The sequence below is a fragment of the Aeromonas sp. S18(2024) genome (genome assembly GCF_041402525.1).
In the GTDB taxonomy this organism is placed as follows: domain Bacteria; phylum Pseudomonadota; class Gammaproteobacteria; order Enterobacterales; family Aeromonadaceae; genus Aeromonas; species Aeromonas enteropelogenes.
The window spans coordinates 459,833-517,503 of record NZ_JBGLQV010000001.1; the positions used below are offsets into that span (position 1 = coordinate 459,833).

The window sequence follows — 57,671 nt, forward strand, 5'->3', positions numbered from 1 at the left end:
ACCGACATCGCCAAGGCCGTTCAGGCCCCCGTACTGCACGTCAACGGGGACGATCCGGAAGCCGTGGTGCTGGTGACCCAGATTGCCCTGGATTATCGCAACACCTTCAAGCGCGACGTGGTGATCGAGCTGGTCTGCTACCGTCGTCACGGCCACAACGAGGCCGACGAGCCGAGCGCGACCCAGCCCTTGATGTACCAGAAGATCAAGCAGCATCCGACCCCGCGCAAGATCTACGCCGATCAGCTGGTGGCGGAAGGGAGCATCACCCAGGAGCTGGCCACTACCCTGGTCAACGACTACCGCGACACCCTGGATCGGGGCGAGCGGGTGAGCAAGGAGTGGCGCCCGATGGAGCTGCACTCCGTCGACTGGACGCCCTACCTCGGTCACGACTGGAATATGCCCTATGACAGCACAGTGCCGATGGATCACTTGAAGGCCCTCGGCGAGCGGGTGAGCCAGTATCCGGCGACCCATGTGCTGCAGCGCCAGGTCGAGAAAATTTACGAAGACCGTCGCCTGATGGCCGCCGGCGAGAAGCTGCTTGACTGGGGCTTTGCCGAGACCCTGGCCTACGCCACCCTGGTGGACAAGGGCTCCCGCATCCGCTTCACCGGGGAAGACTCCGGCCGTGGCACCTTCTTCCACCGCCACGCCGTGCTGCACAACCAGACCGATGCCAGCACCTACACTCCGCTGTGCAATCTGCACGACGAGCAGGGGCCGTTCGAGATTTACGACTCCGTACTGACCGAAAACGCGGTACTGGCGTTTGAATATGGCTACGCCAGCGCCGAGCCGGCCGGTCTCACCATCTGGGAAGCCCAGTTCGGCGACTTCGCCAACTGCGCCCAGGTCGTGGTCGACCAGTTCCTCTCCTCCGGCGAGCAGAAGTGGGGCCGGATGTGCGGTCTGACCATGCTGCTGCCCCACGGTTACGAGGGCCAGGGCCCGGAGCACTCCTCCGCCCGTCTCGAGCGCTATCTGCAGATGTGTGCCCAGCACAACATGCAGGTGTGCGTGCCGTCTACCCCGGCTCAGGTGTTCCACATGCTGCGCCGCCAGGTGGTGCGCCCGATGCGCCGTCCGCTCATCGTGATGACGCCCAAATCCCTGCTGCGCCACCCGCTGGCGGTGAGCAAGCTCGAAGAGCTGGCCGAAGGCACCTTCCAGAACGCCATCGGCGAGATCGATGCGCTGGATCCGAAAGGGGTCAAGCGCGTGGTGTTCTGCTCCGGCAAGGTTTACTACGACCTGCTCGATGCCCGTCGCAAGGCGGAGCAGCAGGACGTGGCCCTGGTGCGCATTGAGCAGCTCTACCCCTTCCCGGAAGAGGAAGTGCGCGCCATCCTGGCCGACTACAGCCATGTCACCGATTTTGTCTGGTGTCAGGAAGAGCCGCAGAACCAGGGCGCCTGGTACTGCACCCGTCATCACTACGACAGCGTGCTGCCAAGCCATGCCCGTCTGCGTTATGCCGGTCGTCCGGCCTCGGCCTCACCCGCCGTCGGTTACATGTCCGTCCACGCCAAGCAGCAGAAAGCCTTGGTGGAAGATGCCCTTACCCTGTAATAAGCCTCTGGCATAGAAGTAAAAAGGAACTGATTAGATGACTATCGAGATCAAGGTACCGGACCTGCCGGAATCAGTGGCAGATGCCACCATCGCCACCTGGCACAAGAAGCCCGGTGATCTGGTTGCCCGTGATGAAGTGCTGGTTGACATCGAAACCGACAAGGTGGTGCTGGAAGTGCCGGCACCGCAAGCCGGTGTGCTGGGGGATATTCTGGAAGCGGAAGGGGCGACCGTACTCTCCCGCCAGCTGATCGCCATGCTCAAGCCGGCTCCCGTGGCCGGTGAAGAGACTGCCGAGAAGCCGGTGGAAGTAGTGGCCGATGACGCCGTAGAGGGCTTGAGCCCCTCCGTGCGCCGCCTGATCGGCGAGCACGACATTGATGTCGCCAAGCTGTCCGGCACCGGCAAGGGTGGTCGCATCACCAAGGAAGACGTGGAAGCCTACATCAAGGGGCTGAGCAAGGCGGCTGCCGCTGCCCCGGTCGCCGCTGCGGCGCCGGCTGCACCTGTGGCCCCGCTGGCCGGTCGCAGCGAGAAGCGCGTGCCCATGACCCGTCTGCGCAAGCGCATCGCCGAGCGTCTGCTGGAGGCCAAGAACACCACCGCCATGCTGACTACCTTCAACGAGATCAACATGGCGCCCATCATGAAGCTGCGCAAGCAGTACGGCGAGATCTTCGAGAAGAAGCACGGCATCAAGCTCGGCTTCATGTCCTTCTACGTCAAGGCGGTCGTGGAGTCCCTCAAGCGTTATCCGGAAGTGAACGCCGGGCTGGATGGTGACGACATCGTCTACCACAACTATTTCGATGTGAGCATCGCCGTCTCCACCCCCCGTGGTCTGGTGACCCCGGTGCTGCGCGACTGCGACAGCATGAGCCTTGCCGACATCGAGAAGGCCATCAAGGATCTGGCTGGCAAGGGCCGCGACGGCAAGCTGACCGTCGACGAGCTGACTGGTGGCAACTTCACCATCACCAACGGTGGTGTGTTTGGCTCCCTGATGTCCACCCCGATCATCAACCCGCCCCAGAGCGCCATTCTGGGCATGCACAAGATCCAGGACCGCCCCATGGCCGTCGACGGCAAGGTCGAGATCCTGCCGATGATGTACCTGGCGCTCTCCTACGATCACCGTCTCATCGACGGCCGCGAGTCAGTCGGCTTCCTGGTCTCCGTCAAGGAGCTGCTGGAAGACCCGACCCGTCTGCTGCTGGACGTCTGAGTCAACCCGAGCGTAAGAAAGATAACAAGGGGCCCTTGAGGCCCCCCATACAGGGGATTGAGAAACCTCTGCCCCGGACGGAAATACCTACAACACGGATAGAGCATCTATGAATCTGCATGAATATCAGGCAAAACAGCTGTTTGCCGAGTATGGCCTGCCGGTCTCCGAAGGTTATGCCTGTGCTACCCCGCAGGAAGCGGCCGAAGCGGCCGACAAGATTGGCGGCAACACCTGGGTCGTCAAGTGCCAGGTCCACGCCGGTGGCCGTGGCAAAGCGGGCGGCGTCAAGCTCGCCAAGAGCAAGGACGAGATCCGTGCCTTCGCCCAGCAGTGGCTTGGCAAGAACCTGGTGACCTACCAGACCGATGCCAACGGCCAGCCGGTCACCAAGATCCTGGTGGAGTCCTGCACCGACATCGCCAAGGAGCTGTATCTCGGCGCCGTGGTCGATCGTGGCAGCCGCCGCGTGGTCTTCATGGCCTCTACCGAAGGTGGCGTGGAGATTGAAAAAGTCGCCCACGAAACCCCGGAGCTCATTCACAAGGCCACCCTGGATCCCCTGGTGGGTCCACAGCCCTACCAGGCTCGCGAACTGGCCTTCAAACTGGGTCTGGTCGGCGATCAGATCAAGCAGTTCACCAAGATCTTCATGGGCTTGGGCCAGATGTTCCTGGATTGCGACTTCGCATTGCTGGAAATCAACCCCCTGGTCATCACCGACAAGGGCAACCTGCATTGCCTGGACGGCAAGATCAACATCGACGCCAACGCCCTCTATCGCCAGCCCAAGCTGCGCGAGATGCACGATCCGTCCCAGGATGACCCCCGCGAAGCGCACGCCGCCCAGTGGGAGCTGAACTATGTGGCCCTCGATGGCAACATCGGCTGCATGGTCAACGGCGCGGGTCTGGCCATGGGTACCATGGACATCGTCAACCTGCACGGCGGCTCTCCCGCCAACTTCCTGGACGTGGGCGGTGGCGCCACCAAGGAGCGGGTGACCGAAGCGTTCAAGATCATCCTCTCCGACAGCAACGTCAAAGCCGTACTGGTCAACATCTTCGGTGGCATCGTGCGCTGTGACATGATCGCCGAAGGCATCATCGGCGCCGTGAAGGAAGTGGGAGTCAAGGTTCCCGTGGTAGTGCGCCTGGAGGGTAACAACGCCGAGCTGGGTGGTATCAAGCTGGCCGAGAGCGGCCTCAACATCATTGCGGCCAAGAGTCTGACCGATGCCGCGCAGCAAGTCGTCAAAGCAGCGGAGGCCAACTGATGAGCGTTCTGATCAACAAAGATACCAAGGTGATCTGCCAGGGCTTTACCGGCGGTCAGGGTACCTTCCACTCCGAACAGGCCATCGCTTACGGTACCCAGATGGTTGGCGGCGTCTCCCCGGGCAAGGGTGGCACCACCCACCTGGGCCTGCCGGTGTTCAACACCGTCCGTGACGCCGTGGAAGCCACTGGCGCCACCGCTTCCGTCATCTATGTGCCGGCTCCGTTCTGCAAGGACGCCATCCTGGAAGCCATCGATGCCGGCATCAAGCTGATCGTCACCATCACCGAAGGCATCCCGACCCTGGACATGCTGGACGTCAAGGTGAAACTGCAGGAGACCGGCGTGCGCATGATCGGCCCGAACTGCCCGGGCGTCATCACCCCGGGTGAGTGCAAGATCGGCATCATGCCAGGCCACATCCACAAGCCGGGCAAGGTGGGCATCGTCTCCCGCTCCGGCACCCTGACCTATGAAGCGGTCAAGCAGACCACGGACGAGGGCTTCGGCCAGTCCACCTGCGTCGGTATCGGTGGCGACCCCATCCCGGGTTCCAACTTTATCGACATTCTGGAGATGTTCCAGAACGACCCGCAGACCGAAGCCATCGTGATGATCGGCGAGATCGGCGGTAACGCCGAGGAAGACGCGGCCGCCTATATCAAGGCCCACGTCACCAAGCCGGTGGTCTCCTATATCGCGGGTGTCACCGCGCCTCCCGGCAAGCGCATGGGCCACGCCGGCGCCATTATCTCAGGTGGCAAGGGTACCGCCGCCGAGAAGTTTGCCGCTCTGGAAGATGCCGGTGTCAAAACCGTCCGCTCCCTGGCCGATATCGGCAAAGCCCTGCGTGAAGTAACCGGCTGGTAATTGTTCCTAGCCTGTTATCTCTAATAAAAATGCCGCCTTGGGGCGGCTTTTTTTATGGTGATAGTTTGAAAAAGTTTCCCATTTCTTAGTTTTTTAACGTACATGTCGCAAAATTGTTTTTGGGTGAAATAGATCCAGTGTTGATTTTAAGATGTAATATAATGAGAGGTTTTTATGAACCCTGAATTGAAAAACATATCAGAACATATATTGTCTATGGGAATTGGAGTCTTATCACAAGCACAAAGGAATGTTTTTTATACAAGTTATGGTTATGACTCTCGATTGGATGAGGGAGTGTATGGGGTGCTTCAAGCTGCGCATGCAGCTGAATTGATAATTAAAGCAGCTATTGCAGAGCAGCATCCTTTGCTTATTTTTTCTAACTTGCCTAAATCAACTAAAGAAGAAGATGGGTTTCTTTCATTAAATGATCTATTTGAAAGTGGGAAGACAATACAATATGTTGACTTGCCAGAAAGATTATGGGCTGCAACAGGTTACAAAATTGAGGCCATAGATTTATTTAATAGATTTGGTAAATTAAGAAACTGTATTCAGCATTTTGCAACGCCGGATAGAAATCTCCGAACAGAAACAACGTATTTTATCTATAATGTTATAGACCCAATACTAGGGCATTTTTGGAGTAAGTATGCCATTGAGTATGTAGATCTTGATGGTTATGAAGATGATATATTTGAAATGATTAATGAGCGAGGCCTAAAAGTTAGATGCCCCGAGCACATGCAAAAATATGATATTCTATAGGTGTAATTATCTCGTATGTTGGGCTAAAAATGGTAGGTTGGTGCTTCACGAAGTGAAGCCCAACGTTTACCGTGAAATATACCTGTAAATCTGTTTTACGGCTTAGCCACATCCTTGTTTATCCCACTCTGGTTGGCGCAATAATGCTCGTCTGTTGGGCTTCGCTACGCTCTGCGCCAACCTACAAGTTACGCTATCGCCCTGAGTGACAACTCGTGGGTCGAATAGGCGCGTCGGTTCGAATAGCGAAGCGTATTCGGACGTTCGAGGTGAGTAATATCATGCTCCGCCTGATAGTCAGTGTGCCCCTTGCTTTACGCTAATGGTCTTGGGGCTTTCACGTTTGGGTTTGATCAACTGGTAGATGCCGCCAGCCAGCGGCAGGATAAAAAGCAGGGAATAGGGGGAGAGGCTGCGCCCGGTGATCACCGCCTCCAGCGCCACGGCAATCACCGGAAAGATAAGAAAGCAGAGCGAGGCCTTGAACGGGGAGACCAGGGCATTGAGCCTGAAATATGCGACTATCCCCCCGACCCCTGCGATACTGCCAAGATAAAGGACGGCGAGCAGGGAGGAGAGCTGCATATCGGCGAATACCAAGGGTTCTGTCACCAAACCGGCCATCAGCAACAAGAGGGAGGCAATCCCGCTGGGGATGGCGCTAAAGGTGAGCACATGAATATGGCCAAGTCGGTGTTGCTTCAAAATATAGATGATTGCATGCAGCAGCACGGCGCCGGTGAGCAGCACAATGCCAACGAGATAGTTGCTACCCGAGATATCCGACTCTATCGAGATAATACTGGCGAGGCTCAACAAGGTTACCAGCAGGGCCAGGATCTGGCGCAGGCTGAAATGCTGCTTTGTGATGAAGTACGAGAGCAGCATGATGGCGATCGGCATATAGCTGAAAATAATGGCGGCAAGACCCGATGAAATATATTTTTCACCCTCCAGCATAAACCAGAACGGAATGGCAAAATAGAAGAGGGCTACGATCGGCATATAATTCCGTTTCCCCCTTGGAAACAGCAGTGGCACATTATCCTTGCGCGCGATAAGTATCAACAAGGGAGACATCACCATAAAACGCAGTGCGGTAGCCGTTAACGAGGGGATAGATTGTCCCGCAATGGCCATCGCAAGCCAGGTGGTGCCCCAGATCAAACAGACAGAAATAAATAACGTTTTCTTCATATAATGCCTGCCCTCTATAGGAATTTTTAAAATGCAGAGAGAAGGCTAAACCTTTGGCTATACTCCAAGGTCAATCTCAATATTGTGACAAGTTGTGATAGTCTGTGGTTAGCTGTGACAATGATCGGAAACCGGCATCGCTATTTTCCGGGCACGAAGAGACGGCAGATAATTAAATAGTCGATGGCGACCAATAGTGACGTGGTGCGAAACGAGTTCATTGACGTATTATTATCCCTGATAATGAGACCAGAGCGACAAATGCCGACCATCAGGTCGGCACGCTTTATGGTTGTTATAAACGCCTGTTTATCGGCATAGCGGGGCAGGGGTTCTTGGATCCGCCTGTATCGTCAGCATGCATCGAATACCGTGATGTCCCCACCTTTTGACGGTGAATGACCTGCGGCACCTGGCTTGAGGTAGCACTGTGTCCGCAAGTCACTCTCAAGGTGTGATAACCAAATCACTCCCCAAACAGCGCAATCTCTTTTTTGCCGTCGTTGCCAATCGCACCACGATACATGCCGACCGTATTAAAGAGCATGGTGTAGTTGCCTTTGGCATCCAGCACAATGACTCCGCCACTGCCATCAATGGCTTTCACTTCATTGAGCGCATTGGCTGCCGCTGTTGCCAGAGGGGCTTTGTTGTATTTCACCTGTGAGGCGATATTGTACGCCGTTGCGGTGCGGATAAACTTCTCGCCACTCCCTGTGGCTGATACGGCCACCGTATTGTTGTCCGCGTAGGTGCCTGCTCCAATTAGCGGAGAATCGCCAACCCGGCCATAACGTTTGTTGGTCATGCCGCCGGTCGATGTACCCGCCGCCAGATTGCCCTCTTTATCCAGAGCGACGGCCCCCACGGTTCCAAATTTGTAGTCATACATCAATGGATCGTAGGTGTAAGCCGATTTGCCATCGTGATCCAGCACCACCTGCTCTTTTTTAATGGCCTCTTGCAATTGCTGCCAGCGATAGTCAGTGCGGAAATAGGCGGGATCAACCGTCTCCAACCCTTCTTGCTTCAGGAATACCTCTGCGCCTTTGGACACCATCAACACATGGGGGCTGCGCGTCATGACGGTATAAGCGGCATTGATCGGATTTTTAATGGTGGTCACGCCAGCCACCGCGCCTGCCGCCAAGGTTTTACCATCCATGATGGATGCATCCAGCTCGTTGCGACCATCATGGGTAAAGACAGCGCCTTTACCTGCATTAAACAGCGGCGAGTCTTCCATCACGTTGATGGCCCGCTGCACCGCCTCCAGACTGGCACCGCCGCTTTCCAGCACTTTGTAACCCGCCTGCAATGCTTCATCCAATTTGGCTTTGTATTCAGCCTCCTGTTGCGGCGTAATGGTCGCTTTGGCAATCGTGCCGGCGCCGCCGTGGATCACCAGGCGAATGGGTGGCTCGGAAGCCAGTGTTGCTGCAGAAAATAAGGAGGTTGCCAGCAAGGCAGACGTGAGTAACGAAAGTTTCATTGCGCATCCTTGTATGTTTTATTGGTTGGAAAGAAAACATGGAATTAAAGCAGTGCACCAGAGATATATGATGTAACTCGTATGCCTTATTTCCCCATAGATGTGGCTCGTATACCTCTATTCACCCATAAAAACTAAAAACGGCCACTCTGGCCAGCCACTATCGATATACAACGACCAAGAGAATGATCAGGCAGCCCCATATTTTTGAGGGGCCAACCCCCTTATGAACCCATATCCTGGTTTAATCAACCATGTCTCCAATCCATCCTGCATCGCCACTTAAGATCGCTAAGAGAAAGAACATGACCCTGTATGGCTGGGAGGCCAAAATAAAAGCAAACAGGCGGGCAAAATACGGTACAGAACGAATGGGGCCCGCCCGGAAATTGACGACGGTCATGCAACGCTCTGTGCGACAATGTCTGGTGGCATTGATGGTACTTACGAATTTCACCCACGACTTAACCCATCCGGCCAATATTGAAGCTTCTGACTATAGAGGATGCTGAAAAGCAGTCGGTGATATTTTCGGATACAGAAGTAATGAAATACGGAAATATTCCACCTTTGACTTTGGCCACATCGAAGCTGAGATAGCGTCTGACCATCAAACATCAGTGCGGATATTAGTCAGGCTTGGTCTCTATCGGGAGGGTCGTGGCATATTGGCAGCCGCAACCCTTTATGTCGCAGGTTGGACTTGATGCCGGTGTTGCCACAGTCGCCTACTGGCATGAGCAACCTGAGCCGTTCGCAGCGGCAGAACCAGCATCAAGTCCAAGGTGTGATTGCAAGCCGGCTATTTTCCTTCAGGGGAGCCGAAGCTGCATTGATAGACCCAGGCTGGCGGCATATTGAGCCAGACACGGCGGCGTTGCCAGTCAAAGTGATGGGACAGTTCGCGCTCTATCTGCGAGGTGTATTGGAACTGGATAAAGTACCCCCCTGGATGCAGGGATGCCTTGACCCGGGCCAGCACAGCCTGCCGCTGGGCGGGCGTAAATGCCAGCAGGGGCAAGCCGGAGAAGATCACCTCATAGAATTTGTTCAGCTGTTGGGCGGGTTGCATGCAGACCTCCAGCCTGGGATCCGGGATGGTTTCCAGCACAGAGATAAAGCTTGGGTGGATCTCGTAGGCATCGAGCCTGGCATTGTCAGGCAGTGCCTGTAACAGCGTACGGGTGAGCACCCCGGTCCCCGCACCCAGCTCCGCCACATACCTGGCCCGCTGCAGATCAATGCCTGCCATCATGCCGTCGCAGAGCCACTGGGAGGATGGCCAGACAGCCCCTACGTCCCGGGGGGAGCGAACGAACTGCTTCATAAAGGACAGCGATGAGCGCGCGTGACTCACGTATTTCTTCATGGATCTCATGGCCCCTTCCTCCAGGATACGAGGCGTGGCAACACTCCCCATAAGCACAACACGCCTATCCCCCAAACCACCCACAGCAGGGCAGAAGCAAATGGCAGTAGCATCGGGTAAATCTCCATCGCCCAGCTGACCCACTGAGTAGGGATAGGTAACCCTCCCTCGGGCCAAAACGTCGCCGTAGTACTCGCCAACTCCCCTGACTCGAGACTTGCCACCTTGTCCAGCGCGGCAGACACCCATTGAGGCAGAACTTGTAGCAGCCAGTAAATCCCCCAAATGAGCCCACTCCATAGCGTGACCAAGGTTATTTTCCACACATTCTTCATTGCTCCTCCAGATCTCGAATAGGGTGGGATATGGCCCTGTATGGCTTAGGGCGCGTGAGAGAAGCTAAACGTTGGAGCTATATCCAATGTCAAGGGAGGGTTGTCAGGGGCGAGGAGAGATGGCGGTCATCCAGTGCTGGCTACGACAGTTTCAGGAGGCGTTGGTGGTGGGCTCGCATTGCCAGCCTGTTGGCCTCAACGCAATATGCCGACCCTGGGACCGGCATGGTGGGGGGTTGACAATTCTTCTAACCGGGGCGCATTCGAACGGGCTTTGCCATTTGCACCTGGGGCCGTATTGGCTGCGTGACCAATGGGCAATGGCGCAATGGAAATGGAGGGGCCTATTTATCCGCCTTGCCCGCCGCATCGGCGAGTTTGGCCAGTTGTTTGTCATACCAGGCCACCGGGCGGTTTTCATCTTCCGCCCGCTCCTTGCGCCGGATGGCATTGCGCACCATCATGGCCCCCAGCCAGCGAAACGGCTCGGGCGGAAAGTAGCCGCGCGGGCCGCTCACCAGCGCGCAGTCGCGCCACGGCTTGTCCTCCTCCCACACCTCATCTCTCACCAACGCCGCCAGGATCTGGCCACCCATCCAGCTCTGCGCCACCCCGTTGCCCGAATAGCCGAGGCCGTAGACAACGTTGGGCTGCCCTCGCCAGTGACCGAAGAAGGGGAGGCCATCCACCGAGCGGTCGGAGGCGCCGCACCAGCTGGCGGCGATGGGCACCTCCTTGAGCGCCGGAAAGAAGCGGCGTAGGGTGCGGGTGAGGGGGGCGAGATAGCGGCTCGGTTCGTCGAACTCGGCCAGATGGCGGTTGGCAAAGGCGAAGGTGTTGCCCCCCTTGCCCAGCATCAGCCGCCCTTGCACAGTGGATCGGTAGTAGTGGACAAAGGTGCGGCCATCCACCACGGAGCGGCCGTGCGCAAGCTGCTGGGCGGCCAGTGCATCCGGCGCGGGGTCGGTGATCACCATATCGGAGGAGACCAGCACTATGCTGCGGCGAAATTCGCGAAAGTGTTGCACCATGGCGCTGTTGAGGGCCAGCACCACCCTGCGGGCACGCACCTTACCTTGCGGTGTTTGCACTCGCGCCGGCTGACCCGCCTCAAGGCGCTGCATGGGGGAGCCTTCATAGACCTCGACCCCCAGTTCCCGCGCCACCCGCAGCAGGCCACGCACCAACAGAGCCGGTTGCACCGAACCGGCGTGAGGGCTGTAGAGCCCCTCCAGATGAACGTGGGAGCCACTCTGGCTCGCCAGTTCACCCTCCGCAATCGCCTGCCACTGGTTAAGGCCGGCCTGCTTCAGCGCCTGCAATACCGGTTCCATCAGGCCGCGCTGGGCCTCGCTGGTGGCGGTGTAACAAGTGCCCTCGACCCTTAGCTCTGCCGTTATGTTGTGCTTTTCACAGAAGCGGGCGATCTCGTGTACCGCCTGCTCAGATCTTTGCACCAGCCAGGCGGCCTGCTGCTCGCCAAACAGGCGCTTTAAGGTCAGGTACTTGGCCGACCAGGTGAGCAGGCAGCCACCGTTGCGCCCCGAGGCGCCGCTGCCGCAGCGCTCTTTCTCCAGCACCAGGATGCGTAAGCCAGGCTCTGCCTGTTTAAGGGCGATGGCGCTCCACAGCCCGGTAAAGCCGCCGCCGACGATGCAGACATCGGCCTCGTGGTTGCCGACGAGGGGCGTGGGCGGCGCGGGTTGTTCGGCGGCCAGCGCTTCGGCCAGCCAGAAGGGGAGAGTGGACATCATGGCTCCTCGACAAGGTTATGAGTGGCGCCAGCGCTGGGTGCGGGCCAGCAGAGTGCGGCTTAACAAAAGCTGGAGCAGCTTGACGGTGGCGGCGGCCAGCAGGATCAGGGTGGCCATGGCGGCGGCCGCGGCGGTGTCGCCGGAATCTTCCATATTCAGCACGGCGATGGAGGCGAGCACGCTGTCGCTCGAATAGAGGAAGATCACCGCCGAGGTGGTGGTCATGGCGTTGACGAACAGATAGATGAAGATCTCCAGCAGCGCCGGCAGGGAGGCGGGCAGGGTGACGCGCCAGAACGCCTTCCAGAGCGGAATGCGCAATGAGATGGCCACCAGCTCCAGCTCTTTGGGCAGCTGCTTGAGGCTGGTCACCGCCGTCATATGGCCCACGGTGTAGTAGTGAATGACGCAGGAGAGCACCATCAGCGGCAGAGTGCCATAGAGAGTGCCGTAGAGGCCGCCAAACAGCGGATTGCCGTTGAAAAAGAAGATGTAACCCAGCCCCAGCACCATGCCGGGCACCGCCAGCGACAGCATGGCGAGCAGGTGCAGCAACTGGCGAAGCCATGGGAAGTGGCGCCCCTTCTCCTGGGCCCAAGCCAGTACCATCACCAGCACTGTGCCCACAAGGGCGGTGTAGAGGCCCAGTTGCAAGGTATTGGTAAAGGGCTGCCAGCCATAGACGCTGTTGCTGTCAAAGGCGTAGTGATCCAGCGTCAACCCGAGGTTGTAGGGCCAGAACTGCACCAGGGAGCCGTAAACGGCCATCCCCACCAGCGCCAGAAACAGCAGGGCCCAGAGCGTGCACCAGCCGAGCGCCAGCAGATCCCGCAGCCGATGGGGTTTGGGCTGATAGGGCACCGCCTTGGTGCTGCTCTGCTCCTGCATCTTGCTGCGCACCCTGTGCTCCAGGGCAAAGCTCAAGAGCGCCGGCAGCAGCAGGGTGACGCTGGCAACCGCACCGAGGGAGAAGTTCTGCATCCCGATCACCTGTCGGTAGATATCGGTGGCCAGCACGCTGTACTGGCCGCCAATCACCTTGGCCACCCCGAAGTCGCAGATGGTGAGGGTGAAGACGGCGATGGCTGCGCTGAGCAGGCCATAACGGGCAGTGGGCAGGGTGACGGTGACAAAGGTGCGCCAGCCGCTGCTGCCCAGTACCCGGGAGGCTTCATAGAGGCGGGCGTCGCTCTGACCGAGCGCCGTGATAAGGATCATCAGGGCGTGGGGAAAACACCAGAAGCCCAGACCAATGACGATGCCGATGGGGCCGTAGATGCTCTCGCCGCCCAGTAGCCCCTTGGCGATCCCCTGATTGCCAAACCAGTAGACCAGACTGATGGCGGGCAGCAGGGAGGGCATCAACAGCGGGATCAAACCTATGAGGCGAAACAGGGGCTTGCCCGGCATGCAGGTGCGGGTGAGGGCATAGGCGTAGCCAAAGGCGATGGTCACCACCAGCGCGGTGATCAACACCCCGAGCCAGAGGGTGTTGCCTATGGTGCGCCCCAGATGAGGGGAGTCGAAATAGGCACTGAAGTTGGCAAGGCCCACCCAGAGGCCGTTCTCATCCTGCAGGCTCTTTTGCAGCATAGTGAGCAGTGGCAGCAGCAGACCGCCGGTGAGCAGGGCGATGCCGAGCACCAGCAGGAACAGTTGCAGCAGCTGATCCCGGCTCCAGCCGCGACAGAGCCGTTGCCAGCGAGAGTCTTGGCGGGCTGTCGCTGGCGGCAGCAGAGAGGAGGTCGCGAAGGGGGCTGTCATGGGCGCTCTCCTTCAAACAGTTGCATCGCTCCGGCGGGCCAGTGCAGCGAGCAGCGCATGCCACTGCGCCAGCCACCTTGTTCGTGGCGGGGCAGCTCGTGGGTCGGGCGCTCCACCAGAATTTGCTGCGGGCCCAGATAGGTGTCGGCGGTGCAGATGAGGCGCTGGGCGGCGCCGAGAAACTCCACCTGATCGATGGTTGCTTCAATGCCGTATTGGCCAAGATAGGGCTCGCTCGGCGCACTCAGGGTGATCGCCTCGGGGCGGATCGCCACCTGCAATTTGCTGCCAGGGTTGGCCCGGTTGGCGAGTGTTAGCGGCTGCTCGTTAAGGCGCACCTGGGTGGGGCCGAGCACCAGGGTGTCGAGGAAGTTCATGGTGCCGACAAAGCTTGCCACGAAGCGGCTCGCTGGCTGGTGGTAGATCTCCTGCGGGGTGCCTACCTGCACGATGCGGCCACCCTCCATCACCACGATGCGATCGGCCATGGTCAGCGCCTCTTCCTGATCGTGGGTCACCATGATGGTGGTGATGCCAAGGCGCTGCTGCAGGGCGCGGATCTCGCTGCGAAGGTGGGTGCGCACCAGGGCATCCAGGGCGCTGAGGGGTTCGTCCAGCAGCAGCAGGCCGGGGGAGAGGGCGAGCGCCCGGGCCAGCGCCACCCGCTGCTGCTGGCCGCCGGAGATCTGGCTCGGGTACTTGTGGGACTGGGCAGTGAGAGCCACCAGCCCCAGCCAGTGATCGACCCGCTCCTTGATAAGATCCCGCGCCAGCCCCTGATTCTCGAGGCCGAAGGCGATGTTCTGGGCCACCGTCAGGTTGGGGAAGAGGGCGTAGGACTGAAACACGATGCCAAAGTCGCGCTGTTGGGGCGGCAGCAGGGAGACATCCCGCCCCCCTTGCCAGATCTCGCCGCTGTCCGGCAGATCCAGCCCGGCGATGGCTCTGAGCAGGGTGGTCTTGCCGCAGCCGGAGGGGCCGAGAAAGCAGATAAACTCCCCCGGCTCAATGGTCAGAGAGATCCCCTTGAGGGCCTGAAAAGCGCCGAACTGCTTGTTGAGGTGTTGAATGTCCAGATAGGGCTGGGTCATGGTGCGACTCGCTACTGATTTGGTATATACCAGTTTGCGGGTGAAGTGTGACGGTCAGGTGATCGGGGGATGACAGCTTGATGACGGTCAGATGACGACGGGTCGCCTGCAGGTGGCCGGCCCCGTACGGATGGGTGAAGCGTCGCTAATTGAAGGCAATACAAACTCGGGAAGTTAAAACCAAAAAACGAAGGCCAACCTGGGTTGGCCTTCGGCAATGGATCTGTCGGCGGCGATTTGCAGCCATCGCACAAACCTGCCCCCAGCGGGATTACTGCTTGGCTTCGGTCTTGCCGTCGAAGCTGGCGCTCCACTGGGCCAGGATGGTGTTGCGCTCGCGGGCCGCCCAGCCAAAGTCGTTGTCGATCATCTGGCCCTTGATGTTGGCGGGATAGCCGGCTCTGGGCTTGGCTACCTTCGGGATGGCAACCACTGCGAACGACTTGTTGTAGAGGGCGTTGGCCTGTTCGGTGGCGGCAAAGTCGAGCAGCTGTTTGGCGGCTTCCAGCTTGGGGGTGCCCTTGATGATGGCGGCAGCTTCCATATCCCAGCCCGAACCCTCTTTCGGGAACACCACCTCGATGGGGGCACCCTTGGCCTTGAGGCTGGTAGCCGGGAAGTCGAAGGAGATGCCGATCACCGTCTCGCCGCTGGCGGCCAGCTTGCAGGGGGCGGAGCCCGAGTGGGTGTAACGGTCGATGTTCTGGTGCAGGCCGTTCATAAATTGCCAGCCCTGCTGCTCGCCCATGGTCTGCAGCCAGCCGGCGACGCTCAGGTAACCGGTGCCGGAGGAGCTGGGGTTGGGCATGATCACCTTGCCCTTGTAGATGGGCTTGGTGAGGTCAGCCCAGCTGGTGGGGGCCGGGATCCCCTGTTTCTCCGCCTCTACCTTGTTGAAGCAGATGGCGCTGAAGAAGGCGTCCAGCCCTATCCAGTGCGGCTCGGCCTTGCTGTCGCGAAAGCGGCTGTCGAGCTTCTCCAGCCCTTTCGGCGCATAGGCACTCAGCATCTGCTGCTGGTCGAGTTGCATCAGGCTGGTGGCCGCCAGCCCCCACACCACATCCGCCTTGGGCTGGTTTTTTTCTGCCAGCAAGCGGGCGGTGATCACGCCGGTGGAGTCGCGCACCCATTTGATGTTGATATCCGGATGCTGGCGCTCGAACGTGATCTTCAGCTCGCCGAGCTGTTCCGGTTCGAAGGCGGTGTAGACGGTGAGATCGGTGGCGGCCAGTGCCGGGGCTGTCATGGCAGCCAGCACGGCGGCGGCCAGCAAATGGGTTCCCTGTTTCATCCTCTTCTCCATATAAATTGGTTTGGTATAAACCAGATTGATCGAGAGAGAGGCTAGGGGATTTTTATGACGTGACCGTGACAGCCCCATGACGTTTTGCCGCGCACAAGTTGCGGCAATCAATCCTGGGTATCCACCTCGATCTCCAGACTGTCGTGGCGCCAGTACTCCAGATCGAAGTCGAGCACCCGGCCGTGCTGATCGAAGTTGAGTCGCTCGAGGCGCAGGGCGGGCAGACCGGCGGTGGCCCCCAGCGCCTTGGCCACCTCGTCCGGCAGGGCGGTGGGGAAGAAGCGCACCTGCATGCGGGCGTAGTGAAGATCGTAATGGGCCTGATAGACCTCGGTCAGGCTGCCGTTGAGATCTAGCTCCAGCAGGCCGGGCACCCGCTCTGGCAGGCAGTGATTCTCGCAATAGCAGATGGCGCGCCCGTTGGCATAGCGCAGCCGCTTGAGCAGAAACAGGCTGTCGAACGGCTTGAGCTGCAGCCGCGCCATCAGCGCCGGCGGCACCGCCTGGCGGATCTTCTCCAGGAGCTCGGTGCGCGGCTCACCCCCTTGCTCCCGCACTATCTGGTGAAAGTTGGAGGTGCGCCTGGGGTTGAGACTGAAACGGGGCGGGGTGACGAACCAGCCCCGGCGATCCTCCCGATAGATAAGACCGCTCGCCTCCAGCTGCACCAGTGCCTCGCGGATGGTGACCCGGGTGGTGGCGTAGAGCTCCCCCAGCAGCCGCTCGGAGGGGAGCTTGTCGTTGGGGGCCAGGCCCCCCGCAAGGATCTGGTTGGCGAGGGCATCCTTGATCTGCAGATATTGCGGTTTGCTCATGAAAATCCCTGGTTGTGTAATGAGTTGGGCAATGGTTTGGGCACGGGTTCAGTCATCTGCCCGGTCGTTAAACTGCGGCGTTCAACTGCATTGGTAGAGACCAGTGTTGCCCCTGTGGTTCAGGCTTCCTAGATTATCGCGATCCCGGCGCTGAAAATGAATTTTTTGTTGCACATGGCGCCACCCCTTTGACCTTGGCGGGGCAGTTACTCACAATGCGCTCATTCTGGTATATACCAAAAGGAGCGAAGTCATGACCCAGATCCCTGCGGCCCCCGCCGCCGTCGATTACCTGCTGCTGACCCCGGGCCCCCTCTCGACCACTGCCACTGTGCGTGCCGCCATGCTGCAAGACAGCTGCACCTGGGATGCGGACTACAACCAGGGCGTGGTGGAGCCCATCCGCCGCGAGCTGGTACGCCTGGCTACCACCCCGGAATATGAAAGCGACTACAGCGCAGTATTGCTGCAGGGGAGTGGCAGCTATGTGGTGGAGAGCGTGCTGGGCTCGGCGATCGGCAGCGACGAGTGCCTGCTGATCATCAACAACGGCGCCTACGGTGCCCGCATGGGGGAGATGGCCCGCTGCCTTGGCCTGCGCCACCACGAGCTTAACTGCGGCGAGACAAACTGCCCCGAACCCGCCGCCATCGAGGCCATGCTGGCGCGCCACCCCGAGATCACCCATCTGGCCATGGTGCACTGCGAGACCACCACCGGCATGCTCAACCCGCTTGAGGAGGTGGCTGCGCTCTGTCAGCGCCGCGGTATTCGCCTGATCGTCGATGCCATGAGCAGCTTTGGCGGCATCCCCATCGACATGGGACGCCTTGGCATCGAGTTTCTCATCAGCTCCGCCAACAAGTGCATTCAGGGGGTGCCGGGCTTTGGTTTCGTCATCGCTCGCCGCGTGGCGCTCACGGCCTGCGCCGGTCGCGCCCGCTCGGTCTCCCTCGACCTGCACGCCCAGTGGCAGACCATGGAGCAGCAGGGGGGCAAGTGGCGCTTTACCTCGCCCACCCATACCGTGCTCGCCTTTGCTCAGGCCCTGCGCGAGCTGGAAGAGGAGGGGGGTATCGCCGCCCGCCATCAGCGCTACCGCGAAAACCAGAGCACATTGGTAGCGGGCATGGCGGCGCTTGGTTTTGCGCCGCTGCTGCCAGAGGAGTGGCAATCCCCCATCATCACCGCCTTTTACTCCCCGGCCCACCCGGACTACCGCTTCGCCGACTTCTACCAGCGGCTCAAGGGGCAGGGCTTTGTCATCTACCCGGGCAAGGTCTCCCAGGCCGACTGCTTCCGTATCGGCAATATCGGCGACGTGACCCCGGCGCGGGTGCGCTCCTTGCTCGCCGCCATGGCCAGCGCCTGCTACTGGCAGGGGGACGCGCGATGACGAGCCAAGCGCTTCACGGTCGCGATCTGCGTGGTGATAAGCTGCACGGCAGCGGCCGCGCCGACAGCGAAGGGGATATCAACCTTGGCGAGGGGCGGGCGCGCTGGTGGGCGGGTCAGAGTGAAGATGTACAGACCGGATTGGCGGAGGATAGCCGCTACTTTCTCCATCAGGCGCTATCTACCCCCTGTCTCGATCTGCTTGAGCGCGCCCAAGGGAGCTGGCTGACCAGCGAATCGGGCAAGCGTTACCTCGATTTTCACGGCAACAGCGTTCATCAACTGGGCCACGGTCACCCCAGGGTGGTGGCCGCGGTGCAGCAGCAGCTCGCCGACTTGCCATTCGCCCCCCGCCGCTACACCCATAAGGTCGCCATCGACTGCGCCCACACCTTGGCCGAGCTGGCCCCCGGCGATCTCAACCGGGTGCTGTTCGCCCCCGGTGGCAGCGAGGTGGTGGGGATTGCCTTGAAGCTTGCCCGCTTCATTACCGGCAACAGCAAGGTGGTGTCCCTGTGGGATGCCTTTCACGGCGCCTCCCTCGATGCCATCTCGGTCGGCGGCGAGGCCTGTTTTCGCACCGGTATGGGCCCGCTGATGGCCGGGGTGGAGCGCATCCCGCCCCCCACCCGTTATCGCGGCGTCTGGTATCGCGGGGAGGGGGATGACCTGCACTACGCCGATTATCTGGAGTACGTCATCGAGAAGGAGGGCGGAATCGGCGCCTTTATCGCCGAGCCTATCCGCAACACCGACGTGCAGGTGCCCTCAAGGGCCTACTGGCAGCGGGTGCGGGAGATCTGCGATCGCCACAAGGTGCTGCTGATTGTCGACGAGATCCCGAATGCCTTGGGTCGTATCGGCCACTGGTTCAGCTTCGAGGAGTTTGGCATCGAGCCCGACATCATCTGTCTGGGCAAGGGGTTGGGGGGCGGAGTGGTGCCGTTTGCGGCGCTCATCACCCGCGACCGTTTCAATCAGGCGGCGGCCATCTCGCTCGGTCACTACACCCACGAGAAGAGCCCCATTGGCTGCGCGGCGGCCCTTGCTACCATCGCTACCATCCGTGAAGAGGGGTTGCTTGCCAAGGCTCAGGAGGATGGCCGTTTTATGGCGTGCGAGCTCGCGGCGCTTGCCGAGCGTTACCCGCTGATCGGCCAGGTGCGCGGCATAGGTCTCTTGTGGGCACTTGATCTGGTGGTCGATCACCAGAGTCGAAAGCGCAATTGTCAGGCCGCCGAGCGGCTGCTCTACCGCTGTCTGGAGCTTGGGCTCAGCTTCAAGGTCTCCCAGGGCAATGTCATCCAGCTCTCGCCGCCGCTCAATATTGCTCGCGCCGATCTGGTGCGCGCCATCGCCATTCTCGATCGCGCCTTGGGCGAGATCGCACTTTCACCGAAACAGGAACATCACCATGACTGACTTGCAGATTGCCATAGACCCGACCACAGACGTGGAGGCGCTGATCCTCGACTGGGCCGGCACGGTCGTCGATTTCGGCTCCTTTGCCCCCACCTCCATCTTCGTCGAGGCCTTCGCCCGCGCCTATGACTTTGCTGTGACCCTGGATGAGGCGCGCCAGCCCATGGGGCTGGGCAAGTGGGACCATATCGCGGCGCTCGGCCGGCTGCCCTCGGTGGATGCCCGCTGGCAGGCCCGCTTTGGCCACCCCATGAGCCACGCCGAGGTGGACCACCTCTATCACACCTTTATGCCGCTGCAGATTGCTGCGGTGACCCGCTTCGCCGCCCCCATCCCGGGTGTGCTGCCTGTGCTGGAAGCTCTGCGGGGACAGGGGATGAAAATCGGATCCTGCTCCGGTTACCCCCGTCCGGTGATGGAGGCGCTGGTACCAGCGGCGTTGGATCACGGCTATCGGCCGGATCACTGGGTCGCTACCGACGCTCTCAAGGCGGGTGGCCGTCCCGGTCCCTGGATGGCGCTGGCCAATGTGATTGAACTGGGAATCAGTGCGGTGCACCGCTGCATCAAGGTGGATGACGCCGTGCCCGGCATCAGCGAAGGGCTGAACGCCGGCATGTGGACGGTGGGCCTGTCGGTCTCCGGCAATGAGTTCGGTGTCACCTGGGAGGAGTTTGCTGCCATGAGCGAGGCGCAGATTGCCGCCCGGCGCGCACCGGCCGAGGTCAAGTTGCGGGCGGCGGGGGCTCATTACGTGATCGATACCCTGGCCGACATCGCTCCGGTCATCGCCGATATCAACCGCCGTCTGGCGGCCGGCGAGCGGCCATAAGCGGGCCTTGGCAAAAAAACCTTGGCATTGAAAAGCAACACGCCCCCGTATGGGGGCGTGTGTGTGTCCAGCGTACAGGGGAGGGATACGGCGAGGTGGCCGCAGAGGATGGCGGTTTATCTCCTGTCGCTCCCCCAACCTGGCAGCTATCCCCCCATCATCCTCGCGGTCTGGATCGCCTGAATAAGGGCGGCGCGGTTGATGCGGGGGCGCTCCTCATCCAGCAGTTGTTGCCACAGGGCGATGGCTTCACGGTAGCGGGCGTGCAGGAAGTGATCGGAGGCGAGCAGCATCAGGGCACTCACTTCCCCCTTGTCGAGCTCGAGCGCGGCATCGAGCAGGCGACGGGCCTCGGGCGTGAGCTGCTGGCCCGCCTGGTAGTAGCGCACAGTCGCCTGGGCGGCCAGGGTGGCGGCACTGGCCCCCCCTTCGAGCAGCGCCAGTCGCTGGTAGGCAAGCCAGGCATTGTCGTATTCATCCCGATAGAGATAGAGCTGGCCGAGCGCCGCCCAGCTGTCGAGATCGGCGGGATTGGTCTGCAGCTTCTGGTGCAGGGCCCCCAGCTCCTTGTCCTGCAGATCCCGGGGGCTCAGGCCCGCCAGGGGATCGGGGCGTGACTGATGCGCCTGCCACGCTTGATAGCGGCCTGTGCTGGCGTAAAAGCTTGCGAGCCCTGCCAGCAGCAGAGCGCCAAGCAGCCAGACGTAGCGGGCATGGTGGGCTCTGGGGGCCAGGGCCAGCCGGGCCCTGAGCGCCTGCTCGGGGACCGGGGTGGCATTGGCCAGATTGGCTGCGGTCAGTTCCCGATAGAGGGGAAGATCGGGGGAGAGCCCGGCTTGCTGCTCGGCCATGATCCGGCGGTTCAGCGCGCCGCGATGATCGACACTGGCGCGGCCTGTGTCGCCCTCAATGGCAATGGCTTGAGCCCCCTTGATCCTCAGGCGGCGGCCGAGCGTCAGCAGCGCCAGCCCCAGCAGCAGGGCAGGACCGCCCCACAGCAGCAGGGTGCTGGCCTTGAAGGGGGGATCGTAGCGCACGAAGTCGCCAAATCGACTGGTCATGCGGGCGATCACTTCTTCATCGCTCTGCCCCTCGTCGACCCAGCGGTAGACCTCGAGGCGCAGATCCCGCGCGATGGGGGAGTTGGACTCCACCAGGTTCTGGTTTTGGCACTGGGGGCAGCGCAGGGCGCGGGCGAGTTCCTGGGCGCGGGCTTGCAGTTCGGGGTGGCGAAACTCATAGGTATCGACTCCGCTGGCAAACGAGCTCGCACTCAGGCACATGCCGAGGAGCAGCAGGGCAGCGGCAAGAGGACGGCACGTCATGATTGTGTCTCCCAAGTCGATGGCACTGTAGTGGCAGCCTTTATTTGCGCGTTGGCGCGGGCCTTGTCGAGCAGGGGCACAAACTGGCGCTGCCAGATCTCCAGGGTAAGCAGACCCGTGTGGCGGGTGAGCAGGGTGCCGTCTGCATCGAACAGATAGGTCTCCGGCGTGCCATAGACGCCGAGCTCCAGGGCAAGTTTGCCGTCCGGGTCGGCCAGCACGGCGCGATAGGGGTCGCCCGCCTCCATCAGCCAGGCGCGGGCCGCGTCCCCCTTGTCCCGATAGTTGAGGCCATAGAGGGGCACCACGCGTGCCAGCTCACCCAGCAACGGATGCTCGGCGCGGCAGTTGGGGCACCAGCTGGCCCAGACATTGAGCACAAAGGGCTCCCCTTTCAGGCTGGCGGTCTGGATCGGGCTCCCATCCAGCAGATTGTCGCTTTGCCACGCAGGCAGAGTACGCCCTAGCGTCGCCTCATCCTGGCTGTAGGGGTTGTTGCCAAGACCGAGCAGGAGCAGGGCGCCGAGGCCCAGAGTCAGGATCAGGGGCAGAAAGAGGCGCAGGCGGGATCTCATAGGGACTCCTGTTCGAGGCGGGGGTGAGGCGAGGTGGCCGCAGCCGGGTGGGAGGCCAGCAGGGGCCGGCGAGCGAGCAGGCGCAGGGCGCCACCCGCCATCATCAACATGCCCCCCAGCCAGATCCAGCGCACCAGCGGCTTGTAGTGCAGGCGCATGGCGTAGGCGTGTGGCCCCATCTTCTCGCCAAGCACCACGTAGAGATCGCCAAACAGCCCCCACGCGATGCCGGGCTCGTTCATGTTCATGGTGCGCACGCTGTAGTGGCGCCGCTCCGGCATCAGGCGGGCCACCTCCTGCCCCCCCCTGTGCACGCTCAGGGTGATGCGCTCGGCGGTGTAGTTGGGGCCGAGCAGCGGCTCGCTTCCCTCATAACGAAACTCATAGGCACCGAGCCGGTAGGGCTTGCCTGCCTCGAGCACAGTGCCACCCTCCTGGCTGTAGTGGCTTACCTGAGCGATGCCGAGGGCGCACACCGCCACCCCGAGGTGGGCGAGCAGACTACCCAGCCGACTGGCCCTTCCATTCCCTTGTCTGAACGAGAAGTTCATCAGCAGGCTTGCAATCAGCCAGAGGCTCAGCACGTTGGCGACCAGTCCCATCCAGCTCAAGGGGCCGAACTCCCGATAGGCGAGGGTCAAGAGCCCCCCGCCCAGCAGGCCAAAGAGCGGCGGCAGCCAGCGGGTAAGGCGGGTGTCATTACTTAAGCCCTGCCAGCGCAGGCGCGGCAGCTGGGTCATCAAGGCCATCAGCAGCAGGGCCAGCGGCACGAAGATGGTGTTGAAGTAGGGGGCGCCCACCGAGAGGGATCCCAGATGGAGGGACTTGAACACCATGGGGTAGAAGGTGCCGAGCAGCACGCTGGCGCAGGCCACGCAGAGCAGCAGGATGGCGGCGCCGAGTAGCCCCTCCTTGGACAGTAAGCCGAAGCGGGCGTAGGGGGCGCGGGTGTCGGCCCGCAGGGCAAACAGGGTCAACGCTGTTGTGAGCAGCAGGCCGAGCAGCAGCAACAGGGTGAGGCCGCGATCCGGATCCACCGCAAAGGCGTGCACCGAGGTGAGCACGCCGGAGCGCACCACGAAGGTGCCGAGCAGACTCAGGGAGAAGGTGAAAATGGAGAGCAGCAGCACGGCGTGGCCGTAGGCGCCGCGCTTCTCGCATACTACAAGAGCGTGCAGCAGGGCGGTGCCGAGCAGCCAGGGCAGCAGGGAGGCGTTTTCCACCGGATCCCAGAACCACCAGCCGCCCCAGCCAAGCTCGTAGTAGGCCCACCAGGAGCCGAGCACGATACCGGCGGTGAGAAACACCCAGGAGCCGAGCGCCCAGGGACGGCTCCAGTGGGCCACGGCGCCGTCGAGCCTGCCCGAGTGCAGCGCCGCCATGGCAAAAGCGAAGTTGACCGCAAAACCCACATAACCCAGATAGAGCAGGGGCGGGTGCAGGATCAGGCCGATATCCTGCAGCATGGGGTTGAGGTCGCGCCCCTCCTGCGGTCCCGGGAAAATCCGATCGAAGGGGCTGGAGAAGACCAGAGTGTAGAGGGCAAAGCCCCCCACAATCAGTCCCATAATGGCCAGTACCCGCACCAGGATCAGCGGGTCGACCCGCCTGGAGCACAGCGCCACCAGCGCCCCCCACAGGGCCAGCGCGAAGACGAAGAAGAGCATGGAGCCCTCGTGGCCGCCCCACACGGCCGCTATCTTGTAGCCCAGGGGCAGGGCGCTGTTGGCGTGCTGGGCCACATAGGTCAGGGTGAAGTCATTCTGGGCAAAGCAGATCCCGAGCAGCACCAGGGCGGCACCGAGCAGGGCGGCATTGAGCAGTGCCAATGGCCTGGCACAGCCGAGCAAGGGGGGGGAGGCGAGCCGCAGCCCGAGCCAGGGCAGTAACCCCTGCATCAGGGAGAGCAGGGTTGCCAGCAACAGTGAGAGATAGCCGAACTCCGCCAGCACACAACCTCCAGGTTCACTCTTCGATGTCATTCATGTCATGGCACACACGCCGCGTCGTCTCCCGTTTGGCGGGGGCTCGGCAGGCAGCGGGTGTGGCATCACCAGAAATCCATTGGGCCAACAACAAACCAGCGCCAGTCGCCCGAGGGCGGCTGGCGCTGGTGATCATACCTTTAAACAACTGTCATCTGGCCGGCATAAAGCACGAAGTAGCGCAGCAGCAGGATCCCCACCAGGGTCAGGCTGCACACCAGCACCAGATGGCCGCTCTTCTCTCGCAGGGGAGCCGGGGTCAGGAAGGCGATCAGCTGGGGCAACACCATGCCGATACCCACCACCCCTACCCAGAACACCTGGGCCCAGAAACCGCTGCCGATGGCGGCCCACATGGCCACCTCTTTCTGGCCGCCACCGAAGTAGAGGCCGGTAAAGAAGCAGACCAGCAGCAGGATCTCTACCGCCAGCATGGGACGCTCGAAGCGGTGCACGAAGCTGACCCCCTGGCTGTGGTGGTTTTCCTTGAACAGGGTCACCGCCAGCAAGATGGTGGAGGCGATTCCCGAGCTGATGCCCGAGACCAGAAACAGCACCGGCAATACCGGGTTGTTCAGGAGCGGATAGGTCTTGAGCGCCGAGAGCAGGAAGCCGGTATAGGCCCCGAGCAGCACCGCCAGCAGCAGCAGAACGGGGGCCAGCAGCCGCTCGATGCGGGCGAGCCAGGCGATGAGATTATCCACAAAGGCGAACTTATCCTGAAACCACCGGACGCGCAGCCCCTCGATCTCGCTTCTGAACACCACCGCCAGCCAGGCGAACAGCACTGCCATATAGAGCTGGAACAGCATGACCCCCATCGACATCACGGAGTCGAACTGGTAGTGGAACATCAGCTTCCAGAAGGTCCAGGGACGGGCCAGGTGGAAGATGAGGATCAACAAGCCCAGGATCACGCTCGCGGGTGCCAGGATGGCAGTCGCCTTGATGATACCGCTCTCGCTGCCAGCCCCCTTGCGGCGCAGCAGCACAGCCAGGGTGGCGGCCCCGGCGGAGATGCCGAGCAGGAACAGGTAGATGGCGATCGGCCAGTTCCAAACGAGAGAAGGGAAGTGAAATGCCTCTTGCATCGTCATGACTTTATCTCCCCTTTGGGCACGCGGTACATCTTGGGCGAGGTGCCGAGCGCCTGCTTGTAGCGATAGGTGGTCTCCTTCACCAGCCGTTGGGAGAGCGGACTGTTGGGATCATCCAGGTTGCCAAACACCAGCGCCCTGGTGGGGCAGGATTCCACGCAGGCCGGCTCCTTGCCCTGGGCCAGGTTGGTCTTGCGGCAAAAGTCGCACTTATCGGCGACCCGGGTGACCGGGTTGATGAAGCGCACCTGATAGGGGCAGGCGGCCAGGCAATACATGCAGCCGACGCACAGATCCGGGTTCACATCGACGATGCCATCCTCCATACGGATATGGGAGGCGCCAGTCGGGCAGACGTGGACGCAAGGAGCGTTGTCGCAGTGCTGGCAGGACTTGCGAAAGAAGTGGTACTCGGCGTCGGGATACTCTCCAACGGGGCCGGAGCGGATGATCTCGAGGCGCGAGACCCCCTCCGGCACCTGGTTCACTTCCCGGCAGGCGTCCATGCAGGCGGTGCAGCCGATGCAGGCCTGCTCGTCATGCAGCATGCCGTAGCGCACCCCGTCGATGGTCTGGGTGTGGGCGAGGGAGCTGGCGAGCGAGCGGGTCGGCCCCGTCATCATGATGAGGGCCCCGGCGCTCATCCCCGCCATGAATTGACGGCGAGAGCAGCTCATGATGCCTCCTTGCCCGGGGCCACTTTGACCTGGTTTGCCTCGACCTTGGCCTTGGCCGCCTCATGCTGTTTGCTGTGGCAGTCGACGCAGAGCTTGATGCGGGATTTTTCCGGGATCCCCACCATGGGCTCCTTGGCCGGGTGCAGGGCGTGGCAGCTGGTGCAGGTGAGCTTGGTGGCGTGCACGTCGTGGGCCCAGAGTGCCTCGCGCAGGGGTTTGGGTTCGTGGCAGCTCATGCAGACGCTGTTCTGCTCCACGATGGGGTACGCCTCTGTGCTCTTCTTGTCGCTAAAGCTGTTGCTAAAGCGCATCACATCCTTGACCCCTTCCCTGTGCTTGGGAGAGGGCTGGCCGTGACAGTTGGTGCAGGTCACCGGTTTGAGGTTGTTGGGATTGGTCGCCTTGCCATGCTTGCCGTGCATGACGTCGTCCTGATCCTTGTGGCAGTCGGTACAGGCCTTGTCGGCGCTGCGCAAGAATTCCACCTCGTGGGTGGGGGGCACGGCGGCGGGAGCGGTTGCCTGCTCGGCGGCCTGGCCCTGTACGCTGGTCAGCAGCATGGCCGCCATCAGCATCAGTCGTAAGAAATCCATCGTCAAATCACCCATATGAAGCCTCCATCCTGCTGCGGGCCCGACCGGCGGGCCCGCAGGCATCGGTTACTGTGCCAGCCGGCCGGCCGCTTTGGCCTCGGCATCCCAGGCGGGAACAGTGGTCTTGAGGAACTGGGCCTTGTCGCTGTTGAACTGCTTCATGTCCATGCCAAGGGCGGCCTGGGCCTTCTCCTTGGTGGAGATGTCAGGAATGGCGATCTCCTGGCTGATCCCCTTGGCGGCCAGCAGACGTGCCAGCTTGGTGCGGGCGTCGGCGGCCTTGTCGAGGGCACTGCCCAGGACCTTGAGGGCAACTTCCGGGGCATGCATCTGCACCCCGTGGGAGGCGATGGCATAGTCCCAGCGCCACTGGGCGTGACGGATGTCTTGCAGGATATCTTTCATCTCGGCGTCGGTCGCGCCGGCATCCCAGGCGGCCTTGGCTTCAAAGTGGGCGCGTACCAGCTGCTTCTCGACTTTCAGCTTGGTCTCGACAACGGCGTCTTTGCGCTGCTTGACAATGCCTTGCAGCATCTCCTTGCTCTGGGTGTGGCAGTTGCGGCAGGTCTGCTCGAAGCGATCAAACGGGTTGCCAATCTTGTGATCCGTGTAGACCTTGCCCTGCTCGTTCTGCACCTTGGGCATGTGGCAGTCGACGCAGGCCACATTGTTCTGGCCGTGAATGCCGGCGCGCCAAGTTTCATACTCGGGGTGCTGGGCTTTGAGCATGGGGGTCCTGGAGACGGCGTGGGTCCAGTCGGAGAAGCCCAGTTCGTCGTAGTAGGCCTCCATCTGCTCGACCGAGGTGCCATCATCCCAGGGGAATTTCACCGCCTTGGTGGGGCCGGTGAAGTAGTACTCCACGTGGCACTGACCGCACACCTGGGACTGCTGATCGAAGCGGCCCTGCTCCTTGAACGGCTTGCCGATGGCGGTCATGGCCCGATCGGCATAGGGGCGGGAGAGGTGCAGGGCAGGCTTGCCCTCCTTGAACTCTTTCGAGGCGGTGTCATGGCAGTCGGCGCAGCCGATGGTGTTGACGATCTCCGGGCCGCCCTTGGCCCACATCCCCTTGAAGTAACCATCCTCGCCTTGCTCGTCGATCACCCGGGCCACGTCCGGGCTCTTGCAGCTCCAGCAAGCCATGGGCAGGGGGCCATCTTCGGCGGTTTTCGGTGCGCCGGTGCGCAGGGTCTCGCGCACGTCGGTCAGGGCATAGAAGTGACCGCGGGGCTTGTTGTAATCCTTGGCAAAGGCGTAGCCGGCCCAGAGCACCACCATGTTGGGATCCTCGGCCAGGGCGTCGCTGCGCTCCTTGCTGTCGCTGGTGGCTTTCCAGCTGCTGAACTGATCGGCGTGATCCTTGGCAAACAGTTCGTTGCGTGCCTCTATCTTGCCCTTGGTGCTCTCTTCGGCCTGAGCCCAGCTGCTACCAAGCAGACCGGTCAGTAGCAGGGCGGCGAGCCCCAGCCTGGTTTGTTTGTTATGTGAACCCACGATCATCACTCCCAGATAAATGTCTTGGTGCGGTCTGACCCGTTCCATCTTGTTGCGTGGACATCAACACCCGCAGGGCGCGGGAGTGGGCAGACCAATCTCTTGTTGACGGTGAATAAACCGATTTTTTATGCGATTGCTCGCCGAATACATTACCAAATAGGTATAGGCAATGATGATTTATCGGGAGTGGGTTTGCGCTAGATCAATCGTCGCGGGAGGCAATCGGTCGAAATGAGATCTCGGTTAAATTTTTGCTGGAAACTCCATGGCATGTCAGGCGTTTACCCGCTCTGGTGGTAAAGGCCCAAGGGCCGATCAGGGGCACTCGTTTTCTGAGTCACAAGGCTCCAATGTGTCTTTGACACTCATGCCTGGTTGGAGCGCCAATCTCCGCTCGTGGTTTATTTATTCATTTTTAGGTAGATGAGACCCGAGTTGGCCATGGTGGAGACGGGTTGAAACAGCACTATCTTCAAGCATTGGACGCCTGGAATCTGGCCAATCTGACGACAAATATGATCGCATGGCAATGAATAGTTCAGTCAGTAATGGCGCGCTAAATGTGTCATTTGAGACCCGCATGGTAGTTCAAGGTCCCTCATATGCACAACATAGTAAGTAACGGCCATTTTTTAGGGGTTTATGTCGAAAATAGTGAAAAGAAGCGTGATGGCGATTGCTTTATGATCGCTCACCAGATGAGCACCCTGTTAACACCCGTGTGCTTGATTCCATTCTTGCCGGAGGTGGTATGGCAGAGTTGCAAATTGAAAAATCCACGGTGATCGCTCGAGTCGAGGGCCCCGCGTTTGTCATCAGTGCAGATGGTTCTGTCACACCAGCCAAGGTCGGGATGGCCCTGGTTCCCGGTGATCGCCTGCAAACGGCGCAAGGGGCGCAGGTCGAGATGGCCGACCCCGAAGTGCCGGCAGAGCCTGAGGCACAGGCCAGTGCCGACGCCGCCGCAGTCAACGGCAACGAGCAGCCGCTGGATCCGGATCTCGCTTCGTTGCAAGAGGCCATTCGTCAGGGGATAGACCCGACGCAACAGTTTCAGGAGACGGCCGCGGGCAATGCCGCCGCAGGGGCTGGCAATGCCGGCGGGGTTGCCGGCTCCAGCCAGGGTGGTTTCGTCATCGTCGATCGCACCAATGATGCCACCCTGGCCGAGGCCGGATTCGATACGGATCATGGGGCCAGTATTGCGACCGATGAGCTGCTTTTTTCCGAGGCGCGCGATTTCTTCGCGGCCATCACCATCACAGAACCCCAGACCGACGACAACATCATCAACGGCGCCGAAGCGACCGGGGTCATTATCCGCGGTACGGTGGACGACGTAGAGGTCGGCCAGCCGGTGACCGTGACCCTGACTGATCAGGCGGGTAACTCGCTGACGGTGACCACGGTTGTACTGCCCGGGTTGGTCTGGGAGGCCAACTTTGGCGATCTGACCGGCAAGCTGGTGGATGGCCCGCTCACCATACAGGCGGACACCCAGGATGTATCGGGCAACCGTGCCAGCGATCTTGGCCAGACCCTGCTCGATACCATCACCACTATTACCCTGGATCTGGCGGACGAGAGTGACACGGGCGCCAGCCAGACCGACGATCTGACCCGCGACAATACGCCACTGTTGCAAGGCAAGGGAGAGCCCGGCGCTACCGTGACCCTCTCCCTTGGCGGCAATGTGCTCACCGTGCTGACGGTGGATGGGGCGGGCAACTGGCAGTACCAGATCCCCAATACCCTGGCCGATGGCGATCATGCCTTTGAAGTCAATGCGGTGGACATCGCCGGTAACCGGGCCAGCGATACCCTGACCGTGACCGTCGACACCCGGGCCGGTATCGATATCAACGATCTCGACACGGCTCTTATTCTGGGTCAGGGCGGTGTCACCCTGAGCGGGACGACCACGGAAGTGGAAGCCGGTCAAAGCGTCACCATCACCCTCATCGGCCAGAATGGGGAGAGGCTTTTGAGCGGCAGCGCCCTGGTGGGCAGTGATGGGCGCTGGCAACTCGCGGGTCTGGATCTCTCCGGCATTACCGGACCCTATGAGGTGCGCGCCGAGGTGACCGATCTGGCGGGCAACCGGGTGATAGATGGTGCTCCCCTTATCGGGCAGAGCGATACCCTGACTCTTTCCGAGGCGGATCTGGCGAAGGGACCCGTCAGCGCCACCGGCTCCCTGCATACCGGCGCCGGCCTGGATGGCAACCTGCAGGTCGGGTTTGCCGTCGATCAGAGCGCTCTTGAGGGACTGGGCCTCAGCAGCCATGGCTCACCCCTGAGCTATCAGACCAGCGGCCAGACCCTCACGGCCAGTGCCGCCGGGGGCACCGTCTTTACTCTGACGTTGGCCAATGACGGCAGCTATCGCATCGTCTGGAACCAGAGCCTGGATCACGGCCAGGACAACCTGAGCCTGCCTTTCAACCTCGAGTATCGCGACAGCGACGGGGATCTGGTTCGTGCCACCCTCGACGTCAATCTGGTGGACAGCACGCCCCCCGATTTTACCCTGCCATCCATCACCCTGACCGAGGATGCCTTTACCGACGCCGGGGCCGTGGTGGGGCAGAGCCACTTTGTGGTTGGTCACCAGGCCGATCCCCTGCTGGCGGACTCCGTCATCTTCGCCAATCAGGGCGATACCCTGACGCGCCTCAATGGCAGCGGCATGAGCAGCGACGGCCATGCACTCACCTTCGAATTTTCCGGGGATCGCCTGCTGACCGGCTACTACCTGGATGGCAATGGCAAGCGGATCGAGGTGCTCAAGGCCGAGCTCGGCGCCAGCCAGTCTGGCAGCGATGTCGATGGCACTGTGACCGTCTCCCTGACCGGCCCGCTGGATCATCAGGGGAGTGATGCGCTCTCATTGGGGCTCACCGTGTCGGCCAAAGAGATAGATGGGGACGAGACCCGCGCCGATCTGGTCGTGACCGTCAACGATGGTGTCGACCCGAGTCTTGGCATCGACAGTGGTGTGACGCTGCAAGAGGGGTCGGCAGGTCAGACTCTGGATGGTCAGCTGCCGGTCAATGTGGGCAGCGATCGCCTAGTGTCCCTCAACTTCGAGGCAAGCCAACCCGGGCTCGACGGCCTCACCAGCGGCGGCAAGCCGACCAGTTACCAGGTGAGCGGCAACGTTATTACCCTGCTGGATGCGGGGGGCAAGAGCATATTGACCGTTACCCTGGATCTCGATGGCAAGTACCATCTCACGCTCGATGGCGTGCTGGATCAGCCGGTGGGTACCAACAGCGTCAACCTGGGATTGCAGGTGCAGGGCAGCGACTTTGACGGGGACAAGAGCAACCTCGGCACCCTCAATATTCATATCACGGATGGCGTCTTGCCCCAGGTCGATCCGGTCACCCTGACCTTGACGGAAGACAGCGACTGGAGCGCGGCCCAGACTCTTTCGGGGGATCTCAATATCACTGCGGGCAGCGATCCGCTCAGCAGCATTACCTTCGATGCCAGCCAGCCCGGGCTGCATGGGTTGACCTCCGGCAAGCAGAGCGTCGCCGTTACGGTGGCAGACCACCTGATCGAAGGGCGCACGCCAGATGGCCAGCTGGTGTTCACACTCACCCTCGGCAACGACAGCAAATATAACTTCACCCTCCATCAGCCGCTCGATCAGGGCAGTGCAGACAGCCTGCTTAAAGCCGCGTTTACCCTGCTCGACAGCGACGGTGATACCGTCTCCTCCAGCTTGAGCGTCGCCATCGGTGACGGGGCCAATCCGGTCATCAGCGCCGTGACGGGCACCGAGATGACGGAGGCGAACCAGGGCGACGGCGCCGTGGTGAGCACCATGAGCTTTACCGTAAGCCATGGCTCGGATGCATTGGATCAAGGCAGTCTCAAATTCGATATCGCGGCCATACAAGGCAGCCTGGATGGCAAGTACAGCAGCCACGGCAGCCCGGTGACCTTCACCCTGGATGCCAACGGGGAGCTGGTGGGCACCAGTGCGGACGGCCGCGAGGTGCTGCGGGCCGAGCTCGATCTGGTGGAGAGCAATGGCAACTGGAGCGTCACCAGTAAAGTCACCCTGAGCGGCGAGCTGGATCATCAGGGGAGCGAGTCCCTTGACTTGCCACTGGCGGTGACGCTCGCGGATAAAGATGGCGACAGGGTCTCCACCCAGTTGCCACTGGTCATCAAGGATGGCGGCGCCCCCACCTTTGTCGCGGGTAGCGGCGTCAGCCTGGATGAGGGCAACCTCGATGGTCACAATCCTCTCACCGGCACGGGCCAGTTCCAGATCAGCGCCGGTTCGGATCGGGTGAGCGAGGTGTCGTTTGCCGCTCCTTCCGAACAACCGGTGCTGACCGCCCTGGGTCAGCCGGTGAAATACGAACTGGTGGATGGGGATCCTGCCATCCCGGGCAGTCAGATCCTTAAGGGTTATGTGGAGGTGGCTGGTCAGCGCATCGAGGTGTTGCAGGTGGAACTTGTCGGCAAGCTCGACAACGCCGCCAGCAACGGTTTCGACTACAAGGTGACCCTGTTCGAAGGGGTACATCAGAGCGCTGGCAACGCCACCGAGCTGCCATTCAAGGTCAATGTCATCGACAGCGACAAGGGATCTGGCAACAACGACAGCACCACGGGCACCCTCAATGTCAGCATTACGGAGGGGAACAATCCGACCCTGAATCTCACCGGCGTAACCCTGAGTGAGGGGTGCTTTGACGGTGCCGCCAGCAACCAGACCGGTGACGATCAACATGCCAGCGGTACCCTGACCATCAAGGCGGATTCCGATCCCGTGACGGATGTGCGCCTGACTCTCTCCGGCCTGGTGGTGGATGCGAGCGGCAAGGCCATGACTCACAACGGGGAGACCCTCACCTGGCAGGAAGTGCCGGGCAGCAACGGCCACGCCTTCCAGGCGATTACATCAGACGGCACCCTGGTGCTGAGCGTGACCCTGCCGAGCGTGCCGGGGCGCATCGAAGCCCATACCGAGGCTACCCTGGCTTATCAGGTGACGGTCCATACCAACCTGGATCACAAGGCGAGCGACACTCTCAATCTGACTCTGCCGGTACAGGTCACCGACAGCGATGGCAGCGTGATCACAGGTAGCACCACGGCGGAGATCACCGATGCCGCCGATCCCGTCATTAGCGCCATCGAGGGGGTGACCGTCAAGGAGTCGGATCTCAACGGGGGGAGTGGGCAGCATGGGGGCACCAGCCCGTCAGGCACGGGAGAGGTTGCCATCGGCCAGGTGACGATCGCCGCCGGGAGTGACAGGGTTGCCTCCCTGCAACTGGATGTGGCCCGCTTCAACGCCCTCAATACCCTCACGTCGGGGGGCAAGGCGGTCACCCTGGGCGCAGACAGCCAGCCGGGTGTCTACCTTGGCAAGGACAGCGCAGGTAAGTTCATCTTCAAGCTGACCCTGGATGTGTCCGGCCGCTACACCTTCGAGCTCACCGGCAATCTGGATCACAGTGTCCAGGGCAAGGATCTGCTGGATATCCAGCTGCCATTGCAGGCGCGGGACAGTGACGGGGACCTCAGTGCCGAAGTGATTGGCCATGTGAGCGTGCAGGACGATGTGCCCGTGGCCGTGGATGCGAGCAAGACCCTGAATGAAGGGGCAAAAGTGACCGGCGATCTTCTGGCCCCCGCCAGTGAGGGGGCGGACGATGCGGTGGTGAGATCGGTGACCATCAATGGCACCGAACACCCCATCGCCGCCAGCGGTAACACCACCATTGCGGTTACCGACAGTACGGGGCAAATCATCGGTACCCTGGTGATCAAGGCTGAGGGTAACTACAGCTTCACTGCGAAATCCGGCATCGATCACAGCAACAGTACCCTGGTGCAGCAGATAGCGTTCCATCTGGTGGATGGGGATGGGGACACCGATGATGGGGTATTGACCCTGACCATCAAGGACGAGGCAGGCAAGCTCACCGTGAGCGCGGTCACCGGCCAGGAGGATGCTGGGGCAACCGATCCGGGCCAGGGGATCTCCATCAACATGGCGCTCGATATCGGCGATTTTGATAGGGGCGAACATGTGGAGCAGTTGCTTATCCAGGCGCCTGCCAATGCCCAGGGCACTTTCTATTTCAACGGCGTCGCACTGACCACTATCACCCAGGGTGGCAAGACTTGGTATCAGGTGCCGCCCGCGGCCATGGTGGCGGTGGCCAACACTGATGACAAGTTCCAGCTCACCGGTGTCACCTTCGTGCCAAACCACAACTACTCGAGCTACAACAACGGAGGCAGTCCGTTGAGTTTCCCGGTCAAGTTGCAGGTAGGTGTCACTGAGGGGAGCAAGCCTTCGGTGCTAAACGGCAATCTGGACATCACGGTACAGGGCATTGCCGACAAGCCGGTATGGGATGGCAGTAGCGACAAGCACTACAGCATCAATGAGGATGGCAGTGGCGTTGCCCTCAACGTGCATGCCAACCTCACCGACATCGATGGCTCCGAGACCCTGAGCTACCAGATCGAGTGGGCCTCCGGCCAGGGGGCTCTGACCTTGAACGGTAAGGTGCTCACTCCGGGGGCGAACGGCCTCTATACGGTGGCCGGTGGCGACATCAACAAGGTGACCGTAGTGCCCGGTAAGGACTACAGCGGTGACATCAAGCTGGTGGTGACCCCGGTGAGCACGGAGAAGACCCCGGTGGTGACCGGCAAGGAGACGGCCCTCGGCGATCCGCTGGAGGTGGTGATCAACGTCAATCCGCTCGCCGATGACGCCAAGCTGACCGTGCGCGAGATCCAGGGCAAGGAAGACACCCAGCTCAACCTTGGTAGCAAGATAGTGCTCGGCCATCTGGGGGACACAACCGATGGCTCCGAGCAGCTGTTTGTGCGTATCAGCGGCCTGCCCGCCAGTGCCACCCTGCTGCTGGGCGGGGTAGTGGTGACCCTGGATGCGAATGGTTACTACGAGGTGCCCTACGATCGCATCAATGACCTCAAGCTGTTGCCGCCAAAAAACAGCAACGTCGATTTTGATCTGACCATCAAGGGGGTGGTGAAGGACACCGCCACCCTGACCGATGCCAACGGCCAGACCCATACCGTGGTGAACGAGAAGGAGACCGGTAGCCAGAGCCTGCACGTGGATCTGGTCGGGGTCGTGGATAAACCGCATTTTGATCTCAATACCACGGACTGGACCCAGGAGGGCGACGGCTACACCATCACCATCAAGGAAGATGGCCGGGCGCCGCTCGACTTCCGGCTGGAGTCAGGGGAGAAGGTCGACACGCCGCTGGACACCTCGGAGACCCTCAACCTGGTGCTGGAAGGCTTGCCGGCCGGGGCCAAGGTGTTTGACGGCAGCGGCAAGGAGCTGACCCTGACCTTTGCCGGGCTCGATGGCCAGGGCAATCCCCTCTATCAGGTGAATGTGTCATCCCTTGGCAATCTGCAGATCCAGCCGCCTCCCAACAGCACCGCCGATATACACCTTATCGGTCATGTGGTAGTGACCGAGAATGACGGGGATCACAAGCGCTTCGATGTGCCGCTCACCATCAAGGTGGAGCCCGAGATCGATGCCGGCGACTATGCCAAGACCAGCCATGGTCTGGAAGATGAGTTTGTGGTGCTGAACTGGCATCCGGACCTGAGCGACAGCGCCGAGCATGTCACTCACCTCAGCCTTTCCGGCATCGAACCCGGTTATGAAATCTGGATCCGGGTCGGGGGAGTGGATACCCAGTTAACCGTGAACGGTGGCGCCGTGGACTTGAGCGACGCCGACCTGCAGAACCTGCTCAATGGCGGCCAGCTGTTGGTCAAAGCCCCCGAAGACAGCGACAGGGACACCCGCATCCAGAGCCATGTCACCATCACCCAGCATGATGTGGACTCCAGTGCCACGGCCCAGAAGGTGATCGATGGCACCCTGCACGTGGATATTCGGGCTGTGGTGGAGCCCGATGGCCAGCTGGTACAAACCGGCCAGCTGGATAGCCAGGACGGGCATGATATTCCGCTCAAGGACGTGTTCACCTTCGAGGATCTCGATCCCAGCAGCAGTGAGGTCATCGACTATCTGGTCATCAGCGACTTGCCGCCGGGCTTTGTGGTGGTGGGGGGCATCAGCGATGGCAAGGGCAACTGGACAGTGCCGAACAGCGCTCTTGGCAGCTATGCGCTGCACGCGCCGGACGGTTTTACCGGTACCGTCACCTTCAAGGTCAGCGCCAGGGTGATAGATCTTGGCGACAACGGCGAGGGGGATATCAGTGTGCCTGTGTACCGGGAGATCAACACCAGCGCCGAGTTCCATGTCGCGAGCAACGGCAGTCAGGTGGCCGCGACTATCGATTTTGACAACACCAAACCCATCACGGGTGTCGAAGACCACAGCGTCGATTTTGGCGCCCAGCTGAGGCAACTGGCGACCCTGGGCAACACGGACAACGGCGATGACGAGCTCAGCATCGTCATCACCGGCTTGCCAGCCGGCGTCAATGTGCAGGGGCTCACCTTTGACTTTGTCAACGGCGAGTATCTGATCAAATTACCTAATGGCCTGAGCGATCTTGACAGCCTGACCCTGACCCTGCCAGAGGACTACGCCGGTGATGGCCTGCATTTCAATGTGCGGTTGGTCAACACGGATACGGTGAGTGGCGACACCAAGGTGGTGGAGAAGGACGTGTCGCTCTCCATCACCCCCGAGGTGGACGTCAACGGTGGTCGTGATGGCATGCCGAGCCTGCAGCTGGATGTGAAGGATGTGAACGGCGACGGCCAGCCAGACAATCTGGAAGACACCGAGATCCACCTCGATCTTTCGGTGAAACTCGCCGATATCAGCCCTTCGGTGACCGATGGCGGTCTCGAGACGGTGGAGCGGGTGACCGTGACCGTCGATGCCGGGTACGGCCACTTCCTCGATGGCAACGGCAACCCGGTCCAGTCGCTGGTGGTGGATGCCAACGGCCTCAAGGATCTGGTGTTCGTGCCCAGGGAGCACTTCAGCGGCCAGGTGCCGCTGGACGTGACGGTGGATATTCTCGACACTGCCACCACGGGCACGGATCGCGGCAGCTGGAGTGGCCAGGTGAACTTCGAGGTCAAGCCGGTCAATGATCCGGCGGCGCTCACCGTGCACGACGTGACAGGTGATGAGGATGGCAGCGTCAGCCTCGCAGGTTTCGATGCCGCCCTGGTGGACAACGACGGCTCCGAGCAGATAGTGGCGCTGCAGATAAAAGGGGTGCCCGATGGCTTCACCCTGTCCGCCCCGGCGGTGAACAATGGTGGCGGGGTGTGGCAGGTGCCTGTCGGCACCGACTTCTCCACCCTGACCCTGATCCCGCCGGCGGATTTCAGCGGCAGCGTGGATCTCACCCTGAGCGCCTTTACCCTGGACAAGGGGCTCACTCTGCCCCTTGAAACCAGCGGCAGCTTCACCGTCACCGTCAACCCGGTGGGGGATCCCATCGTTGCCGATATTCAGGATAAGGCGAGCGGCACGGAAGGGGATGTGATCACCCTGAACCTGGGGCTGGAGACCCGGGATAGCCAGGCTACCGGTGGCAGTGCCGGCAATGTGCACGAAAACGGGCCGGAGCAGGTACGCGTGACCATCGAAGGGGTCCCCGACGGAGCAGAGGTGCGTCTGCCAAACGGGGTTGCCGGCACTGTGGTGGATCTCGGGGGCGGCGTCTGGCAGATCACCACGGATGGCGGCAAGCTTGATGCGGTGGAGCTGGTGACCAACGACATCAATGGCGCTGTGGATCTCAAGGTGATGGCCCAGAGTCTGGACAACGGCGCCCTCGGCCCCGAGGTGGGCGGCAACATCCATCTGGATATCAGTCCGGTCAACGATGCGCCGGTCAATGTGCTGCCGACGGATCCCCAGGTAGCGCAGGAGGATACCCCCTTTGTCATCCGGGGACTGCAGGTGAAGGATGTGGATGCGGGCAACAGCCCCATCGAGGTGCGCCTCTCGGTCGAACACGGCACCCTTAACCTGCCGGCAGGCAGCGGCGTGACCGTGGTCGGCAATGGCACCGGCTCCCTGGTACTGACCGGCACCCTGACCGATCTTAACGCCCTGCTCAGCGGTGGCGTCACCTATAAGGGGGCGCAGGACTTCAATGGCCAGGACGCTCTGACCATGGTCACCGATGATCTTGGCAACACCGGCAGTGGCGGGCCCCTGAGCGATACCGATGTCTTGCCCATTGAAGTGCAGGCGGTCAACGATGCCCCGGTCAACCAGGTGCCGACCAGCTTGTCGGTCAAAGAGGATGGCGCTCTCTCCCTCTCCGGCATCAGCGTGAAGGATGTGGATGCGGGCAGCGCTCCCATCTCCATGGCGCTGCGGGTCGAACATGGCATCCTGACCCTGCTGGGTAGCGCCGGCGCCGTCTCGGTGCAGGGGGCGGGGAGCAACGAGATCCTCCTGGTGGGGTCCTTGAGCGACATCAACCAGCTACTCGACAGCCAGCTGCACTATGAGCCGGCGGCGGATTTCTGGGGCCAGGACAACCTCACCATCACCACCTCGGATCAGGGCAACACCGGGCTTGGCGGTGCCATGAGCGACACGGATCAGGTCCCCATCACGGTGACGGCCGAGCCGGATATGCCGACCCTGACCGTGGGAGCCCACGAGATCATCGCCCTGCAGGGGGCTGTGATCCCCCTTGGCCTCAACGCCAGCGTGGTAAACCCGGTCGACGGCGAGCTCGCCATTCGCATCAGCGGCCTGGGCAGCGCCCAGGTACAGGATGAACAGGGCCAGACGGTCGGTCAGGCCGACGGTCAGGGGGATTGGCTGATCCCCGGGGATCACTCGGTGCCGCTCTATCTGAGCGGCCTGACGGCGGGGGATCAGGTGCTGGGAGTCAGCGCCGAGTCCAGTGCGGGTGGCACCACCATTGGTACTCAGCTCGACACTATCACCATCCATACCCAGAGTGGCCATGAGCTGCTGGGCTCGGCTCAGGGGGACTGGTTGTTCGGTGCCTCCGGCGATGATCGCCTGCTGGGTGGACAGGGCAATGACATCCTCACCGGGGGGGCTGGCAGTGATCTCTTCGTCTGGCAGAAGGGGGATGAGGGGAGCGCCAGCCTGCCCGCCATCGACACCATCACCGACTTCCATCCGGAGAAGGGGGACAGGATCGATCTGGCGGACATGCTGAGCGGAGTCAGCAGCAACAGCGTCGATGGCCTGCTTGGTCACCTCTCGGCCTCGGTGACGGCCGGCAGCAATGGCCTCAGCGATGTGAATCTCTCGGTCTCGCCGGCCGGGGATGGCCAGGTAACCCAGCAGATCACCTTGAAGGATGTGGATCTCGGTAACTGGGGCCTGACGGGGACAACGTCCCACGACATCCTGCAGAACATGCTGGATAACCATAGCCTGATCACCCAGCACCCCTGAGCGGGGGAGCTGTCATAAAAAGAGCCGGCAATTGCCGGCTCTTTTTTATCTGGTTCTACCAATCGAACTTTTTAATTAATGCCGGCATCAGGGCCGGCCCCCGGAAGAGAGTTAAGCCAGCGCCTGAGCCAGCAGATGGATGGGATGCTCGCAGCGAAACGCCGTGCTCATCTCGATCTGCCACTTGCAGGTTTCGCAATCGGTGATGACCAGATCCGGTCTCAGGCGGTTTATCTGATCAAACAGCCCCTCGCCGATGGTCTGGCTGGTTTCGTAGTTCTCCGACTTGAAGCCGTAGGTGCCGGCGATGCCGCAGCACTGGGACTCCAGCACGGTCACCTTGACCCCCGGGATGGCGCGCAGCAATTCGAGTGTGTAGATGACGCCCCCCATTTTCTCCATGTGGCAGGGGGTGTGGTAGGCGATGTGCAGCCCGAGCGGCTTCATGGCCGGCTTGTTGCCCTTGTAGAACTCGTTCCACAGGAAGCGGGTCACCAGAGAGATGCGATCGCGTACCTTGTGGTTGTCCTGCTCCAGCAGGTGGGGGTATTCATCCCGCAGGGTGAAGCCGCAGGTGGAGGAGGTGGTGAGCAGCGGCATCTCGTTGCCAAGCAGGCTGTTTTCCAGCTGCTTGATGTTGAAGGCCGCCTGCTGTTTGGCCTTGTCCATGAAGCCGTTGGCAATCAGCGGTACGCCGCAGCACTTCTCTCGCTCGAGCAGTTGCACGCCGATATTCATGGCGTTGAGCACCTGCACCAGCTCCTTGCCAAGCTGAGGGTGGTTGTAGTTCACGTAGCAGCCGTGGAAGTAGGCGACCTGGCGCGCAAAGCTGGCCTGGGTCTCCTTCTGCTTCTTGTACCAGCCGCGGAAGGTGCCCTGGGAGTACTTGGGCAGATCGCGGTGGGAGGAGACCCCGAGCGCCTTGTCCAGCACCAGCTTCATCGGCTTGAGGCCGGTAGTGAAGTTGACCACTGGAGCCATCAGGGTGGACATGCTGCCCATCAGATCGGTGTGGGAGAGCACGAACTCGCGGATCCCGGGTTTGAAGCCGCTGTATTGATGCTTGGCCTTGGCGATGATGTCGCCGATGCGCACGCCGCTCGGGCAGGCCACCTCGCAGCGTTTGCAGTTGGTGCAGTACTTGAGGGCGCTGTCAAAGAGCTCGGGGCTCTTGATCCGCAGCCGCTCCCCGTCCGGCCCCGCCTGCTTGGGGCCCGGGTAGGCGGGATTGGCCTTGGCCACCGGACAGTAAGCGGTGCAGACGGTGCATTTGATGCACTGATCGAAAGTTTGGTTGGCGTGATCCAGTAGCATGTCAGTTCTCCTCCCGTCGAGATTGAAGGCACGGGATATGGGGCGAAATCATCATTGGGCTGAACTCAAAATGTGGCCGGCGGCCTGCCAGCCGGTGGCAACCGCGACACCTGAACCTGACCCCTCTTTTATGGGGTCATAGTGGGCCAGTACGCTGCCCGCCCCATAGAGGTTGGCGAGCGGCTTGCCGCCGCGCAGTACCCGCAACATTTCGTCGGTCTTGACCCCGAAGCCCATGAAGGGATGGTGGTCGAACAGCCGGCGACCGGCCCAGGTGTCGCGTTCTTCGAGGCTCAATACGTCGGCATCAAAGATGGGCTCGCGAATGCCGCGCAGGCGCGACTCCAGCCCGCGGCTGAAGAAGCTGCCGGAGGCGAGCACGAAGTTGTCCGCCTCGAACAGCTGATCATCGCCGTTCTGGGTGTGCACGCCGACGACACGGTTGCCCTCGTAGCGGGCGCCCAGCACCCGCTCACTGGTGAGAAAGGTGCCACCAAGGGCGATGAAACGGCGTTTGAGGGCCTCCTGCATCCGCATGCCGATAAGCGATGGCGGCATGGTGGCAACCTCCCGGATGGTGCAGCCGGTGCGCTTTTCCAGATCGCTCAGGCGCGGGCCGACCAGCCCCAGCGACAGACAGGCGGGCAGTACGATATGGCGGCAGCCGGGTTCGCCGCACTCCATCACCATGCGGCTGATCTCGCGGGCCAGATCCGCCAGCAGATGGTGCTTGTCGCACAGGCGGGCGATGTCGGCGGAGCGAAACTCGTGGGGATTGCGGCTGAACTCGGCCAGCTGGGGAATGCGAATTTCACCGGTCAGGATGCGGCAGTGGGCAAAGCGGGGGTGGGTGGCTAGATTTGCCGCCGCCAGCGCCGGGTGAAAGTCGCGAAAACCCTCCAGGGTGGCCAGCAGCAGGGTATCCGGCACGGGGGCATCGGTGACGCAGGCGCAGGTCTCGGGGGAGAGCCAGGTGGATTTCAGGGTGCCGATGGGGGTCAGGCGCTGGTGGTTGTGCTCCTGGCGAAACAGCGACAACCCCTCTTCTGCGCAGTGGCGCTGCAGATCGGCGAGGCTCGCTTCGATATGGGTCATCCCTACCTTGCCGTAGGGGTGATGAGGGTTGGCAGCCATGAAGGCGGGTAGGGCGGCGCGGGGATCCCCCTCGCTCTCCAGCAGATCGACCGAGCCGGAGGAAAAATGCAGGGCACTCTGGCCGGAAGCCATCAGCAGCGCCTTCTGGCCAGCCTCGGCCAGACGCAGGGCCGCCGAGAGGCCCGCCATGCCGCCGCCAATCACTATGGTGTCAAATTTCATGGGGCGTCTCCTCGTTTGTCTCTGTGGCATGGCTCTGGGGGGCGGCGTCGCTCACCAGACGGGGCGTCGTCCATTCACTCAGGCCAAACAAGCCTTCATAGATCCAGTAGGTAAATTCCGCCTCGCGCAGGGCATCTCCCCACAGCACGGGACGGGTACCCTTGTAACGCTCCTCCAGGAACTGGCGCAGCATGACGCAGGCCTGGCGGCCATCGGCCTTGCCGTACTCCTGCATCAGGCCGGCGGCGCGATAGGCGCACAGCTCACCCTGACAGGGGCCCATGCCCAGACGGGTGCGACGGCGCAGATCCACCAGGTTGTCCACGTCGAGCTCGCGCAGGGCGTACTCGATTTCGCCGGCGGTCACCATCTCGCATTCGCAGATGAGGGCGTTGGCCTTGGGATTGTCACGGAAGAAGGCGATGACCCGCTCGCCATGGCGATACTGGGCAGATCCTTCGGCCGGTGCCGAGAGGCCGGGGGCGGAGACCTTCTCCGGATCCCGCGAGCCGGGCAAGTTGAGCTCGGCGGTGCGGCACGGTTTGCTGTTGCCCAGTTTTTTCGCCAGCAGATCGGTGGCCCATTCGGCCATCAGACGATAGGTCATCAGCTTGCCGCCGGTGATGGTGTTGAAGCCCTGCAGACCATCGCGCTCGGCGTGATCCAGTAGCACTATACCGCGGCTGATGTTGCGGCCCGACTCGTCACCATCCACTGCCACCAGGGGGCGCACCCCGGCGTAGGCACGCAGCAAGCGGGTGCGCGCCATGATGGGGGCGAGCTTGATCCCCTCGCGCAGCAGCACTTCCACCTCTTCGGGCTCCACGGTGAGCTGATCAATCTTGTTGTAATCGATGCGGCTTGAGGTGGTGCCGATGAGAGAAATGGTATCGCCCGGCACCAGGATGTCGGCGTCCGCCGGCTTGCGGCAGCGGTTGAGCACCAGCTGGTTGATGCGGTAATCCATGATGAGCAGGGAGCCCTTGGCCGGGAACATGCGGATGCCGAGATCGGCGTATTCGCAGATCTGCTGGCCCCAGATGCCGGCGGCGTTGATCACTTCCTGACACTCCACCTCGAATGCCTCGCCAGTGCGGGTGTTGATGGCCTTGACCCCGTGCACTCTGTCTTGGGTACGCAGCAGCCCCAGCACCTTGCTGTGGGTGAAGATGCGGGCGCCGTGCTCCTTGGCGTCGAGCACGTTGGCAGCGGCGAGGCGGAAGGGGTCGACCGTGCCGTCCGGCACCTGAACCGCCCCTATCATGGCCGGGTTGGCATTGGGTTCGAGCTGCAGTGCCTCGCGGGGATCGAGCTGACGGGTCTCGATGCCGGCCAGGGCGCAGGCGTCCATGAAGGTCTTTTGAAAGCCGATGTCATCTTCCGGCAGGGTCAGGAACAGGCCACCGGTGTCTTCCACGCAGTGGCTGGCGATCCGCTTGAGGATGCGGTTCTCCTGAATGCACTCGCGGGCGGACTCCTGATCGGTCACCGCGTAGCGGGCGCCGGAGTGGAGCAGACCGTGATTGCGACCGGTGGTGCCGGCGGCGATATCATCCCGTTCAAGCAGGATGCAGTCGATGCCGCGCAGCGCACAATCGCGCATGATGCCGGCGCCGGTGGCGCCGCCGCCTATGATGACGACTTGTGTGGTTATTCTTTTCATTGTGCCCGTCTCATCTCTTCCAGATGAGGCCAGTGTGGCGCACTTTTGAGTGAAAATGTTTGATGTTGGCCAAGTTAATGTTCGCAAACGCTCATGGTGATGGCCGTTTATGAGCATTATGTGACAATGGTCACGCTGCAAATGTATCCCGTGTGGTGATCCCATCCGGCCAGCCAGATATGAAAAAGGGGCCTTGTTGCCCCTTGTTCTGCTTGCTCATGCTGTTTGCGTTGTCAGCCGCAGCACTTCTTGAATTTCTTGCCGCTGCCACAGGGGCAAGGATCGTTGCGCCCGACCCTTGGCTGCGCCGGATCCTGCTCGCCATCGGTATAGACCCAGCGCCCCTGGTAGCGCACGAAGCGGGATCGCTCGTGCAGGCAGTGGCGCTCATCTCCTTCCAGGAACCAGGCCTTGAACTCCACCATCCCGGTTTCATCATCCGGACCTCCTTGGCTGGCGAGGATCTCGAGGCCATCCCAGCGGGTGCCGGTTTGGGAGAGCTCGGTCGCGGTCAGCCCGTTCAGATAATCAGGGTGCCAGCTCTGGACCAGATATTCCCCCAGACCCAGCACGAAGGCACTGTAGCGCGAGCGCATCAGCTGCTCCGGGGTGTCGGCGGGGGCGCCATGGTGGAGCACACCGCAGCAGGCATCGAGAGAGAGGGTTGAACCGCAAGGACAATTGTTCATGAAAAAGGGGCTCCGGGGCCGGTAACACATCAATGGGGGCATTTTGCCAAAACCGGCGCCCGCCAACCACTTCCAATGGGGCCTGTCTACACTCTCAAGGTGGGAACACATCACTACAACAATATGTCGCAAGGATGATAAAGATGACGCTGAAACAGAAAATACTGCTGTTAGGGGCCGTGCCCGTTCTGTTGATGGCCCTGGTGGTCAACCTGAGCAATTACCTGCTGTCAAAAAGCGATCTGGAGAGCAGCCTGGTGGTTGCCAGAGAACGGGCGATGAATGAGCGCAAGGCCCTGCTCGACAGCTACATCATGCTGGCAAAAACCGCCATCGCCGATGTCTATGCCCAGCCCGATACCCCGGAGAATCGCGAGAAGGTAAAGTCCATACTGCGCCCGCTGCGCTATAACAGCGACGGCTACTTCTTCGTCTACGACTTTCAGGGCACGGCGCTACTCTTGCCCCCCCGTCCCGAGATGGAGGGCAAGAACCGCTGGCAGGACAAGGATGCCAAGGGCAAGCTGCTGATCCAGGAGATCGTCAAGGCGGCCCGTGAGGGAGATGGCTTCTCCGAATACTGGACCGCCAAGCCCTCCATCGGACGGGATGCGCCCAAGCTCTCCTACAATGTGGTGCTCGACAAATACCAGTGGATCATCGGCACCGGTTTTTATATCGACGACATCGACACCGAACTGGCGGCGCTGCGCACCCAGCGCGAAGAGAGCATGCACGAGTCGGTGCGAAACAGCGTCTTGCTGATCCTGTTGGTGCTGGGGGTGACCCTGGCGGTAACCGTGGTGATCGGCAACCGGGTCTCCCGGCCGCTGGTGGATGCGGTCTCGGCCCTTAACGACATCGCCGACGGGGAGGGGGATCTGACCCAGCGCCTCAAGGTGCAGAGTCAGGATGAAATCGGCCAGCTGGCCACCGCCTTCAACCGCTTCGTGACCAGGATCCAGTCGGTGGTGAGCCAGGTCGGGGAGACCAGCAACCATCTCTTCGTGGCCGTCGACAAGCTGCACCATCTGAGCGAGCAGGTGGATCACCAGATGCAGGGCCACAGCCGGGAGACGGATCAGGTGGTTACCGCCGTGACCGAGATGAGCTCGACCGCCCAAGAGGTGGCGTCCAGTGCCTCCAATGCCGCCAATGCCACCAGCGATGCGGCGCGTGAATCCGATGCTGCCCGTGGTGTGGTGGGGGGGGCCATCAACAGCATCAACCGGTTGGTCGACGAGGTGCACACCGCCTCTGATGTCATCGAACAGCTGGCTCAGGAGACCGCCAAGATTGGCACAGTGGTGGAAGTGATCCGCGGCATTGCCGAGCAGACCAACCTGCTGGCCCTCAACGCGGCCATCGAGGCGGCCCGGGCGGGAGAGCAGGGGCGCGGCTTTGCGGTGGTGGCGGACGAGGTGCGATCGCTTGCCGGCCGCACCCAGCAGAGCACCAAGGAGATCAACGAGATGCTGCAGCGGCTGCAAAGTGGCGTCAAACAGGCAGTGGAGGTGATGCAGGCGAGCGAGGACCGCAGCCAGGAGACGGTGCAGGAGGCGAGCCATATCGCGAGTTCTCTGGACAGCATGGTGTCGGCGGTCAGCACCATCAACGACATGAATATCCAGATCGCCGCGGCGGCCGAGGAGCAGCATGCGGTCTCCGAGGAGATCAACAAGAACCTGGTGGCCATCCAGCACATCGTCGGTGAGCTGGCCAACGGGGCGGAGGAGTCGAACAACACGACTCGCGAGCTGGCCGATACCGGGGACAAATTGCGCAAACTGGTCTCCCAGTTCCGTTACTGACTCTCTCTGGCCCCAAACCGGCGCCAGTTCAGGGCGGCCTGCTCCCGTGCAGGCCGCAGTTTATTTGGGAATTGGCCAATAATGTGTGAAAATCAGGGCCTTTGATTCCGTGCTTGACCCATATCCTATGAATGAGATCGTGAAAGGCAGTATCGACTTGATCCGGCAGCTCAACTACGGCCTGGTGTATGCCAGTCTGGAAGAGCACAAGGAGCTGTCGCGCACCGATCTCTCCCGCCTGACCGGCCTCTCTCCTGCCAGCATCACCAAGATCACCCGCGAGCTGCTTGACGGCGGCCTGGTGGTGCCTTGCGGCGAGAGCTCGGTGGGGCGGGGTCGACGCCAGACCCTGCTGCGCATCAACGAGCGTCGCTTCCAGTTTCTCTCCATGCGTCTTGGGCGTGGCTACGTGGACATGGCGCTGTTCGACTTCACCGGTCGCTCCCTGGCCCGCCAGCGCCACCTCTTCAGCGAGGATGAGCGCAGCGATCTGCTGGGTAGCCTGGTGCATGCCATCAAGACGTTTCTGCCCAAAAAGGCCCTGAGCCTGGCCTGCATTGCCCTTTGTCTGCCGGGGCAGGTGGAACGCCACTCCGGCATGGTCAAGCACTTCCCTTACTACGATCTGCACCACTGGCCGCTGGGGCCCACCCTGCAGGCGGCGTTCGGGGTGACCGTGCTGGTCAGCGGCGACGTGCGCACCTGGATCCAGGCCGAGCGGGAGTGGGGGGCGGCCAAGAACTGCTCCGATGCGGTGCTGGTGTTCGTCCACAACGACATCGGTGTCGGCATGGTGGTCAACGGCCAGCTTATCGAGAGCGAGAATGCGCTGCTCGGGGATCTCAGCCATCTTCAGCTCGAACCCTATGGCCAGCGCTGCTACTGCGGCGGCTTTGGCTGTGCCTGCACCCTGGTGACCAACCAGGCGCTGGAGGCGCAATACCGGGACCTGCGCGAGCGGATGCAGGAGTACGATCTGCCCGAGAGTGTCAACATTCGCGAGCTATGCGAGCTGGCGCTGGCGGGTAACAGCCTCTGCCAGGACATACTGCACAAGGCGGCGGGCCGCCTCTCCCGGGTGCTCTCCAACCTCATCTGCCTGCTCAATCCGGGCAAGCTGCTGCTGGGCGGGGAGATCACCCGCGCCGATCGGCTGCTGTTCCCCATGCTGCACCAGTCGCTGGCCAGCCAGCTCCCCACCGACTATCTGGTGCGCCTGCAGATAGAATCCACCCACTTCTATGAAGATCCCACCAAGCCCACCTCGGTCCAGGTGCACAAGGCGCTGCGCGACGGCAGCCTCTTGCTGGAGCTGTTGCGCGGCTGAAAAGCAGACAGAACGGCAGGGAGTGCTGTTCTGAGACCGCACAACTGGGTACAATCCTGCGCTTTGCGGGGGGCCTGCGCGGCCCTCTGTATGTGACTCCATTCAGTGAAGCAAGATGACCTCTGTTCCCGATCATGCCGTCAATCGCCTGCGGGCCTGGCGCAAGAGTATCTCTACCCGACCGTTTCTCGCCCGTGGCGGCACCTTGCCCCGCTGTCCTGCCTGCCAGCTGCGCCATGACTGGTGTGCCTGCGCCTGGCGCCCCGAGCTCAAAGCCGAGGCCGGCTTCTGTCTACTGATGTACGACAGCGAGCCGATGAAGCCCTCCAACACGGGGCGTTTGATTGCCGATGTGCTGCCGGATTCCACCTGGGCCTTTCTTTGGTCCCGCACCCAGCCTCATCCCGAGCTGCTGGCCCTGCTGGCGGATCCTGCCTGGCAGCCCTATGTGGTGTTCCCCGATTGCGAGAAAGATCCGGCGCGGGTGACCGGAGAGGTGGTTTTGGCACCGGGCAAAAAGCCGCTCTTCATCCTGCTCGACGGCACCTGGCCCGAGGCGCGCAAGATGTTCAACAAGAGCCCCTATCTGGACGGCTTCCCCGTGCTTGCCATCAGGCCGGATGCGCTCTCCACCTATGGCATGCGGGTGGCCAATTGCGACGAGCACCTCTGCACCGCCGAGGTGGCGGCCTGCGTGCTGGAGGTGGCGGGCCAGCCCGCGGTGGGTCAGGCGCTGCAGCTCTGGTTCAACCTGTTCAGCAGTCGTTACATGGCGGGGCGGGTGAGTCGCGCTCCCGGCGAGGATGAAGCCTCCCTACTGCAGGCCCTGTCGGCCATAAGGGAGAGGATGCAGGAGCCATAAGGCCACCGCAGCCAGCCATGGGGCGGGGAATATATTGATGAAAATCAGGAATGGGTTGTCTGACACTGTTTCGTTAGATTCATGGACTCACCCTCGCTAGGATAGCGTCCTGTACCCAGTCTCTGGTTGGTCGCCACGCCAAACGCCCCTGGTCCGGCGCCGTGGCGCTCGCTCATCATCTCACGAGGTCTAAGGATGGAATTGGAACTGTTAACCCTGGTCGCCCTGTTTGGCGTGGCCCTTGTCGCCGGCTTTATCGATGCCATTGCCGGAGGCGGCGGTCTGCTGACGGTGCCCGCTCTGCTGGCCACCGGCATGCCGCCGGCCCTGGTGCTTGGCACCAACAAGCTGCAGAGCAGTTTCGGTTCCTTTTCCGCCACCTGGTTTTACGCCCGTCGGGGGTTGCTGGAGTGGTCCATGATCTGGCCTGCGGTGATCTGCACCTTCATCGGGGCGGCAGTGGGCACATTGGCGGTGCAGACCATAGATGCCGCTGTGTTGGAGCGGCTGCTGCCTTTCCTGCTGATGGCGTTTGCCTGCTACTTCCTCTTCTCTCCCAGAGTGAGCGATGCGGAGAGCACCCGCAGGCTCACTCCCATGGTGTTTGCCCTGCTGGTGGGGGGCGGGGTCGGTTTCTATGACGGCTTCTTCGGGCCCGGCACCGGGTCATTCTTTGCCATCGGCTTCGTGGCGCTGGCCGGTTTTGGCATGGCGCGGGCCACGGCCCACACCAAGCTGCTCAACTTCACCTCCAACATCGCCTCTCTGCTGTTCTTTGCCCTGGGGGGCAAGGTGGTGTGGAGCGTCGGCTTTGCCATGGCCCTTGGTCAGTTCATCGGCGCCCGTTTCGGCTCCAAGATGGTGCTGCAAAAAGGGGTGAAGCTGATCAAGCCCCTGCTGGTCACCGTCTCCCTGCTGATGTCCGCCAAACTGGTCTGGAGCCAGTATCCCGAGCTGTTCGCCTGGGTCTATTGAATCACCCCTGACATGGGTTGAAAGTGGGCGCGCAGCGCGCTCACCAGCTGGGCGATCCGTGCCCGCTTCAGGCTGTTTGGTCGGTAGATGAGGTGCAGGGGGCGTCCCAGCCCCGGCAGGGGACGTGCCTTGTGACCCTGTTCGCCTACCAGGGTCAGCAGGCCCGCCGGCAGCAGCACCGGCCCTATGCCCGCCTTGGCCAGTTCGATCAGCGCCAGATAGGAGTCGAGCTCCATGACAGGTGCCAGCCCGAGTTCAGCCAGCGGTTCGCGCAGATAGCTGTTGGAGGGATTCTCCAGATCCATGGTCAGGATCTTGCGCATGGATCCCGCTTCCCCTTTCCCCTGATCCGGCGTTGATGCCGCTTGCTGATCGTCACCCACCAGATAGAAGGGCTCCTCCAGCAGCAGCTCGGCCCCCAGCCCGTGGCCGGGAGGCAGCCGGCCGGCGCAGATGCCGAGCAGGGCGTCGCCGCTGCGCACCCGCGCCAGGATCACCGGGGTGTGGTGGGTGGAGAGGGCGAGATGGGGATCGCGGCGCAGGTAGTCGTGCATGAAGCGGGTCAGGTAGCCCGCCAGCAGAGTCTCGGAGCAGGCGATGGGCAGCGGGGTTTGATCCGTCAGGGGCTGGTTGTCCGCCAGCACCCCCTTGATCTCCGCCAGACTCGACGCCACCCGGGCGAGCAGCTCCAGCGCCTGCGGGGTGAGGCGAGTCTGGCGCCCGTCCGGCTCGATGAGCTTCTTGCCAAGGCGTTGCTCGAGCTGGGCGATCCGCTTGCTCACCGCCGACTGGCTGATATAGAGCCGGCTGGCCGCCTTGGCCATGGTGCCCTCGCTTGCCAGCAGACAGAGCGTCTCCAGCCCTTCCAGTAACATATCGCCTCCCGTCATCTCCGTTGGAAGGCGTTACCTTAGGGGCTGGCGGGGTCGGGATCAAGCATCCTTCACCGCTCTGGCCGGGCACAGGCGCCACTCCCGCAGGGGCGGGGCGAAGATCACCAGGTTGCCTAGCAGGCTGATCACTACGCCCACCACAGAGATCGTCTGCCAGACGAAGCCCTCGTAGAAGGTTGAGAGGGTGAGGGCCACCAGAGGAAACAGCACGGTGGCGTAGGCCGCCTTGCTGGCGCCAATTCTGCCCACCAGGGTGAGATAAGCTGTGAAGGCGATGACTGAGCCAAACAGGGCGAGATAGACCATGGCGGCCAGATAGTGGCCATCGGTCGGGATCACCAGCGACTGGCCGAGCAGGGTGACCCAGCCCAGCAGCAGTACCACCCCGTACACCATGCCCCAGGGCACCAGCTGCAGCACGTGATAGCCCTGGCGCTGGCCCCGGGCCGACACCAGGTTGCCCAGCGAGAAGCAGAGGGTACCGCCAGAGGCCAGCAGGAACCCCTTCCAACCGTTTGCACCCAGTTGCGCATCCGCCAGCACGGGCCAGAACAGCAATAAGGTGCCAAGCAGACCCAGCAGCGACCCCTGCAGCCAGCGCAGGCCCGGCCGCTTGCCCTCGAACAACCAGAGATTGATCCCGTTGAAGATGCTGGCGCTGGCGAAGATCACCGCCGACAGGCCGCTCGGGATGTAGAGAGTAGCGTGGTAGAAGCAGAGAAAGTTGGTGGAGAACAGCAGAGCGCCGAGCAGGGCGGCGTACCGCTGGCCGTGCCAGGGCAGGCGCGGAAAGCGGCCGCTGGCGGTGAGCAGGGCAAACAGGGCCAGCGCCGCCAGCATGAAGCGATAGAGCACCGACACCTCAATGGGGATGGGGCCGAGCTGCCAGGCGATGGCGATCCAGGTGCTGCCCCAGATAAGGACGGTGGCAAGGTAGAGCATCAGATTCATGGGGGATCCCGCTGTCAGAAGAAGTGAATATCAGCATGACGGCCGCTCAAGGGGGCTGGCTTGCATCATCTTGCGGTTTTTCATCGCCCCTGGCTGTCATCCCGGGGCGCTGTCAGTAAGATGGATGGCATGCGCACCGGCGCTGTGGGCTAACGAGGGTAACGGGAAGAGATGAAGAGGGCTGGGGTATTCGATGCATTGGTGAGCACTGGCGCCCGGCTGGAGGATGCCTGCTGGCTGGAGCCCGGCCTTGGCGTCGCCAGCTGGCGCAACTGCTACGATCAGACCCGCTACCACAAACCGGGGCACCACACGGTGAGTGTCTATCTGCAGGGGGGCGAGCAGACCGAGCGGCTCGACGGGCCGGGCGGCCACGGTGGCACCGGCAAGGTGTGCATCATGCCGGATCACCACAGATCCGAGTGGCTGGTGCGCGAGGAGTTTCGTTTCTTCCACCTCTACTTCACCCCGGCCCACCTCACCCGCATTGCCGAAGAGGTGTGTGACAAGGAGGGCCGCCATCTGCAGCTGGTGGACAAGACCTTCATCGACGATCCCCTGGCGGCTGCCCTGGTCCAGACCCAGCTGATGAAGCTGGAGTGGCAGCATGGCATCGACAAGATGGCCCTTTCCCACGGCGCCTGGATGCTGATGCTGCACGCCTACCGTCACCATACCCTGGAGGCGCCGGGCCTGCCGCCCCTGCGTGGCGGTCTGGCGCCGGCGGTGATCCGGCGGGTGCAGGAGTATCTGCTGGCCCATCTGGCCGAGCCGGTGACCCTGGCTGAGCTGGCGCAAGAGGCGGGGCTCAGCGAATACCATTTTGCCCGCATGTTTGCCCAGAGCCTGGGTTGTCCTCCCCATCGCTATCTGCTGGAGCTTAGGCTCAAGCGGGCCAAGCAGCTGCTGGCAGGGAACGAGCCCCTGGCCAGCATCGCCATCCAGTGCGGTTTCTCCTCCCAGGGCCACTTTGGCAACCGCTTTCGGGAGGCCTTTGGCCTCTCCCCCGGCCAGTGGCGGGCCCAGTTGTCATCTCCCTGTCACAGACATGCATGAGACTCAGGGTCAGGAGAGGGGCGTTCCCTCTTCATGTTGACAGGAGTCGCCATGAATCATCGCAAACGCCAGATCCGTACCCGTCATCTGTGGTTCAATCACTGGAATGCCCCCGAGGGGCGTATTGCCGCACCCACCCCGCCCGAACCTGCAGTGCCTCACAGTTCCCGTTGAAAATCCCGACTCGCCGATAGGTTTTTTGCGGCAACTTTGCCACTATTGCCCCATCAGGATGAAGTGGACATGGCTGCATGTTTCTGGAACGTATTGAAGTCAAAGGGTTTCGTGGCATAAACCGGCTCTCGCTCGGGCTGGATCACACCACGGTACTGATCGGCGAAAACACCTGGGGCAAATCGAGCCTGCTGCGGGCACTCTGGTGCCTGCTGGGGCAGGATGCCGAGCCCTACCAATTCACCGCCGAGGATTTTCACCAGCCGGAAGACCCCGAGCTCGAACCGGCCCGCCATCTACAACTGGTGCTCACCTTCAGTGAGCACAGACCCCAGATGTGTCTGCATTCGCGCCGCCTGGCACGGTTGTGCCCTGCCTGGGTGCTGCACAAGGACAAGTTCAACCGCATCCACTATCGCGCCAGCGCCGAGCTGCTGGATGACGGCGCCGTGGTGACCACCCACGATTTTCTCGATGGCATCGGCAAGAGCTTGCCCATCGACAACAGCCGGGAGCTTATCTGCCTGCTCATCACCATGAACCCGGTATTTCGTCTGCGGGATGCCCGCAGCGCTCGCCACGGGGTGGAGACGCTGCAGTGGGGGGAGCTGTCGGATAACCGCCTGAGTCATCTGGCCGACAAGTTGATCGACGAGCCCCAGCGCATTGGCGAGCCCGAGCTCAAAGAGGCGTTGCAGGCGGTGCGCCAGCTGATGGATCACTACTTCAACGCCCTGGCCCCCATCAAGAAGAACAAGCCGCGCAGTCAGCGGGACATCATCAATCGCCCCATGACCCTGCGCAACCCGGGCAATTTGCACACCCTGCTGCGCCATGCCGACAACCGGGCGTTGCAGCTCGCCATGGCGGGCATGGCGGCCACCCTGCTGCAGGCGCGTGGCAACCGCGAGCTGGAGGAGGGCGCGCGCCCCATCATGATCCTGGAAGACCCCGAGAGTCGCCTGCACCCCACCATGCTGGCGCTGGCCTGGGGCCTGCTGGAACAGCTGCCGGGCCAGAAACTGCTTACCACCAACTCGGGGGATCTGCTCTCCTCCCTGCCGCTCAACCAGGTGCGGCGGCTGGTGCGCCGGCAGCAGGACATCGTCTGTCACCAGATTGGCGGCGAGCGCTACAGTAGCGACGATCTGCGCAAGATTGCCTTCCACGTGCGGATCAACCGCCCCATGTCGCTGTTTGCCCGCTGCTGGCTGTTGGTGGAGGGGGAGACCGAGATCTGGCTGCTCTCGGAGCTGGCCCAGATCTGCGGCTACAGCCTGCGGGCGGAAGGAGTGCGGATCATCGAGTTTGCCCAGTGCGGCCAGTCACCACTCATCAAGGTGGCCCGCGACTTTGGCATCGAGTGGCATCTGCTCACCGACGGCGACGAGGCGGGGGTCAAGTATGCCACCTCGGCCCGCTCGCTGCTCAAGGGGGAGCGGGAGCGGGATCGCCTGACCCAGCTGCCGGCGGCGGATATAGAGCACTACCTCTATCACAACGGTTTCGAAGGGGTGTTTCGCCGCGAAGCCGGGGTGGGGGGGCGTACCATGCTGAGTGCCAGCCACATCATCAGCAAGGCGATCCACAAGCGCAGCAAGCCGGGCATGGCGCTGGCGGTGGTAGAGGAAGCGGAGCGGCTCGGTGCCGATCACATACCGCCAGTGCTGCGCCAGATGTTTTCCCGGGTGGTGGCGCTGGCTCGTGGCCAGGGTTAAGGCCGTACACCTCCCAAGTCGGTTGCTGCGGATCCGGAACATGCACAGAGATTGGGGATAGGGGTGGGTTTGGGTATACTCGCCCCCTCTCTGGCGCCGTGAGGGCGCCCGTTGCAACTCTCTGCTGGAGGCGTCATGTTCGTCCAACTCCCTTTTTGGCTCTTTCCCCTGACCGGCCTGATGGCGCTGGGGGCGCTGATCGCCCTTGGCATCGTGCTGTGGCGCGGTGATATCTGCCCGGGCCAGCGCTCCCGGATCAGCCAGCAACTCTTCTCCATCTGGGTGATCACCGGCCTCTCCCTGATGCTGGCCGTCGAGGCCAATTCCGCCAGCTGGCTCATCTGGTGCGGCGGCGCGAGCCTGGTGCTGGGGATCTGCCTGTCGCTGGCCCAGTCCCGGCTGGAGGGCAAGCGCTCCGTTCCGTCCACCCTGCTTTGGCTGCCGGCGCTGCCGCTGGCGCTCTATGGCATGGGACTGCTGCAGATCCAGGGCTGGATCAGCGGCCTGATGCAGATGTGCATGCTGGGGGCGGCCTTTGCCCACCTGATGCTGCTGCGGGCCCGCCATCGTCTGCAGGCGTTCAACACCCTGCTGCCGCTGGCGGGTCTGGCGGGAGCCCTCATCAGCCTGATCTGGCTGGCGGTGCTGGTGGGCTGGCAGGGCAGTGCCGCCAACCTGGATGATCTCATCCCGGCGGTGGTGACCCAGGCGGTGTTGCTGGTGGCCTCCCTGCTGCTCTGGTTCAGTCCTATCTACCAGCGCAAGGAGACGGCTCCCGTCGTCGTGTCGACCTCACTGTGCGGGCTTATCATCGCCCAGATCGCCGCCACCAGCGTGCTGCATCAACTGGTCTGACGCGACCGCTGATCTGGCGTGACAAGGACCAAAAAAGCCCCCCGAGCCTGGCTCGGGGGGCTTTTTCGTTTCTGGATATTTACGGCACCTAGTAAAAGTCATCGGCCCCGCAGATAAAGAGGCAACTGCTGCGGGGCTGGGCCAGATATTCCCGGGTCAGTCCCTGCAGCGGCATGCCGAAGGTGCAGATGTCCTGGGGCGAGGGCAGGGCGGTATCCAGGATCCGGCGCCAGTCGCCGCCGACCCCCTTGGGGGGGCTTGGCAGGTTGAAGGTGAGCGGTTCCCAGTAGGCGTTGAACAGCACATAGAGGGCCAGCCGGGTTTCGCTTGAGAGGGCCGACATGGCGATGGCGTGGGAGTGGGAGCCGAAATCCGGCTGCATGGCGTTGACCCCGTGCCAGCAGATCTCGCTGTGGCGCAGGATCTCGGTGAGAGAGAGCGGCATGCTCTCCTGCTCCGGGCGCTGGAACAGGTGCTTGCGATACTGGATCAGCTCCTTCATGAAGCGGAACATCTCCTGACCACTGGTGGTGGGTTGCCAGGGCATCCAGCAGGTGTCGTTGTCCTGGCAGTAGCCGTTGTTGTTGCCCTGCTGGCTGCGCAGCACCTCGTCCCCCATCAGGATCATGGGGGAGCCGACCGAGAGCAGGGTCGCCACCATCATGTTCTTGGCCTGGCGCACGCGCAGGGTATTTATCTGGGGATCGTCCGTGGCCCCTTCGTGGCCGTGGTTCCAGCTGAAGTTATGGTCACAACCGTCGCGGTTCTGCTCGCCATTGGCCTCGTTGTGCTTGCCGTTGTAGCTGGTCCAGTCCCACAGGGTGAAGCCGTCGTGGCAGGTGACGAAGTTGATGCTCTTCTCGGGATCCGCATGGTGGTAGTGGTAGATGTCCGGACTGCCGCACAGCCGCTCGACAAAGGCGGTGACGCTGTTCTCGTCACCGCGCAGAAAGCTGCGTACATCGTCCCGAAACTGGCCGTTCCACTCACGCCAGCGGGCACCTGCCAGAGAGCCTACCTGATAGAGGCCCCCCGCATCCCAGGCCTCGGCGATGAGTTTGATGTCGGCGATGTTGGGATCCGTGTCTATGGTGCGCAGGGTGGGGGCGTTGGCCTGGGGCTGGCCAGACTCGTCACGCGACAAAATGGCCGCCAGATCGAAGCGAAAGCCGTCGACGTGCATTTCCTGGCGCCAGAAGTGGAGGCTGTCCATGATCATGCGCAGCACCACCGGGTGGGCGCCGTTGAAGGTGTTGCCGCAGCCGGAGTAGTTGGTGTCCCTGTGCTGGTTGTCGAGGATGTAGTAGACCTCGTTGTCGATGCCGCGAAACGAGAAGGTGGGGCCATCCTCGCCCCCCTCGGCGGTGTGGTTGTAGACCACATCCAGGATCACCTCGATATTGGCCCTGTGCAGCGCCTTGACCATGTCGCGAAACTCGGTGAGGGGATCATCGCCGCAGGCGTATTGGGCGTGGGGGGCAAAAAACGACATGGGACTGTAGCCCCAGTAGTTGGAGAGTCCCTCGGGGGCATCCTGGGGATCGAACTGGAACACTGGCAGCAGCTCGACGGCGGTGACGCCGAGAGATTGCAGATAGGGGATCTTCTCAATCAAGCCCAGATAGGTGCCGCGCAGGGCAGGGTCGACGCCGGAGTGCGGCGATCTGGTGAATCCTCCCAGGTGCAACTCGTAGATGACCGAACGGGAGAGAGAGTGGGCCGGCAGCTTGTCATCTTCCCAGTCGTAGTCGTGGGTATCCACCACCCGGTTCTTGGCGCAGCAGGCCAGATTGCTGCCGGGGCGGGCGGCGGCCCGGCGATCATAATGGGGCCCCAGCTCTATGCTGCGGCCGTAAGGATCCAGCAACACTTTTTCGCTGTCAAAGCGGGTGCCGCAGTAGGGACGCCAGGGCCCCTGGATGCGGTAGGCGTAACGCTGGCCGATCGCAATGCCCTCTATATGGATGTGCCAGTAGTAGGCGGTGCGGTTGAGTCGGGGTGAGAGGGGGATCACCTCCGGAGTGTTGTCTTCGGGGCTGGCAAAGAGCAGCAGTTCAACCCGGCTGGCCAGCCGGGCCCAGATGGCGAAATTGACGCCGTGCTGATCAGGGGTGGCCCCCAATTGACGGCAATGGCCGGCGGAAATACGCATAAGATACCTACTCAAGGTGGCAAAACCGATCCCTGCTTAGTGTAGTGCTTGCCTCTGGCTCGGACTCGTTTGCCTGAAAAAACAGCAAGATGCCGTGAAAGCCCCCACCTTTTGTCCAATTAATCCCCTAATAAACTTTTTTTGATAGATTTACTTGCAATCTGTGCGTTGGCGCATATTATTGGCCACCTCGGACGCGGGGTGGAGCAGCTCGGTAGCTCGTCGGGCTCATAACCCGAAGGT

General features: G+C 61.8%; 40 protein-coding genes and 1 tRNA gene (2 of these 41 running past the window's edge). 18 read left to right on the forward strand and 23 right to left on the reverse strand.

Features of this window, described 5'->3' with window-relative positions; all coding sequences use genetic code 11:
• The 5 genes from sucA to ACB034_RS02025 all read left to right on the forward strand — a co-directional run.
• A protein-coding gene (sucA, locus tag ACB034_RS02005; protein WP_042028891.1) for a 2-oxoglutarate dehydrogenase E1 component crosses the window boundary here: on the forward strand, positions 1 to 1,575 show its 3' portion. It extends 1,233 nt beyond the left edge of the window; 1,575 of the gene's 2,808 nt are visible here — the last part of the coding sequence; the start codon falls outside the window, past its left edge; its stop codon occupies positions 1,573 to 1,575.
• Between the two features lie 37 nt (positions 1,576 to 1,612).
• A complete protein-coding gene (gene odhB, locus ACB034_RS02010) occupies positions 1,613 to 2,803 on the forward strand; it encodes a 2-oxoglutarate dehydrogenase complex dihydrolipoyllysine-residue succinyltransferase (RefSeq protein WP_201939873.1) in 1,191 nt (396 codons plus the stop codon).
• Between the two features lie 109 nt (positions 2,804 to 2,912).
• Complete coding sequence (sucC, locus tag ACB034_RS02015) at positions 2,913 to 4,079, forward strand: ADP-forming succinate--CoA ligase subunit beta (protein WP_042071523.1); 1,167 nt, start codon at positions 2,913 to 2,915, stop codon at positions 4,077 to 4,079.
• Entirely contained in the window at positions 4,079 to 4,951 is an 873-nt protein-coding gene (gene sucD / locus ACB034_RS02020) for a succinate--CoA ligase subunit alpha (protein ID WP_042028888.1), read from the forward strand. Before sucC ends, sucD begins: the two co-directional genes overlap by 1 nt.
• 174 nt (positions 4,952 to 5,125) lie before the next feature.
• A complete protein-coding gene (locus tag ACB034_RS02025; protein WP_268854608.1) occupies positions 5,126 to 5,722 on the forward strand; it encodes a hypothetical protein in 597 nt (198 codons plus the stop codon).
• A 297-nt stretch (positions 5,723 to 6,019) separates the two neighbouring features.
• On the opposite strand, the gene ACB034_RS02030 is transcribed toward ACB034_RS02025, so the two are convergent.
• From ACB034_RS02030 to phnR, 9 genes are all read right to left on the reverse strand, one after another.
• The gene (locus tag ACB034_RS02030; protein WP_371171949.1) at positions 6,020 to 6,919 is read right to left on the reverse strand and encodes a DMT family transporter; all 900 of its coding nucleotides are present in this window, start codon (positions 6,917 to 6,919) and stop codon (positions 6,020 to 6,022) included.
• A 466-nt stretch (positions 6,920 to 7,385) separates the two neighbouring features.
• Positions 7,386 to 8,411, reverse strand: coding sequence for an isoaspartyl peptidase/L-asparaginase family protein (locus tag ACB034_RS02035; RefSeq protein WP_042028885.1), 1,026 nt, complete (start codon positions 8,409 to 8,411; stop codon positions 7,386 to 7,388).
• A 244-nt stretch (positions 8,412 to 8,655) separates the two neighbouring features.
• Positions 8,656 to 8,814 carry a hypothetical protein gene (locus ACB034_RS02040; protein ID WP_156476582.1) on the reverse strand — a complete coding sequence of 53 codons (159 nt, stop codon included), beginning with the start codon at positions 8,812 to 8,814 and terminating at the stop codon, positions 8,656 to 8,658.
• 399 nt (positions 8,815 to 9,213) lie between these two features.
• Positions 9,214 to 9,789 carry a class I SAM-dependent methyltransferase gene (locus tag ACB034_RS02045; RefSeq protein WP_371171950.1) on the reverse strand — a complete coding sequence of 192 codons (576 nt, stop codon included), beginning with the start codon at positions 9,787 to 9,789 and terminating at the stop codon, positions 9,214 to 9,216.
• A 670-nt stretch (positions 9,790 to 10,459) separates the two neighbouring features.
• Entirely contained in the window at positions 10,460 to 11,866 is a 1,407-nt protein-coding gene (locus ACB034_RS02050; protein ID WP_371172066.1) for an FAD-dependent oxidoreductase, read from the reverse strand.
• Between the two features lie 18 nt (positions 11,867 to 11,884).
• Positions 11,885 to 13,633 carry a putative 2-aminoethylphosphonate ABC transporter permease subunit gene (locus ACB034_RS02055; protein ID WP_371171951.1) on the reverse strand — a complete coding sequence of 583 codons (1,749 nt, stop codon included), beginning with the start codon at positions 13,631 to 13,633 and terminating at the stop codon, positions 11,885 to 11,887.
• Positions 13,630 to 14,724: a putative 2-aminoethylphosphonate ABC transporter ATP-binding protein gene (locus ACB034_RS02060; RefSeq protein ID WP_371171952.1), complete on the reverse strand. Its 1,095-nt coding sequence runs from the start codon at positions 14,722 to 14,724 to the stop codon at positions 13,630 to 13,632. Before ACB034_RS02060 ends, ACB034_RS02055 begins: the two co-directional genes overlap by 4 nt.
• Positions 14,725 to 14,995: 271 nt before the next feature.
• Entirely contained in the window at positions 14,996 to 16,015 is a 1,020-nt protein-coding gene (locus ACB034_RS02065; RefSeq protein ID WP_371171953.1) for a putative 2-aminoethylphosphonate ABC transporter substrate-binding protein, read from the reverse strand.
• Between the two features lie 119 nt (positions 16,016 to 16,134).
• Positions 16,135 to 16,842: a phosphonate utilization transcriptional regulator PhnR gene (gene phnR / locus ACB034_RS02070; protein WP_371171954.1), complete on the reverse strand. Its 708-nt coding sequence runs from the start codon at positions 16,840 to 16,842 to the stop codon at positions 16,135 to 16,137.
• Positions 16,843 to 17,095: 253 nt separating this feature from the next.
• Here phnR and phnW point away from each other — a divergent pair, with 253 nt between their 5' ends.
• Genes phnW through phnX form a run of 3 tightly spaced genes read left to right on the forward strand, consistent with a single transcriptional unit; the run spans position 17,096 to position 20,491 of the window.
• The gene (phnW, locus tag ACB034_RS02075; RefSeq protein WP_371171955.1) at positions 17,096 to 18,238 is read left to right on the forward strand and encodes a 2-aminoethylphosphonate--pyruvate transaminase; all 1,143 of its coding nucleotides are present in this window, start codon (positions 17,096 to 17,098) and stop codon (positions 18,236 to 18,238) included.
• The gene (locus ACB034_RS02080; protein ID WP_371171956.1) at positions 18,235 to 19,659 is read left to right on the forward strand and encodes an aspartate aminotransferase family protein; all 1,425 of its coding nucleotides are present in this window, start codon (positions 18,235 to 18,237) and stop codon (positions 19,657 to 19,659) included. Before phnW ends, ACB034_RS02080 begins: the two co-directional genes overlap by 4 nt.
• On the forward strand, positions 19,652 to 20,491 hold the full coding sequence (gene phnX / locus ACB034_RS02085; RefSeq protein ID WP_371171957.1) for a phosphonoacetaldehyde hydrolase: 840 nt from the start codon (positions 19,652 to 19,654) through the stop codon (positions 20,489 to 20,491). Before ACB034_RS02080 ends, phnX begins: the two co-directional genes overlap by 8 nt.
• Before the next feature lie 146 nt (positions 20,492 to 20,637).
• On the opposite strand, the gene nrfF is transcribed toward phnX, so the two are convergent.
• The 7 genes from nrfF to nrfA all read right to left on the reverse strand — a co-directional run bounded on the left by nrfF (position 20,638) and on the right by nrfA (position 28,246).
• Positions 20,638 to 21,816: a heme lyase NrfEFG subunit NrfF gene (gene nrfF, locus ACB034_RS02090; protein WP_371171958.1), complete on the reverse strand. Its 1,179-nt coding sequence runs from the start codon at positions 21,814 to 21,816 to the stop codon at positions 20,638 to 20,640.
• Positions 21,813 to 22,391 carry a DsbE family thiol:disulfide interchange protein gene (locus ACB034_RS02095; protein WP_042071491.1) on the reverse strand — a complete coding sequence of 193 codons (579 nt, stop codon included), beginning with the start codon at positions 22,389 to 22,391 and terminating at the stop codon, positions 21,813 to 21,815. Before ACB034_RS02095 ends, nrfF begins: the two co-directional genes overlap by 4 nt.
• On the reverse strand, positions 22,388 to 24,343 hold the full coding sequence (nrfE, locus tag ACB034_RS02100; protein ID WP_371171959.1) for a heme lyase NrfEFG subunit NrfE: 1,956 nt from the start codon (positions 24,341 to 24,343) through the stop codon (positions 22,388 to 22,390). Before nrfE ends, ACB034_RS02095 begins: the two co-directional genes overlap by 4 nt.
• A 173-nt stretch (positions 24,344 to 24,516) precedes the next feature.
• Entirely contained in the window at positions 24,517 to 25,473 is a 957-nt protein-coding gene (gene nrfD, locus ACB034_RS02105) for a cytochrome c nitrite reductase subunit NrfD (RefSeq protein WP_026456712.1), read from the reverse strand.
• Positions 25,470 to 26,150 (reverse strand): cytochrome c nitrite reductase Fe-S protein, encoded by a 681-nt coding sequence (gene nrfC, locus ACB034_RS02110; RefSeq protein ID WP_042028863.1) that lies wholly within the window; start codon positions 26,148 to 26,150, stop codon positions 25,470 to 25,472. The genes nrfD and nrfC overlap by 4 nt, the downstream gene beginning before the upstream one ends.
• A complete protein-coding gene (gene nrfB, locus ACB034_RS02115; RefSeq protein ID WP_371171960.1) occupies positions 26,147 to 26,758 on the reverse strand; it encodes a cytochrome c nitrite reductase pentaheme subunit in 612 nt (203 codons plus the stop codon). Before nrfB ends, nrfC begins: the two co-directional genes overlap by 4 nt.
• A 51-nt stretch (positions 26,759 to 26,809) precedes the next feature.
• Positions 26,810 to 28,246 (reverse strand): ammonia-forming nitrite reductase cytochrome c552 subunit, encoded by a 1,437-nt coding sequence (gene nrfA / locus ACB034_RS02120; RefSeq protein ID WP_216992448.1) that lies wholly within the window; start codon positions 28,244 to 28,246, stop codon positions 26,810 to 26,812.
• Positions 28,247 to 28,994: 748 nt separating this feature from the next.
• Between nrfA and ACB034_RS02125 the strand changes: the two genes are divergently transcribed.
• The gene (locus ACB034_RS02125) at positions 28,995 to 39,671 is read left to right on the forward strand and encodes a retention module-containing protein (protein ID WP_371171961.1); all 10,677 of its coding nucleotides are present in this window, start codon (positions 28,995 to 28,997) and stop codon (positions 39,669 to 39,671) included.
• Between the two features lie 111 nt (positions 39,672 to 39,782).
• Here the strand turns inward: ACB034_RS02125 and glpC are convergent, their stop codons facing one another.
• From glpC to ACB034_RS02145, 4 genes are all read right to left on the reverse strand, one after another.
• On the reverse strand, positions 39,783 to 40,985 hold the full coding sequence (gene glpC, locus ACB034_RS02130; protein WP_042028859.1) for an anaerobic glycerol-3-phosphate dehydrogenase subunit GlpC: 1,203 nt from the start codon (positions 40,983 to 40,985) through the stop codon (positions 39,783 to 39,785).
• Between the two features lie 51 nt (positions 40,986 to 41,036).
• Complete coding sequence (gene glpB / locus ACB034_RS02135) at positions 41,037 to 42,302, reverse strand: glycerol-3-phosphate dehydrogenase subunit GlpB (RefSeq protein WP_371171962.1); 1,266 nt, start codon at positions 42,300 to 42,302, stop codon at positions 41,037 to 41,039.
• Positions 42,292 to 43,965: an anaerobic glycerol-3-phosphate dehydrogenase subunit A gene (glpA, locus tag ACB034_RS02140; protein ID WP_201939828.1), complete on the reverse strand. Its 1,674-nt coding sequence runs from the start codon at positions 43,963 to 43,965 to the stop codon at positions 42,292 to 42,294. Before glpA ends, glpB begins: the two co-directional genes overlap by 11 nt.
• Positions 43,966 to 44,198: 233 nt before the next feature.
• Positions 44,199 to 44,654 (reverse strand): YchJ family protein, encoded by a 456-nt coding sequence (locus tag ACB034_RS02145; RefSeq protein WP_371171963.1) that lies wholly within the window; start codon positions 44,652 to 44,654, stop codon positions 44,199 to 44,201.
• Between the two features lie 143 nt (positions 44,655 to 44,797).
• Between ACB034_RS02145 and ACB034_RS02150 the strand changes: the two genes are divergently transcribed.
• The 4 genes from ACB034_RS02150 (at position 44,798) to ACB034_RS02165 (ending at position 49,629) form a co-directional block, all read left to right on the forward strand.
• Positions 44,798 to 46,465, forward strand: a complete 1,668-nt coding sequence (locus tag ACB034_RS02150) for a methyl-accepting chemotaxis protein (RefSeq protein WP_061477470.1) — start codon at positions 44,798 to 44,800, stop codon at positions 46,463 to 46,465.
• 127 nt (positions 46,466 to 46,592) lie between these two features.
• A complete protein-coding gene (locus ACB034_RS02155; protein ID WP_371171964.1) occupies positions 46,593 to 47,792 on the forward strand; it encodes an ROK family protein in 1,200 nt (399 codons plus the stop codon).
• A 115-nt stretch (positions 47,793 to 47,907) separates the two neighbouring features.
• Positions 47,908 to 48,654, forward strand: coding sequence for a tRNA-uridine aminocarboxypropyltransferase (locus ACB034_RS02160; RefSeq protein ID WP_371171965.1), 747 nt, complete (start codon positions 47,908 to 47,910; stop codon positions 48,652 to 48,654).
• A gap of 195 nt (positions 48,655 to 48,849) precedes the next feature.
• Positions 48,850 to 49,629, forward strand: coding sequence for a TSUP family transporter (locus ACB034_RS02165; protein ID WP_124239088.1), 780 nt, complete (start codon positions 48,850 to 48,852; stop codon positions 49,627 to 49,629).
• On the opposite strand, the gene ACB034_RS02170 is transcribed toward ACB034_RS02165, so the two are convergent.
• On the reverse strand, positions 49,623 to 50,504 hold the full coding sequence (locus tag ACB034_RS02170) for a LysR family transcriptional regulator (protein WP_371171966.1): 882 nt from the start codon (positions 50,502 to 50,504) through the stop codon (positions 49,623 to 49,625). The two genes, ACB034_RS02165 and ACB034_RS02170, sit on opposite strands and share 7 nt — an antisense overlap.
• Positions 50,505 to 50,561: 57 nt before the next feature.
• Positions 50,562 to 51,473, reverse strand: a complete 912-nt coding sequence (locus ACB034_RS02175; protein ID WP_371171967.1) for a DMT family transporter — start codon at positions 51,471 to 51,473, stop codon at positions 50,562 to 50,564.
• Between the two features lie 171 nt (positions 51,474 to 51,644).
• Between ACB034_RS02175 and ACB034_RS02180 the strand changes: the two genes are divergently transcribed.
• The 4 genes from ACB034_RS02180 to ACB034_RS02195 all read left to right on the forward strand — a co-directional run bounded on the left by ACB034_RS02180 (position 51,645) and on the right by ACB034_RS02195 (position 55,276).
• Positions 51,645 to 52,529, forward strand: coding sequence for a helix-turn-helix domain-containing protein (locus ACB034_RS02180; protein ID WP_026457359.1), 885 nt, complete (start codon positions 51,645 to 51,647; stop codon positions 52,527 to 52,529).
• Between the two features lie 51 nt (positions 52,530 to 52,580).
• Positions 52,581 to 52,703 (forward strand): hypothetical protein, encoded by a 123-nt coding sequence (locus ACB034_RS02185; RefSeq protein WP_268746130.1) that lies wholly within the window; start codon positions 52,581 to 52,583, stop codon positions 52,701 to 52,703.
• A 77-nt stretch (positions 52,704 to 52,780) separates the two neighbouring features.
• Positions 52,781 to 54,421, forward strand: a complete 1,641-nt coding sequence (locus ACB034_RS02190) for an ATP-dependent endonuclease (RefSeq protein ID WP_201939816.1) — start codon at positions 52,781 to 52,783, stop codon at positions 54,419 to 54,421.
• Between the two features lie 135 nt (positions 54,422 to 54,556).
• On the forward strand, positions 54,557 to 55,276 hold the full coding sequence (locus ACB034_RS02195; protein ID WP_371171968.1) for a hypothetical protein: 720 nt from the start codon (positions 54,557 to 54,559) through the stop codon (positions 55,274 to 55,276).
• Positions 55,277 to 55,364: 88 nt separating this feature from the next.
• Here ACB034_RS02195 and glgX read toward each other — a convergent pair whose 3' ends face one another.
• On the reverse strand, positions 55,365 to 57,428 hold the full coding sequence (gene glgX / locus ACB034_RS02200; RefSeq protein WP_371171969.1) for a glycogen debranching protein GlgX: 2,064 nt from the start codon (positions 57,426 to 57,428) through the stop codon (positions 55,365 to 55,367).
• Positions 57,429 to 57,623: 195 nt separating this feature from the next.
• On the opposite strand from glgX, the gene ACB034_RS02205 reads away from it, so the two are divergent.
• Positions 57,624 to 57,671, forward strand: a tRNA-Met gene (locus tag ACB034_RS02205) (it continues 29 nt past the right edge of the window).

Excerpts from the sequence above, each read along its gene's own strand:
- ACB034_RS02095 (WP_042071491.1), bottom strand. The coding sequence starts at position 22,391 with ATGAGATCCCGCCTGCGCCTCTTTCTGCCCCTGATCCTGACTCTGGGC.
- ACB034_RS02145 (WP_371171963.1), bottom strand. The coding sequence starts at position 44,654 with ATGAACAATTGTCCTTGCGGTTCAACCCTCTCTCTCGATGCCTGCTGC.
- glpC (WP_042028859.1), bottom strand. The coding sequence starts at position 40,985 with ATGCTACTGGATCACGCCAACCAAACTTTCGATCAGTGCATCAAATGC.
- sucD (WP_042028888.1), top strand. The coding sequence starts at position 4,079 with ATGAGCGTTCTGATCAACAAAGATACCAAGGTGATCTGCCAGGGCTTT.
- ACB034_RS02040 (WP_156476582.1), bottom strand. The coding sequence starts at position 8,814 with ATGACCGTCGTCAATTTCCGGGCGGGCCCCATTCGTTCTGTACCGTAT.
- ACB034_RS02045 (WP_371171950.1), bottom strand. The coding sequence starts at position 9,789 with ATGAGATCCATGAAGAAATACGTGAGTCACGCGCGCTCATCGCTGTCC.
- ACB034_RS02160 (WP_371171965.1), top strand. The coding sequence starts at position 47,908 with ATGACCTCTGTTCCCGATCATGCCGTCAATCGCCTGCGGGCCTGGCGC.
- nrfA (WP_216992448.1), bottom strand. The coding sequence starts at position 28,246 with ATGATCGTGGGTTCACATAACAAACAAACCAGGCTGGGGCTCGCCGCC.
- ACB034_RS02055 (WP_371171951.1), bottom strand. The coding sequence starts at position 13,633 with ATGACAGCCCCCTTCGCGACCTCCTCTCTGCTGCCGCCAGCGACAGCC.
- odhB (WP_201939873.1), top strand. The coding sequence starts at position 1,613 with ATGACTATCGAGATCAAGGTACCGGACCTGCCGGAATCAGTGGCAGAT.
- ACB034_RS02030 (WP_371171949.1), bottom strand. The coding sequence starts at position 6,919 with ATGAAGAAAACGTTATTTATTTCTGTCTGTTTGATCTGGGGCACCACC.
- ACB034_RS02195 (WP_371171968.1), top strand. The coding sequence starts at position 54,557 with ATGTTCGTCCAACTCCCTTTTTGGCTCTTTCCCCTGACCGGCCTGATG.
- sucC (WP_042071523.1), top strand. The coding sequence starts at position 2,913 with ATGAATCTGCATGAATATCAGGCAAAACAGCTGTTTGCCGAGTATGGC.
- ACB034_RS02180 (WP_026457359.1), top strand. The coding sequence starts at position 51,645 with ATGAAGAGGGCTGGGGTATTCGATGCATTGGTGAGCACTGGCGCCCGG.
- ACB034_RS02050 (WP_371172066.1), bottom strand. The coding sequence starts at position 11,866 with ATGTCCACTCTCCCCTTCTGGCTGGCCGAAGCGCTGGCCGCCGAACAA.
- ACB034_RS02065 (WP_371171953.1), bottom strand. The coding sequence starts at position 16,015 with ATGAAACAGGGAACCCATTTGCTGGCCGCCGCCGTGCTGGCTGCCATG.
- phnR (WP_371171954.1), bottom strand. The coding sequence starts at position 16,842 with ATGAGCAAACCGCAATATCTGCAGATCAAGGATGCCCTCGCCAACCAG.
- glpB (WP_371171962.1), bottom strand. The coding sequence starts at position 42,302 with ATGAAATTTGACACCATAGTGATTGGCGGCGGCATGGCGGGCCTCTCG.
- ACB034_RS02190 (WP_201939816.1), top strand. The coding sequence starts at position 52,781 with ATGTTTCTGGAACGTATTGAAGTCAAAGGGTTTCGTGGCATAAACCGG.
- phnW (WP_371171955.1), top strand. The coding sequence starts at position 17,096 with ATGACCCAGATCCCTGCGGCCCCCGCCGCCGTCGATTACCTGCTGCTG.
- glpA (WP_201939828.1), bottom strand. The coding sequence starts at position 43,965 with ATGAAAAGAATAACCACACAAGTCGTCATCATAGGCGGCGGCGCCACC.
- ACB034_RS02080 (WP_371171956.1), top strand. The coding sequence starts at position 18,235 with ATGACGAGCCAAGCGCTTCACGGTCGCGATCTGCGTGGTGATAAGCTG.
- ACB034_RS02165 (WP_124239088.1), top strand. The coding sequence starts at position 48,850 with ATGGAATTGGAACTGTTAACCCTGGTCGCCCTGTTTGGCGTGGCCCTT.
- nrfC (WP_042028863.1), bottom strand. The coding sequence starts at position 26,150 with ATGAGCTGCTCTCGCCGTCAATTCATGGCGGGGATGAGCGCCGGGGCC.
- ACB034_RS02125 (WP_371171961.1), top strand. The coding sequence starts at position 28,995 with ATGGCAGAGTTGCAAATTGAAAAATCCACGGTGATCGCTCGAGTCGAG.
- nrfF (WP_371171958.1), bottom strand. The coding sequence starts at position 21,816 with ATGACGTGCCGTCCTCTTGCCGCTGCCCTGCTGCTCCTCGGCATGTGC.
- ACB034_RS02175 (WP_371171967.1), bottom strand. The coding sequence starts at position 51,473 with ATGAATCTGATGCTCTACCTTGCCACCGTCCTTATCTGGGGCAGCACC.
- ACB034_RS02025 (WP_268854608.1), top strand. The coding sequence starts at position 5,126 with ATGAACCCTGAATTGAAAAACATATCAGAACATATATTGTCTATGGGA.
- ACB034_RS02170 (WP_371171966.1), bottom strand. The coding sequence starts at position 50,504 with ATGTTACTGGAAGGGCTGGAGACGCTCTGTCTGCTGGCAAGCGAGGGC.
- ACB034_RS02150 (WP_061477470.1), top strand. The coding sequence starts at position 44,798 with ATGACGCTGAAACAGAAAATACTGCTGTTAGGGGCCGTGCCCGTTCTG.
- phnX (WP_371171957.1), top strand. The coding sequence starts at position 19,652 with ATGACTGACTTGCAGATTGCCATAGACCCGACCACAGACGTGGAGGCG.
- ACB034_RS02155 (WP_371171964.1), top strand. The coding sequence starts at position 46,593 with ATGAATGAGATCGTGAAAGGCAGTATCGACTTGATCCGGCAGCTCAAC.
- nrfD (WP_026456712.1), bottom strand. The coding sequence starts at position 25,473 with ATGACGATGCAAGAGGCATTTCACTTCCCTTCTCTCGTTTGGAACTGG.
- ACB034_RS02035 (WP_042028885.1), bottom strand. The coding sequence starts at position 8,411 with ATGAAACTTTCGTTACTCACGTCTGCCTTGCTGGCAACCTCCTTATTT.
- nrfB (WP_371171960.1), bottom strand. The coding sequence starts at position 26,758 with ATGGGTGATTTGACGATGGATTTCTTACGACTGATGCTGATGGCGGCC.
- glgX (WP_371171969.1), bottom strand. The coding sequence starts at position 57,428 with ATGCGTATTTCCGCCGGCCATTGCCGTCAATTGGGGGCCACCCCTGAT.
- ACB034_RS02060 (WP_371171952.1), bottom strand. The coding sequence starts at position 14,724 with ATGACCCAGCCCTATCTGGACATTCAACACCTCAACAAGCAGTTCGGC.
- ACB034_RS02185 (WP_268746130.1), top strand. The coding sequence starts at position 52,581 with ATGAATCATCGCAAACGCCAGATCCGTACCCGTCATCTGTGGTTCAAT.